56 protein-coding genes, 1 tRNA gene, 2 rRNA genes and 5 pseudogenes (2 of these 64 only partly in view) are annotated in these 57,671 nt (G+C 36.0%); 32 read left to right on the top strand and 32 right to left on the bottom strand.

Features of this window, described 5'->3' with window-relative positions:
* Positions 1-55 carry the 5' end (the start) of a phosphate ABC transporter permease subunit PstC gene (pstC, locus tag ABWU55_RS05930; RefSeq protein ID WP_038199744.1) on the bottom strand. It extends 1,034 nt beyond the left edge of the window, so the window shows 55 of its 1,089 coding nt (coding positions 1-55); it begins with the start codon at positions 53-55; the stop codon falls past the left edge of the window.
* A gap of 107 nt (positions 56-162) precedes the next feature.
* On the opposite strand from pstC, the gene rpmH reads away from it, so the two are divergent.
* From rpmH to ABWU55_RS05945, 3 genes and pseudogenes are all read left to right on the top strand, one after another.
* On the top strand, positions 163-297 hold the full coding sequence (gene rpmH / locus ABWU55_RS05935) for a 50S ribosomal protein L34 (RefSeq protein ID WP_006279898.1): 135 nt from the start codon (positions 163-165) through the stop codon (positions 295-297).
* Positions 298-364: 67 nt separating this feature from the next.
* Positions 365-640 (top strand): annotated as a pseudogene (gene rnpA / locus ABWU55_RS05940) (ribonuclease P protein component); the annotation flags it as partial.
* An 86-nt stretch (positions 641-726) separates the two neighbouring features.
* Entirely contained in the window at positions 727-990 is a 264-nt protein-coding gene (locus ABWU55_RS05945; RefSeq protein WP_077188558.1) for a hypothetical protein, read from the top strand.
* A gap of 85 nt (positions 991-1,075) precedes the next feature.
* Here ABWU55_RS05945 and rrf read toward each other — a convergent pair.
* Both rrf and ABWU55_RS05955 read right to left on the bottom strand, forming a co-directional pair.
* Positions 1,076-1,182: ribosomal RNA gene (gene rrf, locus ABWU55_RS05950) — 5S ribosomal RNA — on the bottom strand.
* 66 nt (positions 1,183-1,248) lie between these two features.
* Positions 1,249-4,014, bottom strand: a 23S ribosomal RNA gene (locus ABWU55_RS05955).
* Between the two features lie 335 nt (positions 4,015-4,349).
* On the opposite strand from ABWU55_RS05955, the gene ABWU55_RS05960 reads away from it, so the two are divergent.
* The 3 genes from ABWU55_RS05960 to guaA all read left to right on the top strand — a co-directional run bounded on the left by ABWU55_RS05960 (position 4,350) and on the right by guaA (position 9,819).
* Positions 4,350-5,426 (top strand): methyltransferase domain-containing protein, encoded by a 1,077-nt coding sequence (locus ABWU55_RS05960; RefSeq protein ID WP_010082287.1) that lies wholly within the window; start codon positions 4,350-4,352, stop codon positions 5,424-5,426.
* 58 nt (positions 5,427-5,484) lie between these two features.
* A complete protein-coding gene (locus ABWU55_RS05965) occupies positions 5,485-7,269 on the top strand; it encodes a ribonucleoside-diphosphate reductase subunit alpha (protein WP_006280151.1) in 1,785 nt (594 codons plus the stop codon).
* Positions 7,270-8,256: 987 nt separating this feature from the next.
* Positions 8,257-9,819 carry a glutamine-hydrolyzing GMP synthase gene (guaA, locus tag ABWU55_RS05970; protein WP_151807741.1) on the top strand — a complete coding sequence of 521 codons (1,563 nt, stop codon included), beginning with the start codon at positions 8,257-8,259 and terminating at the stop codon, positions 9,817-9,819.
* Between the two features lie 32 nt (positions 9,820-9,851).
* On the opposite strand, the gene ABWU55_RS05975 is transcribed toward guaA, so the two are convergent.
* Positions 9,852-10,559 carry a TerC family protein gene (locus ABWU55_RS05975; RefSeq protein WP_010082284.1) on the bottom strand — a complete coding sequence of 236 codons (708 nt, stop codon included), beginning with the start codon at positions 10,557-10,559 and terminating at the stop codon, positions 9,852-9,854.
* A gap of 397 nt (positions 10,560-10,956) precedes the next feature.
* Between ABWU55_RS05975 and ABWU55_RS05980 the strand changes: the two genes are divergently transcribed.
* The 5 genes from ABWU55_RS05980 to ABWU55_RS06000 all read left to right on the top strand — a co-directional run bounded on the left by ABWU55_RS05980 (position 10,957) and on the right by ABWU55_RS06000 (position 17,178).
* On the top strand, positions 10,957-11,139 hold the full coding sequence (locus ABWU55_RS05980; protein ID WP_006279522.1) for a hypothetical protein: 183 nt from the start codon (positions 10,957-10,959) through the stop codon (positions 11,137-11,139).
* Positions 11,140-11,324: 185 nt separating this feature from the next.
* Complete coding sequence (locus tag ABWU55_RS05985) at positions 11,325-12,143, top strand: ankyrin repeat domain-containing protein (protein WP_353286251.1); 819 nt, start codon at positions 11,325-11,327, stop codon at positions 12,141-12,143.
* 478 nt (positions 12,144-12,621) lie between these two features.
* Positions 12,622-15,117 carry a DNA mismatch repair protein MutS gene (mutS, locus tag ABWU55_RS05990; RefSeq protein ID WP_353286575.1) on the top strand — a complete coding sequence of 832 codons (2,496 nt, stop codon included), beginning with the start codon at positions 12,622-12,624 and terminating at the stop codon, positions 15,115-15,117.
* 710 nt (positions 15,118-15,827) lie between these two features.
* Positions 15,828-15,962: a hypothetical protein gene (locus ABWU55_RS05995; protein WP_265026831.1), complete on the top strand. Its 135-nt coding sequence runs from the start codon at positions 15,828-15,830 to the stop codon at positions 15,960-15,962.
* Positions 15,963-15,999: 37 nt separating this feature from the next.
* Entirely contained in the window at positions 16,000-17,178 is a 1,179-nt protein-coding gene (locus tag ABWU55_RS06000) for a ribonuclease D (RefSeq protein WP_353286252.1), read from the top strand.
* Between the two features lie 284 nt (positions 17,179-17,462).
* On the opposite strand, the gene ABWU55_RS06005 is transcribed toward ABWU55_RS06000, so the two are convergent.
* Genes ABWU55_RS06005 through ABWU55_RS06015 form a run of 3 tightly spaced genes read right to left on the bottom strand, consistent with a single transcriptional unit; the run spans position 17,463 to position 18,403 of the window.
* Positions 17,463-17,870, bottom strand: coding sequence for a transposase (locus ABWU55_RS06005; RefSeq protein ID WP_353286253.1), 408 nt, complete (start codon positions 17,868-17,870; stop codon positions 17,463-17,465).
* A gap of 19 nt (positions 17,871-17,889) precedes the next feature.
* The gene (locus tag ABWU55_RS06010) at positions 17,890-18,090 is read right to left on the bottom strand and encodes a hypothetical protein (RefSeq protein ID WP_010082383.1); all 201 of its coding nucleotides are present in this window, start codon (positions 18,088-18,090) and stop codon (positions 17,890-17,892) included.
* Positions 18,074-18,403: a transposase gene (locus tag ABWU55_RS06015; protein ID WP_007548762.1), complete on the bottom strand. Its 330-nt coding sequence runs from the start codon at positions 18,401-18,403 to the stop codon at positions 18,074-18,076. The genes ABWU55_RS06010 and ABWU55_RS06015 overlap by 17 nt, the downstream gene beginning before the upstream one ends.
* 168 nt (positions 18,404-18,571) lie before the next feature.
* On the opposite strand from ABWU55_RS06015, the gene coaE reads away from it, so the two are divergent.
* The gene (gene coaE / locus ABWU55_RS06020; protein WP_006280338.1) at positions 18,572-19,159 is read left to right on the top strand and encodes a dephospho-CoA kinase; all 588 of its coding nucleotides are present in this window, start codon (positions 18,572-18,574) and stop codon (positions 19,157-19,159) included.
* Between the two features lie 349 nt (positions 19,160-19,508).
* Positions 19,509-20,912, top strand: a complete 1,404-nt coding sequence (locus ABWU55_RS06025; RefSeq protein ID WP_353286254.1) for an NAD(P)H-dependent flavin oxidoreductase — start codon at positions 19,509-19,511, stop codon at positions 20,910-20,912.
* A gap of 91 nt (positions 20,913-21,003) precedes the next feature.
* Here the strand turns inward: ABWU55_RS06025 and ABWU55_RS06030 are convergent, their stop codons facing one another.
* The 3 genes from ABWU55_RS06030 to ABWU55_RS06040 are packed head-to-tail and all read right to left on the bottom strand — an operon-like array spanning position 21,004 to position 21,757.
* Entirely contained in the window at positions 21,004-21,168 is a 165-nt protein-coding gene (locus ABWU55_RS06030; RefSeq protein ID WP_010082072.1) for an IS3 family transposase, read from the bottom strand.
* Positions 21,161-21,322: a DDE-type integrase/transposase/recombinase gene (locus tag ABWU55_RS06035; protein ID WP_010082071.1), complete on the bottom strand. Its 162-nt coding sequence runs from the start codon at positions 21,320-21,322 to the stop codon at positions 21,161-21,163. The genes ABWU55_RS06030 and ABWU55_RS06035 overlap by 8 nt, the downstream gene beginning before the upstream one ends.
* 3 nt (positions 21,323-21,325) lie before the next feature.
* On the bottom strand, positions 21,326-21,757 hold the full coding sequence (locus tag ABWU55_RS06040) for an IS3 family transposase (RefSeq protein ID WP_353286255.1): 432 nt from the start codon (positions 21,755-21,757) through the stop codon (positions 21,326-21,328).
* A 49-nt stretch (positions 21,758-21,806) separates the two neighbouring features.
* On the opposite strand from ABWU55_RS06040, the gene ABWU55_RS06045 reads away from it, so the two are divergent.
* From ABWU55_RS06045 to ABWU55_RS06055, 3 genes and pseudogenes are all read left to right on the top strand, one after another.
* Positions 21,807-22,666 (top strand): IS630 family transposase gene (locus tag ABWU55_RS06045; protein ID WP_353286256.1). Its coding sequence is split into 2 segments (ribosomal slippage): positions 21,807-22,131 and positions 22,131-22,666, totalling 861 coding nucleotides; the frame shifts between segments, so codons are not numbered across the junction.
* 90 nt (positions 22,667-22,756) lie between these two features.
* Positions 22,757-23,589 (top strand): annotated as a pseudogene (locus ABWU55_RS06050) (IS5 family transposase).
* An 86-nt stretch (positions 23,590-23,675) separates the two neighbouring features.
* Positions 23,676-24,508: pseudogene (locus tag ABWU55_RS06055) on the top strand (IS5 family transposase).
* Between the two features lie 23 nt (positions 24,509-24,531).
* Here the strand turns inward: ABWU55_RS06055 and ABWU55_RS06060 are convergent.
* The 4 genes from ABWU55_RS06060 to ABWU55_RS06075 form a co-directional block, all read right to left on the bottom strand.
* Complete coding sequence (locus tag ABWU55_RS06060) at positions 24,532-24,696, bottom strand: IS3 family transposase (RefSeq protein WP_080717620.1); 165 nt, start codon at positions 24,694-24,696, stop codon at positions 24,532-24,534.
* Positions 24,686-24,850 (bottom strand): DDE-type integrase/transposase/recombinase, encoded by a 165-nt coding sequence (locus ABWU55_RS06065; RefSeq protein WP_156768648.1) that lies wholly within the window; start codon positions 24,848-24,850, stop codon positions 24,686-24,688. The genes ABWU55_RS06060 and ABWU55_RS06065 overlap by 11 nt, the downstream gene beginning before the upstream one ends.
* An 84-nt stretch (positions 24,851-24,934) precedes the next feature.
* Complete coding sequence (locus ABWU55_RS06070) at positions 24,935-25,288, bottom strand: IS3 family transposase (protein ID WP_080717636.1); 354 nt, start codon at positions 25,286-25,288, stop codon at positions 24,935-24,937.
* Entirely contained in the window at positions 25,273-25,575 is a 303-nt protein-coding gene (locus ABWU55_RS06075; RefSeq protein WP_084741699.1) for a transposase, read from the bottom strand. Before ABWU55_RS06075 ends, ABWU55_RS06070 begins: the two co-directional genes overlap by 16 nt.
* Positions 25,576-26,257: 682 nt before the next feature.
* Here ABWU55_RS06075 and ABWU55_RS06080 point away from each other — a divergent pair.
* Genes ABWU55_RS06080 through ABWU55_RS06090 form a run of 3 tightly spaced genes read left to right on the top strand, consistent with a single transcriptional unit; the run spans position 26,258 to position 27,198 of the window.
* Positions 26,258-26,587 (top strand): transposase, encoded by a 330-nt coding sequence (locus ABWU55_RS06080; protein ID WP_007548762.1) that lies wholly within the window; start codon positions 26,258-26,260, stop codon positions 26,585-26,587.
* On the top strand, positions 26,571-26,771 hold the full coding sequence (locus tag ABWU55_RS06085) for a hypothetical protein (protein ID WP_010082383.1): 201 nt from the start codon (positions 26,571-26,573) through the stop codon (positions 26,769-26,771). The genes ABWU55_RS06080 and ABWU55_RS06085 overlap by 17 nt, the downstream gene beginning before the upstream one ends.
* Before the next feature lie 19 nt (positions 26,772-26,790).
* On the top strand, positions 26,791-27,198 hold the full coding sequence (locus ABWU55_RS06090; protein ID WP_353286253.1) for a transposase: 408 nt from the start codon (positions 26,791-26,793) through the stop codon (positions 27,196-27,198).
* 156 nt (positions 27,199-27,354) lie between these two features.
* Here the strand turns inward: ABWU55_RS06090 and gyrB are convergent, their stop codons facing one another.
* The 4 genes from gyrB to ABWU55_RS06110 form a co-directional block, all read right to left on the bottom strand.
* Positions 27,355-29,742, bottom strand: a complete 2,388-nt coding sequence (gyrB, locus tag ABWU55_RS06095; protein WP_353286257.1) for a DNA topoisomerase (ATP-hydrolyzing) subunit B — start codon at positions 29,740-29,742, stop codon at positions 27,355-27,357.
* An 808-nt stretch (positions 29,743-30,550) separates the two neighbouring features.
* Entirely contained in the window at positions 30,551-31,159 is a 609-nt protein-coding gene (locus tag ABWU55_RS06100) for an SCO family protein (protein WP_010962368.1), read from the bottom strand.
* Positions 31,160-31,203: 44 nt separating this feature from the next.
* Positions 31,204-31,899 (bottom strand): DNA polymerase III subunit epsilon, encoded by a 696-nt coding sequence (dnaQ, locus tag ABWU55_RS06105; protein ID WP_353286258.1) that lies wholly within the window; start codon positions 31,897-31,899, stop codon positions 31,204-31,206.
* 17 nt (positions 31,900-31,916) lie between these two features.
* Positions 31,917-32,567, bottom strand: a complete 651-nt coding sequence (locus tag ABWU55_RS06110) for a Tim44/TimA family putative adaptor protein (protein WP_010962367.1) — start codon at positions 32,565-32,567, stop codon at positions 31,917-31,919.
* A gap of 164 nt (positions 32,568-32,731) precedes the next feature.
* On the opposite strand from ABWU55_RS06110, the gene secB reads away from it, so the two are divergent.
* The 3 genes from secB to putA all read left to right on the top strand — a co-directional run bounded on the left by secB (position 32,732) and on the right by putA (position 39,110).
* Entirely contained in the window at positions 32,732-33,235 is a 504-nt protein-coding gene (gene secB, locus ABWU55_RS06115; protein ID WP_006279761.1) for a protein-export chaperone SecB, read from the top strand.
* Between the two features lie 14 nt (positions 33,236-33,249).
* Complete coding sequence (gene acnA, locus ABWU55_RS06120; RefSeq protein ID WP_353286259.1) at positions 33,250-35,835, top strand: aconitate hydratase AcnA; 2,586 nt, start codon at positions 33,250-33,252, stop codon at positions 35,833-35,835.
* Positions 35,836-35,969: 134 nt separating this feature from the next.
* Positions 35,970-39,110: a bifunctional proline dehydrogenase/L-glutamate gamma-semialdehyde dehydrogenase PutA gene (gene putA / locus ABWU55_RS06125; protein WP_353286260.1), complete on the top strand. Its 3,141-nt coding sequence runs from the start codon at positions 35,970-35,972 to the stop codon at positions 39,108-39,110.
* Between the two features lie 141 nt (positions 39,111-39,251).
* Here putA and ABWU55_RS06130 read toward each other — a convergent pair.
* From ABWU55_RS06130 to ABWU55_RS06180, 11 genes and pseudogenes are all read right to left on the bottom strand, one after another.
* A pseudogene (locus ABWU55_RS06130) lies at positions 39,252-40,395 on the bottom strand (transposase).
* Between the two features lie 266 nt (positions 40,396-40,661).
* Positions 40,662-41,006, bottom strand: coding sequence for a DMT family transporter (locus tag ABWU55_RS06135; RefSeq protein WP_006279756.1), 345 nt, complete (start codon positions 41,004-41,006; stop codon positions 40,662-40,664).
* Between the two features lie 16 nt (positions 41,007-41,022).
* A complete protein-coding gene (locus ABWU55_RS06140; protein ID WP_010082606.1) occupies positions 41,023-41,337 on the bottom strand; it encodes a DMT family transporter in 315 nt (104 codons plus the stop codon).
* A 99-nt stretch (positions 41,338-41,436) separates the two neighbouring features.
* Entirely contained in the window at positions 41,437-42,543 is a 1,107-nt protein-coding gene (locus ABWU55_RS06145; protein WP_182366631.1) for a D-alanyl-D-alanine carboxypeptidase family protein, read from the bottom strand.
* Positions 42,544-43,755: 1,212 nt separating this feature from the next.
* Positions 43,756-44,514 (bottom strand): cell division protein FtsQ/DivIB, encoded by a 759-nt coding sequence (locus ABWU55_RS06150; protein WP_209472708.1) that lies wholly within the window; start codon positions 44,512-44,514, stop codon positions 43,756-43,758.
* Entirely contained in the window at positions 44,495-45,448 is a 954-nt protein-coding gene (locus ABWU55_RS06155) for a D-alanine--D-alanine ligase (RefSeq protein ID WP_264705764.1), read from the bottom strand. The genes ABWU55_RS06150 and ABWU55_RS06155 overlap by 20 nt, the downstream gene beginning before the upstream one ends.
* A gap of 88 nt (positions 45,449-45,536) precedes the next feature.
* Positions 45,537-46,124: a hypothetical protein gene (locus ABWU55_RS06160; protein WP_353286261.1), complete on the bottom strand. Its 588-nt coding sequence runs from the start codon at positions 46,122-46,124 to the stop codon at positions 45,537-45,539.
* Positions 46,125-46,217: 93 nt separating this feature from the next.
* Complete coding sequence (gene ltrA, locus ABWU55_RS06165; protein WP_006280268.1) at positions 46,218-47,531, bottom strand: group II intron reverse transcriptase/maturase; 1,314 nt, start codon at positions 47,529-47,531, stop codon at positions 46,218-46,220.
* A complete protein-coding gene (locus tag ABWU55_RS06170; RefSeq protein ID WP_255324786.1) occupies positions 47,494-47,622 on the bottom strand; it encodes a hypothetical protein in 129 nt (42 codons plus the stop codon). Before ABWU55_RS06170 ends, ltrA begins: the two co-directional genes overlap by 38 nt.
* A 368-nt stretch (positions 47,623-47,990) precedes the next feature.
* Positions 47,991-48,239 (bottom strand): hypothetical protein, encoded by a 249-nt coding sequence (locus ABWU55_RS06175; RefSeq protein WP_353286262.1) that lies wholly within the window; start codon positions 48,237-48,239, stop codon positions 47,991-47,993.
* Positions 48,240-48,432: 193 nt separating this feature from the next.
* Positions 48,433-48,807, bottom strand: a complete 375-nt coding sequence (locus tag ABWU55_RS06180; protein WP_063630600.1) for a ferredoxin family protein — start codon at positions 48,805-48,807, stop codon at positions 48,433-48,435.
* 61 nt (positions 48,808-48,868) lie between these two features.
* On the opposite strand from ABWU55_RS06180, the gene dprA reads away from it, so the two are divergent.
* Positions 48,869-49,957 (top strand): DNA-processing protein DprA, encoded by a 1,089-nt coding sequence (dprA, locus tag ABWU55_RS06185; RefSeq protein WP_353286263.1) that lies wholly within the window; start codon positions 48,869-48,871, stop codon positions 49,955-49,957.
* Positions 49,958-50,170: 213 nt separating this feature from the next.
* Here the strand turns inward: dprA and ABWU55_RS06190 are convergent, their stop codons facing one another.
* Together ABWU55_RS06190 and ABWU55_RS06195 are read right to left on the bottom strand one after the other, a co-directional pair.
* The gene (locus ABWU55_RS06190; protein WP_341811154.1) at positions 50,171-50,899 is read right to left on the bottom strand and encodes a triosephosphate isomerase; all 729 of its coding nucleotides are present in this window, start codon (positions 50,897-50,899) and stop codon (positions 50,171-50,173) included.
* 24 nt (positions 50,900-50,923) lie between these two features.
* Positions 50,924-50,996 (bottom strand) — tRNA-Thr (locus ABWU55_RS06195).
* 78 nt (positions 50,997-51,074) lie between these two features.
* Between ABWU55_RS06195 and rsmA the strand changes: the two genes are divergently transcribed.
* The 6 genes from rsmA to ABWU55_RS06225 all read left to right on the top strand — a co-directional run bounded on the left by rsmA (position 51,075) and on the right by ABWU55_RS06225 (position 54,458).
* Complete coding sequence (gene rsmA / locus ABWU55_RS06200) at positions 51,075-51,887, top strand: 16S rRNA (adenine(1518)-N(6)/adenine(1519)-N(6))-dimethyltransferase RsmA (RefSeq protein WP_209472716.1); 813 nt, start codon at positions 51,075-51,077, stop codon at positions 51,885-51,887.
* Positions 51,888-52,003: 116 nt separating this feature from the next.
* The gene (guaB, locus tag ABWU55_RS06205) at positions 52,004-53,497 is read left to right on the top strand and encodes an IMP dehydrogenase (RefSeq protein WP_264329759.1); all 1,494 of its coding nucleotides are present in this window, start codon (positions 52,004-52,006) and stop codon (positions 53,495-53,497) included.
* 63 nt (positions 53,498-53,560) lie between these two features.
* Positions 53,561-53,695 carry an IS3 family transposase gene (locus ABWU55_RS06210; RefSeq protein ID WP_007548354.1) on the top strand — a complete coding sequence of 45 codons (135 nt, stop codon included), beginning with the start codon at positions 53,561-53,563 and terminating at the stop codon, positions 53,693-53,695.
* Positions 53,695-53,826, top strand: coding sequence for a hypothetical protein (locus ABWU55_RS06215; RefSeq protein ID WP_255322265.1), 132 nt, complete (start codon positions 53,695-53,697; stop codon positions 53,824-53,826). Before ABWU55_RS06210 ends, ABWU55_RS06215 begins: the two co-directional genes overlap by 1 nt.
* A 59-nt stretch (positions 53,827-53,885) precedes the next feature.
* Positions 53,886-54,032, top strand: a complete 147-nt coding sequence (locus ABWU55_RS06220) for an IS3 family transposase (RefSeq protein ID WP_080717648.1) — start codon at positions 53,886-53,888, stop codon at positions 54,030-54,032.
* 255 nt (positions 54,033-54,287) lie between these two features.
* On the top strand, positions 54,288-54,458 hold the full coding sequence (locus ABWU55_RS06225) for a DDE-type integrase/transposase/recombinase (RefSeq protein WP_080717647.1): 171 nt from the start codon (positions 54,288-54,290) through the stop codon (positions 54,456-54,458).
* A gap of 126 nt (positions 54,459-54,584) precedes the next feature.
* Here ABWU55_RS06225 and ABWU55_RS06230 read toward each other — a convergent pair.
* A protein-coding gene (locus tag ABWU55_RS06230; RefSeq protein ID WP_209472412.1) for an IS5-like element ISWpi1 family transposase occupies positions 54,585-55,417 on the bottom strand; the annotation gives its coding sequence in 2 pieces (ribosomal slippage) (positions 54,585-55,048 and positions 55,048-55,417; 834 coding nt in all).
* Positions 55,418-55,541: 124 nt separating this feature from the next.
* Here ABWU55_RS06230 and ABWU55_RS06235 point away from each other — a divergent pair.
* The 3 genes and pseudogenes from ABWU55_RS06235 to ABWU55_RS06245 form a co-directional block, all read left to right on the top strand.
* Positions 55,542-56,401, top strand: a protein-coding gene (locus ABWU55_RS06235) for an IS630 family transposase (RefSeq protein WP_156518142.1) whose coding sequence is annotated in 2 segments (ribosomal slippage) — positions 55,542-55,866 and positions 55,866-56,401 — 861 coding nt in all. Because the reading frame shifts where the segments join, the coding sequence is not laid out codon by codon here.
* An 89-nt stretch (positions 56,402-56,490) separates the two neighbouring features.
* Positions 56,491-57,323, top strand: a protein-coding gene (locus ABWU55_RS06240; RefSeq protein WP_264718686.1) for an IS5 family transposase whose coding sequence is annotated in 2 segments (ribosomal slippage) — positions 56,491-56,857 and positions 56,857-57,323 — 834 coding nt in all. Because the reading frame shifts where the segments join, the coding sequence is not laid out codon by codon here.
* 85 nt (positions 57,324-57,408) lie between these two features.
* A pseudogene (locus ABWU55_RS06245) lies at positions 57,409-57,671 on the top strand (IS5 family transposase); it runs 570 nt beyond the window's last position.

A 57,671-nucleotide genomic window follows, 5' to 3' on the forward strand; every position in this document is an offset into this window, starting at 1 on the left:
TACTAAAACAAAATAAAAGGATTAGTAAGACAGGTATGACTATCACCGAATTCATTCTTCCATGCATCAAATTTTATTCTACGAAAATGTCATACAAGTTCACCATTATTTGACAATAAAGTAAAACAATTTAAAATAAATAATTATATTAATATAAAAACAATGAAGAGAACATTTCAACCAAAAAATTTGATAAGAAAGCGCAGACACGGATTTCGTTCACGTATGGCAACAAGAGCTGGAAGAAAAATCCTTAATAGGCGCCGTTCATTAGGGTGTAACAAATTATGCGCATAGTAAGTATAAAAAAAAAGATTTTTCTTCTGCTTTCAAAAATAAGTTAGCACTCAACAGTCTTTTTTATCGTGGGCTTTATATATCACTGTACGCTATAAAAGAAAGAGAACCTGAAAAGTACATTCATACTATTAGAGTAGGTCTGGCTATCAGTAAAAAAACCGGAAAAGCAGCAAAAAGAAATAAAATAAAAAGGCAACTACGAATGCTTGCTAAAATTAGCATTTTAAATATAAGTAATATAGGGCACTACTACATAATACTAACTCATAGAAACATTATGCAAGCAAGTTATAAAAATTTACAAAAAGATCTAACTATTTGCTTAAAAAAGATAAAATAAAAAAAAATCTCAATTAAGGTATTTACAACTATATTTTTTATGATAATATAGGTAAAATTTTTAAAAATAGTTAATGGGTGTGGTGAGTGGTAGAGCATATAAAAGAGGTAAATAACACAGGCTTTGGTCAGATGTATCAATTCTTATTTCTTCCTAAAGGAACAGGAACAGATTGGAGGTCAGCATTTCGCCAACAAGAAGAATTATTTAAAAAAGTGGGAGGTAATGTAATATTACCAGAAATCAGTAATTCTCCTTCAAAAGGGAATCAATTAGGGGAAGTAGGAACAATGCTAAATAATGTAGAAAATGACCAAGAACATATAAGAAAAAAAAGATATCGTAGTTAAAGTAAAAACTTAAAGAATAGTAACAAAACAAGAAAGTTAAAATATAAGTATACCTACTGTCTAATTAACAAAGAAATTTTTATAAACTTGGCGGCGACCTACTCTCCCTTTTCAAGTACCATCAGCGCTAAAAAGTTTCACTTCCGAGTTCGAGATGAGATCGGGTGGTTCATTTTTGCTATAGCCACCAAGTCAATAAAAATTTCTAACTTAACAATTTTAACTTAATATTTAACACTGCATACACACATATAGAAAGCAAATAAATCAATCAGGCTATTAGTACTAGTTAGCTTCACATGTTACCATGCTTCCACACCTAGCCTATCAACGTGGTAGTCTTCCACGGCCTTAATTGGGAAATCTTTTTGAAGAGGGTTTCTTGCTTATATGCTTTCAGCAATTATCCCATCTATACATAGCCACCCAGCGATGCTATTGGCATAACAGCTGGTACACCAGAGGTATATCCATCTCGGTCCTCTCGTACTAGAGTCAGACCTTCTCAAATTTCCTTCACCCACGGCAGATAGAAACCGAACTGTCTCACGACGTTCTAAACCCAACTCACGTATCACTTTAATCGGCGAACAGCCGAACCCTTGGGACCTTCTTCAGCACCAGGATGTGATGAGTCGACATCGAGGTGCCAAACGGTGTCGTCGCTATGAACGCTCGAACACCATCAGCCTGTTATCCCCGGCGTACCTTTTATCCGTTGAGCGATGACCCTTCCATACAGAATCACCGGATCACTATGACCGACTTTCGTCTCTGCTTGGCTTGTCAGCCTCGCAGTCAGGCAAGCTTATGCCATTATACTATCAAGCTGATTTCCGACCAGCTCTAGCTTACCTTCGCACGCCTCCGTTACTTTTTAGGAGGCGACCGCCCCAGTCAAACTACCCACCATACAATGTCCTAGTTCCAGATAATGAAACATAGTTAGATATCAAAAGTGTAAAGGGTGGTATCTCAAGGTTGACTCCATTATAGCTAGCGCCATAACTTCAAAGTCTCCCACCTATCCTGCACATCACACTTTTAATAGCAATGTAAAGCTATAGTAAAGGTGCACGGGGTCTCTTCGTCTAACCGCGGGTACCCCGCATCTGCACGGGGAATTCAATTTCGCTGAAGTGATGTTGGAGACAGTGGAGAAATCGTTACGCCATTCGTGCGGGTCGGAACTTACCCGACAAGGAATTTCGCTACCTTAGGACCGTCAGTGTTACGGCCGCCGTTTACTGGGGCTTCAATTCGGAGCTTGCACCCTTCCTATTAACCTTCCAGCACCGGGCAGGCGTCAGACCCTATACTTCCACTTACGTGTTTGCAGAGTCCTGTGTTTTTAGTAAACAGTCGCTACTCCCTATTTTGTGCCACCTACTCATAGTTGCCTAAAAGCAGGTTACCCTTCTTCCGAAGTTACAGGTATAATTTGCCGAGTTCCTTCAACATCATTCTTTCAACACCTTAGTATACTCTACTCATCCACCAGTGTCGGTTTGCGGTACGGCCTCATAAATATAAGTGCTATTTCCTGGAGCTTCTTTTAAGCATAGATCAATCCAATAAGATCTATACAAATACGAAACCCGTCACACTTAAGAGGTTTAGGAATATTAACCTAATTGCCATCGACTACTCGTTTACGGACTCGCCTTAGGAACCGACTAACCCTACGCAGATTAACTTAACGTAGGAACCCTTAGATTTTTGGTGAGAGTGTTTTTCACACTCTTTTACGCTACTTATGTCAGCATTCTCACTTCCGATATCTCCAGCAGTTTTCACAAACCACCTTCACAGACTTACGGAACGCTCCGCTACCGCGCCTATTGATCGAAATCAATAAGCACTCACATCTTCGGTATACAGCTTTAGCCCCGGTACATTTTCGGCGCAGAAAAACTTATTTAGACAAGTGAGCTGTTACGCTTTCTTTAAAGGATGGCTGCTTCCAAGCCAACCTCCTAGCTGTAATGGTTTTTCTACTTCCTTCCCCACTTAGCTGTAATTTTGGGACCTTAGATAGTGATCTGGGTTGTTTCCCTCTTCACCACGGACTTAGCACCCGTAGTGTGCCTGCTGTATAATTAATTGTTGGTATTCGGAGTTTAGTTAGATTTGGTAAGACGGTGAATCCCCCTAGTCTATCCAGTGCTCTACCCCCAACAACATACATACAACGCTCTACCTAAATAGATTTCGCGGAGAACCAGCTATTTCCAAGTTTGATTGGCCTTTCACCCCTAATCACAACTCATCCAATAATGTTGCAACATTAACTGGTTCGATCCTCCAGTGTGTTTTACCACACCTTCAATCTGGTCATGACTAGATCACTTGGTTTCGGGTCTAATCCATAAAACTAAAACGCCCTATTCAGACTTGCTTTCGCTACGCCTACACCTAACGGCTTAAGCTTGCTTCATAGATTAACTCGCTGACCCATTATGCAAAAGGTACGCTGTCACTCTAAATATCAATAAATTGATATAGAGCTCCAACTGTTTGTAAGCACTTGATTTCAGATTCTATTTCACTCCCCTCCCGGGGTTCTTTTCACCTTTCCCTCACGGTACTTGTTCACTATCGGTCGTTAAGGAGTATTTAGGCTTGGAGGATGGTCCCCCCATATTCAAACAGGATTTCACGTGCCCCGCTCTACTCAAGGATTTAAAAACTTTCTACTTATACAGGACTATCACCTTCTATGGTTACTATTTCCAGAGTATTCTAATTCTTATTCTTAAATCACTAGCCTTTTCCGCTTTCGCTCGTCACTACTAACAGAATCTCGGTTGATTTCTTTTCCTTTGGCTACTTAGATATTTCAGTTCACCAAGTTTGCTTTACATACTTAGTACGTAATAACTAGCTAAACTAGTTGGGTTTCCCCATTCGGAAATCTGCGGATCAAAATTTGTTGACAATTCCCCACAGCTTATCGCAGCCTGCCACGTCCTTCATCGCCTCTTAACGCCAAGGCATCCATCAAGTGCTCTTAATAATTTATTTATCCGACTATATGCAGAATATGCAGAGTTAAATATTATTAAAATTGAATTGAGATTAAATTAATCTCTACCATAAAACTTGTCAAACATCTAAAAACTAAATTAATCTTTTATATGTTATAACCTAATAAATAATATGTCAACGCCTTTTTGCACAAAACATTTACTTATATTATCAACAACAATATACTAGCAATCCTAAACAGTATAATCTGAGAAATATGTGGTAAACTTATATATACAGTAAAAATTAATAAAAAAGATATTTTGTAAGATAAAATGTGTTAAAATCAATTGCCTAAAAATGATAATAAACATTCGGAGTATTTCTAACGTATGAAAAGTAATCTCTCTTTTATAAAAAACGTTGCTTTAAATTGTATGTCTAAGCTCATTGGCGTATTAAATATTAAGAAAGTAAAACACTTCATTGTGAATAAATATAATACTCTTCATAAAGAAATGACAGTGCTTCTTAAAAAATCTAAGAACCTGTTAAACACCAACATTGAAATCGGTTTATATCACTTTTATAAAGGTAGCATATCAGATGCAAAGTTACGATTTTGGTTAATTAGCATATTTTACCCCCATTTACCTATAGTCTGGTATAACATCGGAAGGTGTCATTTTGCGGTAGGGAATACTAACAAAGCTTATAATTATTTAACAAGGGCACTAAAATTAGATAATGACCACGAGGAGGCGTCTTACTATATAAAAAAAATGACAAACTCAGCGCCTATTACAGAATTGCCAAAAAACCTCATAAGACAATATTTTGATTACACAGGTGAATATTTTGTTGAGCATTGGTTGATTGCCAAACAATATAGAGGGCATGAACTTGTACACATGATAATTACAAAAATCTTCAACAACTCCACTTCTGAGCTCAATATACTCGACCTTGGTTGTGGAACTGGAATATGTGGTCATTTCTTGAAAATAAATAGTATTGGAAACCATATAACAGGAATTGACATTTCAAGTAGAATGCTAAATATCGCAAGAGGATGCTTTATAAAAGGTAAGCCTGTTTACAATGAATTAATACATATGGAAATGAAAGAGTTTCTTAAACAAGAGAAAAACCAGCAGTATGATGTAATTATCTTTGCTGAAGTGCTACATTATCTACATGACTTTCAAGAAGAGTTGGAATTAGCAAAAAGATCTACGAGCAAAAAAGGAGTTATTGTATGTTTAATAAGAAGAAAGGAAGGTGAAGGTATTGACTTTGTAAACAAAGGAGACTATTTTCGTCACTCAGAAAGTTATGTTCAACATGTTGCAAAAGAAATAAATATGCAAATAAGTTATATGAGTTACTGTAAAATATATGGCAGTCAGGTTGACGGTATCTTGTTTGCATTACAGCATCAACAAAAAAATCCGAAAAACCTAACTTAAAAATCGCTCAAAATGACTTTTAAGTACCTATATATAATAAAAGAATAAAAGGAACTTTATGAATAACATTACCATTAATTACGCAAAGGACAGCAAATTAACCGACTTTGGAAAAGCAGTTCTATCAGACAGGTATTTAATAGAAAATGAAAGTTATCAAGACCTCTTTGCACGTATTGCTAATTACTATTCTGATAATAAAGAACATGCGCAGCGTCTTTATGACTACATGAGCAACTTGTGGTTCATGCCTTCAACACCAATACTCAGCAATGGTGGCACTAAGAGAGGGTTACCTATCTCTTGCTTTCTTAATGAAACCGAAGACAGCTTGCAGGGAATAGTTGATCTATGGAACGAAAATGTTTGGCTTGCTGCACGTGGAGGAGGCATAGGTAGTTATTGGGGAAATTTACGCTCAATAGGCGAAAGCGTAAAGGGTAGCGGCAAAACATCAGGAATTGTTCCATTTATTGTAGTGCAAAATGCTCTAACGCTTGCAATTAGTCAGGGATCCCTAAGGCGAGGAAGTTCAGCAGTCTACCTTCCTGTATCTCATCCGGAGATAGAAGAGTTTCTAGATTTACGCAAGCCAACAGGCGGTGACCCAAATCGCAAAGCGTTAAATATACATCATGCTGTAATAGTAACAGATAAATTTATGCAGGCTGTTGAGAATGATCAAGAATGGAATTTAATAAGCCCTCACAACAATAAGGTTATTTCAACTGTAAAAGCGCGGGATATATGGATCAAAATATTAACAGCAAGAGTTGAAACTGGAGAACCTTACATTATTTTCCTTGATGCAACAAATAACAATAAGCCAGAATCTTACAAAAAGCTCAACTTAGACATCAAGATGTCAAATCTATGCAGTGAAATAACTTTAACCACAGGTTATGATCACCTGAATAAGTCACGCACTGCTGTGTGTTGTCTATCATCCGTAAACCTTGAGTACTACGAAGAATGGAAAGACAATAAACTCTTCATAGAAGATATAATGCGCTTTCTTGATAATGTATTGGAAGATTTCATAAATAAAGCACCGAATGAAATGCAGCGAGCAAAATATTCTGCAGCCAGAGAACGCAGTATTGGTCTTGGTGTGATGGGCTTTCACTCATTTTTACAAAGCAAAATGGTTCCTTTTGAATCAGTAACAGCACAACAATGGAATAAAAAAATATTTAAGTATTTACGCGAGCAAGCAGATATAGTTTCTAAAAAATTAGCAGAAGAAAAGGGAGCATGTTCTGATGCCAAAGAAGTTGATCTAATGGAAAGGTTTACACACAAACTCGCTATTGCTCCTACTGCCTCGATCTCCATTATTGCAGGTAATACCTCCCCTGGAATAGAACCATACGCAGCAAACGTATTCATACAAAAGACACTTACAGGCTCATTTGTAGTGCGAAATAAATTCTTGCAAAAACTATTAGCAGAAAAAAATCAAGACAATGATAAAATATGGTCTTCAATTTCAACAAACGAGGGTTCCGTTCAGCATTTAGATTTTCTTAGTGAGCATGAAAAATTGACATTTAAAACAGCGTACGAGCTTGACCAAAGATGGATTATAGAACATGCAAGTGATAGAACTTCGTATATTTGTCAATCTCAATCAGTAAATCTGTTCTTACCTGCCAACGTACATAAACGTTACTTGCACAAAATACACATGCTTGCTTGGAAAAAAGGATTGAAGAGCTTATATTACTGCAGATCACAATCAATGCAGAGAGCCGATAAGGTCTCGCATGACATATTCAAAAAAAGTGAAATATTGCAACAAAAAACAGATATTGACTACGATGAATGTCTGTCATGCCAATAGCGGCCTTACTCAGAAAAAGTAGAGAGAAAGTTAAGCAAATGGGTAAATAGACTTCTTGCATAACCATATAACGCACTTTTATTGGGAATAGAAACGAAAAAACTTTCTTGACAAACTCTGCCAGCCCCCTTATCATGAAAGTGAAGCTATTTATTTATCTTCTCTGTACAGATTAAATGACAAAAAAACTCACGTATCTGGCGTCTCATGTTTAATTTTTTGCACTATGTGCACCTTATGTCTTTATCAAACTTCTACCTACATAAGCTGAAACGCGCTTATAAAGCGTTTAAAACATAAAAAAACGCCAACTTAAAAAATGGATAGTGAATAACTAGCTACCCTAGGGTTTCTTTTGCCTTTTTTTCTGTTTAGTAAATTTCTTAAACATTTATAGCTAAGGTTAGTTGCATTTAAAAGCAGCTGAGTCGCGGTTATTAAGCGTTTAGAATAAAAAAACGCCATACTTGAAAGTATAATGTAAGTAATTAGCCAACTACGGGGCTTCTTTTGCCTTTTTTTTCATTTGGTAAATTTCTTAAACATTTATGGCTAAACGACAATCGTCATCCCGCTACTTGTTAGCGGGATCTATTGCCGAGATACCGCGAATGAATCGCGGTATGACGGTTCGCGGTGGCATGACGATAAAGTTTATACCTCGTCATCCCGCTGCTTGTTAGCGGGATCTCTTGTTAGCGGCTGAGATACCGCGAATGAATCGCGGTATGACGGTTCGCGGTGGTATGACGGTTCGTGGCAGCATGAAGATAATCCCGCTACTTGTTAGCGGCTGAGATACTGCGGCGGTATGACGTAGATTGCTGTCATTCCGCTACTAGTTAGCGCCGCAGCGGTATGGTGTAGGAAAATTAGCTATATAGCTAACTTGTACCACGCGTTAAAGCTTTTAAACAGGTCTTGGTTTACTTACTCCATTATTTTCTTTATTATCAGATATCATTTTAAATAATATGGAGGAGCAAATTGTCAGCAATTGCCATTATTGATTTTGGTTCACAGTTTACACAGCTTATCGCAAGACAAGTAAGAGGAATGGGTGTTTATTGTGAGATATTTCCAAGCAACATCAGTTTTGAAACAATATCAAAATTCAATGGGTTTATTCTCTCTGGAGGACCACAATCTGTAAATGATGATTGTTCTGAAACAAGTAGAGTAGTACATGAAATTATAAAACTTAATGAGGCAACAAACGTTCCTATACTTGGAATATGCTATGGACAGCAACTCATTTGTCATTATTTTGGAGCAAAAGTAAAAGAGAGTTTCAAACAGGAGTTTGGTAGAACTAAAATCAAGATACTAAAAGAATCCCCCATTGTAAAGGATACCTGGGATGTTAATTCTGAAGTGGATGTATTAATGAACCATGCGGACAGTGTTGATACTATACCACAGGGATTTACTGTTATCGCATCAGGTGTGATAAATCAAACAATTGCAATGATTGTCAACGAACAGCGGAAGATTTACTGTACTCAGTTCCATCCTGAGGTTAAGCCCACAACAAATGGCAGTAAATTGCTCTCTAACTTCTTGGATATTGCAAATTGCAAAAGAGACTGGACAATGAAGTCGTTTATTGAGGAGCAAAAGGAAAAAATCAAAAATGTAGTAGGAGAGAAAAAAGTAATCGCTGCAGTAAGTGGTGGGGTTGATTCAAGCGTTGCAGCGGCTCTCACACATAAAGCTATAGGAAAACAATTGAACTGTATTTTTATCGATACTGGGTTGTTACGCAAGAACCAAACCATCGCTATGTTGAAAGAGATTCCGATAAATTACGTTGATAAATCAAATTTATTTTTGAGTAGGTTGAAGGGAATAACTGATCCAGAAGAAAAGCGAAAAATTATCGGTAACACTTTTATTGAAGTGTTTGAAGAAGAAGCAAAAAAAATAGGTGATGTGGATTTTTTGATGCAAGGTACCATCTACTCTGATGTAGTTGAGTCAGGGCATGCCTCAGACAACACTAGTACAATTAAGTCTCACCATAATGTTGGTGGGTTGCCAGAAAAGATGAATCTGAAGTTAGTGGAGCCTTTACGTTACCTCTTTAAAGATGAGGTAAGGCTACTTGGAAAAGAAATTGGGCTTTCAGACGAGATAATATTTCAACATCCATTTCCTGGACCCGGACTTGCAGTGAGGATTATAAGTGAAGTCGATAAAGAAAAGGTGCAAATATTGCAAGAAGTAGATGAAATATATATTAATACGATGAAAAATTACGATCTATATGATAAGATATGGCAAGCTTTTGCTGTATTATTACCAATAAAAACTGTAGGCGTTATGGGAGATGGTCGTACGTATGGATATGTTTGTGCTTTAAGGGCTGTAACATCATCTGATGGTATGACAGCCGATGCATTTCCATTTGAAGATAAGGATCAACACTTGCTAGTATTTTGGGATTTTTTACGCAATGTCGGCAGTATAATTGTTAATAATGTTCCCGGAGTAAATAGAGTTGTTTATGATATCACTTCTAAACCACCCGCAACTATTGAGTGGGAGTAAATCAAAAAGATCCCGCTGCTTGTTAGCTGGATCTAGAGATACCGCGAATGAATCGCGGTATGACGGTTAATTTTCTTTATTTTGCTTATAATTTCCACAAGCAGTGCAAACATAAATGAAGAATACAAATATCCTTTTGGTAATTCTATATGAAATCCATGAAGTATGAGGTACACACCGACAAGTAAAACAAATAAAATGGCGATTATTTTTAACCCTGGGTTAGATTTGATTAACTGGGCGGTATAACTTGATAAAAACAGCATTGCTAGCATGGAAAATGTAAATGCTGTAGCAATTATTACCATGTTATAAGTTAGTGCTATAGCAGTTAATATCGAATCAACCGAAAAAACTAAATCTATTAATATAATTTGTAGCACAACTAAAAAAAATTTTGATTTAACGTTTGCTTTCTTTTTATTTTTCTTACATACAAAGATGTCATCCCGTAACTCCATAGAGCTCTTAACAATAAGGAATAATCCCCCTGCGATCATAAGTAAATCCCTTGCTGATGCAGTGTGAAATATAGGTTTTTGCATTGATAATATAGATGATGTAAAAAATAGTATTACAAAACGCATTAATAGTGCTAATCCAAGGCCCATAAGGCGCACTCTTTCTCTCAGCGCATTTGGTACCTTATCTATTGCTAGAGAAATAAAGATTAAATTGTCTACACTAAGTATAGTTTCAAGTAGTGTAAGTGTCAGTAAAGTCCAAGCATCAGTTAGCATTTTTGTTTCAAATTCGGTTCTTCTTACTCTACAATAGATGTGTAAAAATTAAGTGACTTCACTCAGAAGTTTTATAGCAGTTCTCCAGAAAAACAGGATATATAAAGTTCAGCAGCTTCTTCTATTTTCGTTTTTGAGCAAAATCAATAATAAGAGAGTTTCTTATTTTCATGCACGCAAATAAGATAAAGCCTTATTTTCATTTTTGACTTTATTTGAAAATAATATATACTATAAAAATAGTGTGCTCGGTTGAATGAATGTATATTAAAGGATCACCATCAGGCAAAGTATTCGCTGGTTATCAGGCATTTATACCAAGCCCCTTGCCACCAAAATTTGAATGGGACAATGATTTAGTTAATAGTCTTTAAACCCTTACTTTACTATAAGGAAAGTGGTTGAAAACTTAGGTGTCGTATTTACAACAGCCCAAAGAGCAATCGTAAAGCTTGAAGATTTAGGCATCGTTTCACAAACTTCTCAAGGAAAGAGAGATCGGGTTTATTGTGCAACTGATATTTTGAATATTCTAGAAGAACCAACTAAGATTACAGAGAACTTCGATAGCACATTGTAGCTATTGTGATGAATAAATTCAGCAAACAGCAAGCTTAAAGAGTCTGATCCAATGGACATGCTGAACAAAAAGTAAGGAGCTCCTTTTGGAGGATTATATTAACTTATTAATTAATTGCTTGACTTTTAGCAGGATTTATTATATTATTTATTAATGAGCAATGCAATCAAACCAAGGAGGATAGCATGATAAATAATTTGGATTCAATAATTCTTGGAATAAAAGATGGTGAAAAGGCGATTGAAGATTTAAGGGTTGTTCTTAAAAAAAGAAAAGAAGAAGTTATTACTACACAGACATTTAATTACGCTTTACAATGCCCACAAACTACAAAGGAAGCGATAGTACACGAAATTCTGCTTCATTTTATACAAAATCCTGGCGAGCAATCAATAGAACAAGTAATACAATACTTAGATGGAGCAATACAATCTAGGATATATGCAAAAAACAACCCAATAAGAAATCTAGATGAAGAATTTCGTACTCATATAAACTTTAAAGATGAAGAGGGAAATACATTACTACATCATGCAGTTATAGGTAATAAAACTGAAGAAATAACCACCCTTCTTGTTACATATAGTGCAAATCCTTTGATACAAAACGCGGATAATAAAATTCCTTCAGATTTAGCTCAAGGAAAAACAAAAGAAGTGCTTATTAAAAGTATGAAAAAACAAGCTAATACGAAAAAAGAAAGCGCTATGGTAGGCAGTTTGGTGCCTGGCATAATGATTGGTGGTTTTCTTGGTGTTGTACTTGGAGCTGGTGTGTATGTTGCAGTAAGTCTTTCTGGTGGTATGATACTAGGTGTAATGATAGCATCTGTTCTTGTTGCTAGTATAGCTGTTGGGCTGGCCATGTATTTTTTGAGTCAAGACTATGAACAGGCTAAAGCGATAGAAAAAACTATTAGCATTGTTAGCTCTGAAATATCTGTTGATGATACAACTGCCGCTAATAAAAATAATAAAGAAGGGCCACAACTTACATATAGCTGACCCAAGCAACACGTCATACCGCGATTCATTCGCGGTATAGATTCCGCTAACTAGTAGCGGAATGACGAATGTGTCGTTTTTCAAATTGTCGTAAGTCACTTTAGCTATAATACACACAAGGAGGGTGTCATCCCAGCGCCCCTATGATGTCATCCCAGTGCTTGACACTGGGATCCAGAAAAGTTTGCTTGTAAACTAGCATGGAAAGTAGCTGATCTTACACTAAATGAATGTTTTTGATGAGGTTGCATAGAAGCTGGATTCCAGCGTCACGCGCTGGAATGACAACTGCGTTTTTTGTTTTTTTGTCATCAAATACTCCTACTCTTTATGTCATCCAAGTGTCCTGACTACTTGGATCCAAGAAATTTAATTGTTTTAAATTTTTCCCTCTATACACCTATTTAAAATTTATGTTATCCACATGTGCAATATAATCTATAATAACGTTTATCAATACAATATATTAAAAAATATTATGAGCTTCGTAAAAGAAAAAAACACCCCTGTGATGGAGCAGTATTTGAACCTGAAAGCTCAATACAAAGATCATCTGCTATTTTATAGGCTAGGAGATTTTTATGAATTGTTTTTCGATGACGCTATTAAAGCTGCGAAATTGCTGAATATAGTGCTAACCAAGAGAGGTAATTCGTGTGGGCAGGACATACCAATGTGTGGAGTGCCAGCACACAGTAGTGAATCTTACCTGCACAAGCTAATAGATTTAGGATTCAAAGTAGCAATCTGTGATCAATTAGAAACTGCTGATGAAGCAAAAAAGAGGGGCTATAAATCCATAGTAAAACGTGATGTAGTGCGAGTTGTAACTCCAGGTACAATTATAGAAGATTCACTACTGGAGGATAAAAGCAATAATTATCTCGCATCCATAGTTGAACAAAATGACGAATATGCTATTAGTTGGCTTGAATTATCGACGGGAAAATTTTTTCACACTTTAACGAGTTTGAAAGCTCTAGATAGTGATTTATTGCGTATATCACCAAGAGAATTATTAATTTCTGAAAAATTCACTGAGGATGAAAAAATTAGATCGATTTTAAAAAATTATAAAATATCAATTACGCAACACGCACAGAGCTTTTTTGAGTATAGTAAATCTCACAGAACATTATGCGAGTTTTATAAAATCAGGGAACTTGGGAGTATAGGAAATTTCAGCAAAGTAGAAATCATGGCGTGTGGTGCACTGCTTGAATATGTCAGAGTAACGCAAAGGGGCTCCATTCCAAGGCTTGAATTCCCAAAAACCTATAAGCAACAAAATTTCATGCTTATTGATGCTTCAGCAAGGAGAAATCTTGAGTTGTTTTCAACTCAATTTGGTGAAAAGAAAGGTTCACTAATTTCAGTTATTGATCATACAGTTACAGCTTCTGGTGGACGCCTGCTCAAACAAATGCTCGCTTCACCCCTTGCTTGCTCCAAGGCAATCAATTTGAGGCTCAGCACCGCTCAATTTTTTGTAAATAATCATGATTCACGCAGAAAAATACGAGAGATATTATCTAACATTCCGGATATTGAAAGGTCTTTATCGCGCTTAATACTAGGGCGTGGTTCACCAAAGGATATGAACCTATTGAAAATAGGCCTAGGAAAGACTTTAGAATTGTCTGAGTTCTTATGTAAAATTGAATCAGGTGAAAATGGATCTCTCCCACAACAATATGTCATCCAAACTGAGATCCAGCCAGCGTCACGCGCTGGAATAACAGTAAAATCAGACGAGAGTGAACTAAGCACAATACATAAAAGCCTTGGCAATCATAAAGACCTATTTGAACTGTTAAATAGTGCTATACTCGATAATAACCTCAGTTCCGTGAAAGAAGGAGGATTTATTCACTCAAAATACAACTCAGAATTATCTGAGTTATCCTACATATTAAATAATAGTAATAAACTAATAACCAAACTCCGTGAATCTTATCGCGACCTAACTGGCATTGCCGCACTCAAAATATTACACAACAACATACTTGGTTATTACGTTGAAGTGTCGGCAAATCACAAAATAACTTCGGATATATTTATTCATAGACAAAGCTTAGCAAATAGCATGCGCTACACTACTAATGAATTGAAAGAACTAGAAAATAAAATTCTTACGGCACGTGATGCTGCAATCGGCTTAGAAATGAAAATTTTTAGTGAACTGTGTAGTGAAGTTGCTAAAGAGTCTGAAAAAATTGCTCTTGCTGCAAATGCTTTGGCAAAACTTGACATTAGAACCGCGTTTGCAGAGCTTGCAGTGCAAAATAATTACGTAAAACCCATTATTGATGACAGCAAAGAGTTCAATATCTGTAGCGGAAGACATCCAGTGGTTGAAGTTAACGATAAATTCATTGCAAATAGCATCAATTTAGCTGGTATACATCTAATTACTGGTCCTAATATGGCTGGAAAAAGCACTTTCTTGAGGCAAAACGCTCTCATTGCAATTTTAGCTCACATGGGGTCATTTGTGCCAGCAGAGAGTGCGCATATTGGAGTGATTGACAAAATATTTAGCAGGGTTGGTGCAACAGATAATATAACAGCTGGTTATTCCACCTTCATGGTAGAAATGATCGAAACAGCAACGATAGTAAATCAGGCAACGGACCGTTCCTTGGTGATACTTGATGAAATTGGTAGGGGCACAGGGGTGTATGATGGATTATCTATTGCACAGGCGGTGATTGAACATATTCACAATGTAAATAAGTGCCGCGCCATTTTTGCAACTCATTATCATGAATTAACTAAAGTAAGCAAATACTTGAAGAACGTGAAATGTTTTTGTGTAAAAATAAGAGAGTGGAACGGAGAGGTTATTTTTCTACATGAAGTAATTGAAGGCATTGCAGATGAGTCATATGGAATACATGTAGCAAAACTTGCTGGTTTTCCTGATTCTGTTTTAAATAGAGCAAGTGAAGTGTTTGAGGAGCTGAAGGCTTGAATCATTATTATAAGTGAAGAATTACCTATACAATCGTGGTAGTAGCTATAGAAACGAAAAACTTACTTGACACCCTTCGCCAGCGCCCTTATCATGATAGTGAAGCTATTGTATTTGCTTTCGCCAATCTGCAGATTAAAAGGTAAGGATTACTTAATGTATCGGCGTCTTATGTTCAATTTTTTGCAGTATATAGATACTGTATGTCTTTACAAAACTTCATCTACATCTAGATTTTTATCTAAATAAGCTGAACACGCTTATAAAGCGTTACAAGACATCAAAAAATGCCAATACTCGACAGAGATAGTAAAAGACTAGCTAACTCGGGGATTCTTTGTCTTTTTTTCTGCTTAGTAAACTTCTTAAACATTTGCAGCGTAAGTTAGTTGCAATTAAAAGCAGCTTAATCTTGCTTGTCAAGCGTTTAAAACATAAAAAACGCCAATATTTTAAAGCGGATAATAACCCCAGGGCTTCTTTTGCCTTTTTTTTATTTGGTAAATTTCTTAATATTTATAGCTAAACGACAATCGTCATCCCGCTACTTGTTAGCGGGATCTAGAGATACCGCGGCGGTATGACGTAGGACTGCTGTCATCCCAGTGCTCCTTTTTTTGTCATCCCAGTCTGGGATCTATTTTGCATGTAACTCCAATTGTGTTTTGGCATAAAACGCGACGCGTATTAGACTTATTTGCAAGCAAAGCTTGCTAGATCCAAGTAGTCAGGGCACTGGGATGACAGGAGAAGGAAGCACTGGGATTGGGATGGAAAAGGCTATTTGTGTGATGCCAATGAGTGATAGAAAGTCCTACAATAAGTCATTAATTGCAAAAATTTAATATAAATTATAAAATAAATCCACTGAATAAAAAATATATGCTAATTAGTACAACATCAGAACTGGAGAATACATGTGAAGAGTTAATAGCAAAAAAGCCGAAATTTATAGCAGTTGACACGGAGTTCATCAGAAATAATTTAACCTACTACCCAAAATTATCGTTAATTCAAATTTCTTACGGAGAGAAGAGTTTTATTGTAGACGCATTAGTGCCAGAAATTGATTTATCATTCATTAAGAAAATAATGCTAAATCAGGGGATAACCAAAGTGTTTCATAGCTGCCGGCAGGATATAGAATCCTTACTCACTGTGTTTAAATGTATTCCCACTCCCATTTTTGATACCCAAGTTGCTGCTATGTTTTGTCATTATTATCATGACTTTATTGGTTACTCAAAAGTAGTGGAGCAATATCAAGGAATAGCACTGGATAAAATTAAAGCTAAAAATTCAGATTGGTTAAGGCGTCCGTTGTCCGAGGATCAGTTAGACTATGCAATAAACGACGTGATACACCTATATGACCTACACCAAATATTGTGCAATAAACTTGAAGAAAATAATAGGATGGGTTGGTTTCAAGAAGAGATGGAATCAATAGTTAATATAAATAAGTATTTACATAATCCAAAAGATGCATGGAAGAGGATTAAATTTAATTATGAAGTAAATCCAAGATTGATACTAACTGTTAAAGCAGTTAGTGAGTGGCAAGAAACCTTAGCACAGCGCTATAATATGAACCGTAATAAAATAATCAATAATGCTGTAATAGCTGATTTTATTGAAAAAAATATAGAGCATGTTGATGAAATTTTAGATGATCTCAAGAGGAATGCAAAAAATATAAAAGATGCAGATTTACTAGAGTTTGTGAATATTTTTAATGAAAATGAGAGAAATTGGATGCAGCAAAACAACACCTTATCGAGTAATTATGACAAATCTGTACTTGATATACTCTCAATTATTTTAGATAGTAAATGTAAAGAAAGTAACATATCAAGGAAATTAGTTTCTTCAAAAGATGAGTTAACCGGGTCAATATCTGGACAGACAGATAAATTATTCAAGGGATGGAGATATGATTTTTTTGGCAGGTCAGTTGAATCATTTTTGAACACAAGCTCAAAATTTGAGATTTCAGCAGTGAAATCCGCAAATAATATAACCAAAATTCAGAGTAATTTAGTGGAGAATAACTGTTGCTAAAGTAACTTAGATTTATCGACAATCGTCATCCCGCTACGTGTTAGTGGCTAAGAGATACCGCGGCGGTATGACGGTTAAGTAGGGTGTTATCCAAGTAGCCCTGACTACTTCGATCCAGGAAAATTGATTGTAAACGAGCAAACATTTTCGATAAAATTACCAAAAAGCTAGATCCCAGACTGGGATGACACACCTACAAATTGCAATGTTCGTATAGTTATGTGCTTGACACTGGGATGGCTTTGTTGCATCGCTCTTCGGATAGTAGGTAACGTACAATAAATTCATGAAGCTATCTCAAACTTAGCCATGCCTATTTCAGTAAATTTGTTAAGCAAATAACACTTGAGTAGCAGTTCCTTCTCACGATTAATCTCAGATTTGCTCCTAAAACTAAACCCAAATATTCGCTTCAACCTTGAGAAAAATCCTTCAATATACGATCTTTTTCCGTAATTTACTTCTTCTTTCCATCTTTTTATACCATTCTCACCATGTAATTTCATTAACTGAATAGCGGCATTTCTATCAAGCATATAATCCAATTTTGGATGCTCTGCTGCGTTGTTTTGCGGAGGAATTTTCGTTTTTATACCATATTGATTACACAGCTTATAGAGCTTTTCTCTGTCATATGCCCTATCTGCATATAGTACTTTTATGACATACTGAAAATCGACTTCTTTTAGCAAATCACAAGCTCCATAGTGATCAGCCGTTACTGTATTTTACAGCTATGGCTTTTTTGCTGTTTGTATTCAACATTACATGCAATTTTCTTGTCTGTTCATAGCTGCGATACTTTCTATCTTCGCTATTTTCTTTGCTATGACCAGGAGTGTTGTTGTATATACTAATTCCTGTACTGTCTATAGCAATTTCGATATCTTCCATATTATTTTCTGCAATCATTGATCTTAATATTGAGTTTCTTAAACCTTCTTGATGATTGTGAATAGCTGATAACTTGCAAATTTTTCCCAATTTGCTCAAGGTATCCTGCTATAAACCCAACTGTTTGCCTCAGGCCTATTCTAAATAAACAAGTTATTATGTGCACCAAAATTACAACTTTATCGCTATAAATATTGTTGCCACCTGGTATTTTTGGACCATTCTCGTACCACTTTTCTATGGCTTCGTTGATATAATGAAAAATATTTCCTCTTTTTTCTAGAAATTTGTTATATTCGCTATGGTTACTGACCCTCATTTTTTGTGGCATATTTTTTCTTTCAAGGTTAAATGGCTATTTTATAATGAATTTTGTCAGTAGCCACCAGATTTTTTCAGTTGCTATGCAACAAAGCCCACTGGGATCTAGAAAATCTAGTTAATATATATAGAGAAACCTTAGCTATAGTTTCAAAAGAAGTCGAATGTATTTTGTTATATGATTATAAGTCTAACAGGCGGAATTGGGGTAGGAAAGAGCTTTGTAGCTAATTGCTTTCAAGAGTTTGGTGCTGTTGTATTTGATGCTGATTCTGTTGTACACCAACTTTATAAAGTGGATAAAAGCATAATAAGTTATGCAGAGAAAAATTTTCCTGGAGTGGTAGTAAATGGTGAAATAGATAGAACAGTACTGTCTAAATATTTCTTAGCCTACGATGAAAATTGGAAACAATTTCAATCTTTGGTTCACTCTGCTGTGCTGCGTGAATTAGAATTTTTTATTGCCAAGGAAAAAAAGATCGATAGAAAACTTTTAGTTTTAGATGTGCCACTTCTATTAGAAACAAAATTTTATTTATATTGCGACCTTATTGTTTTTGTTCATGCAGATAGCGTTGTGCAAGCTCAAAGACTTAACGAACGCAACATAGATAAAGAAAAGCTTAATCTAATCTCCGATGTTCAGTTATCTATTGAGGAGAAAAGGAAGATGAGTGACTTTATTATCGATACCAGTGTAAGCAAAGAGTATGTTTTTTCTCAAGTAAAAGATATAGTGGATTCATTAAACCTAAACACGTAGCTCTACGTCATACCGCCGCGGTATCTCTAGATCCCGCTAACAAGCAGCGGGATGACGGTTGTCAGGATCCCAGCAGCCTCCCTCCCCTGTCATCCAAGTAGCCCCCTATGGTGTCATCCCAGTGCCCAGACACTGGGATCCAGGAAAATTGATTGTGCACTATAGCAACATTTTTGATCAAAAACTGGATTCCAGTGTCAAGCACTGGAATGACACCCTTCCGATGGGAACTGCTCTCAAACTACAACAGCATGAGTAGCTACAGAAGCTTTAATGATACAAGAAAAAATAAACAGCTATCATTTTTTTAGTAATTAAGTAAAATAGAGTGAAAGATTGCGAGGAAGTTTTGAAAAATAAGATAAAAAAGATAGTAATTTCAGGAAAGGAAGTGTGGCCAATCATCGAAGGTGGTAAAGGCATTGCAGTTAGTGATGGGAGATCAAGCGGAGCATTTGCTGCAGCAGATGCTGTGGGTACGTTTTCTGGTGCAAATGCTAAGCTTATTGATGATAACGGCGAGTTGGTGCCGCTGATTTACAAAGGCAGAACAAGAAATGAAAAACACAGCGAATTGATTGAATATAGTATTAAAGCTGGAATTAGTCAGGCAAGAATAGCAAATGAAATATCAAAAGGTCATGGAAGAGTACATATGAATGTACTTTGGGAGATGGGAGCAGCAGAACGCGTGCTTCATGGCATATTAGAAGGAGCGAAAGGTTTGATTCATGGTATTACCTGCGGTGCTGGTATGCCTTATAGGCTTGGAGAAATTGCAGCTAAATATCAGGTTTATTATTACCCTATTATCTCATCGGTGCGTGCTTTTAAAGCATTATGGAAGCGTACTTACCAAAGAATATCTTCCTATTTGCTTGGTGGAGTAGTGTATGAAGATCCATGGCTTGCTGGAGGGCACAATGGACTCAGTAACAGTGAAGACCCAGAGCTACCACAGGCTCCATTTGAAAGAGTTGCAGAGCTTAGATCTTTCATGAACGAGGTCGGTCTCTCAGAAACACCAATTGTTATGGCAGGAGGAGTGTGGCATTTGAAAGATTGGGAACATTGGTTTGACAATCTGCAAATTGGACCAATAGCTTTTCAGTTTGGCACTCGTCCACTTTTGACGAAAGAAAGCCCAATTTCTGCAGAGTGGAAAAAGAAGCTACTCACTTTAGAAGAAGGTGATGTATTTTTAAATAAATTCAGTCCAACAGGGTTTTATTCATCTGCGGTGAGGAATAATTTTATACGTGAGTTACAGGAACGAAAATTACATCAAGTAAATTTTTCAGAAAATGCCAGCGAAGAATCCAATAGTGAATTTGCAATGGGTAGCAGAGGTAGGAAGATCTACCTTACTGCAAAAGACAAAGAACTGGCAAATACATGGACTAAAGCAGGGTACACAGAAGCAATGAAAACCCCAGATTCAACTGTTATTTTTGTGACGCCAGATAAATTTAAACAAATAAGAGAAGATCAAATCAATTGTATGGGATGTTTGAGCCATTGTTTGTTTAGCAATTGGAAAGATCATGGTGACCATTCAACAGGACGAAAGCCAGATCCGCGTAGTTTTTGCATACAAAAAACACTGCAAAACGTTATACACGATGGTGATATTGAGAACGAACTCATGTTTTCCGGGCACAATGTGTACAAATTTAAGCAAGATCCATTTTATGAGAATGGCTACGTACCGGCAGTAAAAGAACTGGTGGAAAGGATATTGACTGGGTATTGAGTCAGTGACCTTACCCAGAAAAAGTGGAGAGAAAGTGTGGAATGTTTTTTACAAAAAGAATGATGCATCAAATTGTTCTGGAATGCAATAGTTAATAGTGACGTTGTTTGTTATAAAAAATTTCTATGTATTCAAATATTGCAGTTCTAGTTTGTTGAGCAGAGTGTTGTGAAGTATCAATAAGTATTTCTCTTTTCAATGAGCTAAAGAAGCTTTCTGCAACAGAATTGTCGTAACAACAGCCTTTATTACTCATCTATATTCTTTACAGCTAAGAGATATTGATACCCTTGCGCAGTATATTGTGAACCTTGGTCACTGTGCAGCAGTAGATTTTTAACAGGCTTACGCCTATTAATGGCCATTAATAAAGAGTTCATAACCAATTGTTTATTTATTGCACTACTCATTAACTACCATACGTGAGAATTATTGCTGCCAAATATAGCCATCCCTCCTTGGTTTTGATGTAAGTAATCCCATACTTTATTTGGTTGATCAACAATAAAGTTTTGATCTAGTATATTGGGAGCTACAGCTCTATTATCTGTTTGTTGTTTTTTAATTTTAAACTTTCTTTTCAGTATAGCCCTGATGTCATTTTTCTGCATAATACTTTGCACCGTTTTCAAATTGCAACTTTTACCCAAAGCCTTCAATTCAGCATGAATTTTAGGAGCTCCATATCTACATTTAGAAACTTGATATATTTTTTGAATAGCTGCGAGTAGCTCTTTATTTGCTGATTCTCTACTGCTTATTTTTCTTGTGGTCCACTTATAGTAGCCACTAGCAGAAAATCCTACATAATTCCTGTACTTTATAGCAGTTATAGCTCTTTCCACAGAAGTCCGGATATGATAAGATAAGGATAGATGGCGATAAGGAGGTTGGATGCCGGCAGCATATAGTTATGATTTAAGAAAAAAAGCAATGGAAGCACTAGACGAAGGGGAAAGCAGAGAAGCAGTGGCAGCAAGATTTAAAATTGGACGAACTACTTTGTGGAAGTGGCAGCAAAGAAAAAAAGAAACAGGCGACTTTCAGTCAAAAAAACTCGGTAATGGAGGTTACAATCAGAAAATTATCGACTGGAATAAGTTTATCGAATTTGCTAAAAAACACGGTAGAAAAACTCTGTCGGAAATGGCTAAACTTTGGGGCAACGTTAGTATCCAAACGATCCACCGAGCTCTCAGAAAAATTGGATTTACGCGCAAAAAAAGACATATGGATACAAGGAAAGGAACGAAGAAAAACGTGCTGAATTCTTAAAAATTATAGCAACAAAAGAACCAGAAAACTTAGTGTATATAGATGAGTCTGGGATTGATAACACGGAGGACTATCCATATGGGTATTGCCAGAAAGGACAGCGATTTTATGCCCTAAAATCTGGAAAAAAAACTCAACGAATCAGCATGGTTGCAGCCTTAAGTAGAAGAAAGATAGTTGCTCCATTAACATTTGAAGGCCACTGTAATATGGATATTTTTAATGGATGGTTTGAGCAATTTTTGGCACCGATCTTAGAACCTGGACAAACTGTCATTCTTGATAATGCTACTTTTCATAAGTCTGATAAGCTTATCAAGCTCGCTAAAGGAGTCGGTGCAGAAATTTTGTATCTGCCGCCTTATTCTCCAGATTTTAACAAAATTGAGCATCATTGGTTTGCTATAAAAAACAGAGCCAGGAAAAACATTCCTCTATTCGAATCCTTTCGTCGTGCTGTTGATTCTGCCTTCCTATGACCTATTCGGACTATTATGAGAAATGCTATAAGAGGTTGTCCGGAAACAAGTAAAAGGCTATAATATCTGAAATTTTAGTACGGGGTAAAGATGAGAAAAAAGTATCCAACAGATCTAAGCGAAAGGGAATGGGCAAGAATAGAAAAACACTTCAGAGTATCATACAAGAAAGGAGGAAGGCCGCCAAAGTATAGCAAAAGAGAAATATTAGAAGCAATTTTCTATGTATTGCGTACAGGGTGTCAATGGCGGTATTTACCAAATGATTTTCCGCTATGGAAGACTGTGTATGAGCAGTTCAGGCAATGGAAGAAGCAGGGAATTTTTGAGAAAATGAATTATGAAATTACAAAATATAGTAGAAGAAAAATAGGAAGGAATGAGCAGCCGAGTGCCTGTATAGTAGATAGTCAATCTGTAAAGACTACAGAAAAGGGGGGATCAAAGGCTATGATGGAAGTAAAAAAGTAAAGGGTAGAAAAAGGCATATAATTACAGACACTCAGGGTTTTATACTAGGTTGTTACGTAGGCGCTGCTAACGAAAATGATAGAGATGGTATTAAAATAGCATTAAACAATATGAGAACAAAATATACTAAAGTTAAAAAAATGTGGGCTGACATGGGATACCAAGGAAGAAATTTAAAGAATCACATAAAGGAAGAATATGACATAGATATTGAAATTGTTAAAAGGCCTCCATGTAGATTTTGGGTGCACAAAGATACGCCACCTGAGCTACTACCAACAAGAGAACAAGGGTTTAAAGTACAGCCAAGAAGATGGGTTGTAGAAAGGACTTTTGCTTGGGTTAATAGGAATAGAAGGCTATCGAAGGAGTATGATTTACTCACAACATCCACTGAGAATTTCATATACCTAGCTATGAGTAGGGTTATGTTAAAGAGGGAATATGCTTGAATTTACTAGTTTCCGGACAACCTCTAAGAGGTTGTCCGGAAACAAGTAAAAGGCTATAATATCTGAAATTTTAGTACGGGGTAAAGATGAGAAAAAAGTATCCAACAGATCTAAGCGAAAGGGAATGGGCAAGAATAGAAAAACACTTCAGAGTATCATACAAGAAAGGAGGAAGGCCGCCAAAGTATAGCAAAAGAGAAATATTAGAAGCAATTTTCTATGTATTGCGTACAGGGTGTCAATGGCGGTATTTACCAAATGATTTTCCGCTATGGAAGACTGTGTATGAGCAGTTCAGGCAATGGAAGAAGCAGGGAATTTTTGAGAAAATGAATTATGAAATTACAAAATATAGTAGAAGAAAAATAGGAAGGAATGAGCAGCCGAGTGCCTGTATAGTAGATAGTCAATCTGTAAAGACTACAGAAAAGGGGGGATCAAAGGCTATGATGGAAGTAAAAAAGTAAAGGGTAGAAAAAGGCATATAATTACAGACACTCAGGGTTTTATACTAGGTTGTTACGTAGGCGCTGCTAACGAAAATGATAGAGATGGTATTAAAATAGCATTAAACAATATGAGAACAAAATATACTAAAGTTAAAAAAATGTGGGCTGACATGGGATACCAAGGAAGAAATTTAAAGAATCACATAAAGGAAGAATATGACATAGATATTGAAATTGTTAAAAGGCCTCCATGTAGATTTTGGGTGCACAAAGATACGCCACCTGAGCTACTACCAACAAGAGAACAAGGGTTTAAAGTACAGCCAAGAAGATGGGTTGTAGAAAGGACTTTTGCTTGGGTTAATAGGAATAGAAGGCTATCGAAGGAGTATGATTTACTCACAACATCCACTGAGAATTTCATATACCTAGCTATGAGTAGGGTTATGTTAAAGAGGGAATATGCTTGAATTTACTAGTTTCCGGACAACCTCTAATAGTGACGTTGTTTGTTATAAAAAATTTCTATATATTCAAATATAGCAGTTTTGATATGCTGTTTAGAGTGCCGAGAGGTGTCTATTGGTAACTCCCTTTTTAGAGAACTGAAGAAGCTTTCCACAACAGAATTGTCGTAACAACAACCTTTATAACTCATCTATGTTTTTTATGGATAAGAGATATTGATAACCTTGCGAAGTATATTGTGAACCTTGATCACTATGTAATAGTAGATTTTTGGCAGGTTTACGCTTGTTAACGGCCATTAATAAAGAGTCCATAACCAATTGTTTATTTATTGAACTGCTCATTAACTACCATGCGTGAATATAGATCGATTATTGTTGCCAAATATAGCCATCCTTCTTTGGTTTTTATATAAGTAATCCCATACTTTATTTGGTTGATCGACAATAAAGTTTTGGTCTAATATATTGGGAGCTACTGTCCGTTTGTTGTTTCTTAATTTTAAATTTTCTTCTCAATATAGCCTGAATACCATTTTTCTGCATAATACTTTGCACTGTTTTTAAGTTGCAACTTTTACCCAAAGCCTTCAATTCAGCATGAATTTTAGGAGCTCCATATCTACATTTAGAAACTTGATATATTTTTTGAATAGCTGCGAGTAGCTCTTTATTTGCTGATTCTCTACTGCTTATTTTTCTTGTGGTCCACTTATAGTAGCCACTAGCAGAAAATCCTACATAATTCCTGTACTTTATAGCAGTTACTATATAAAAAAATATTTTACTCTTTTTGACTGGCCAGGGCTTTTTTTTAAATGTCTCTTTCCCTTGTTACTCTTGCTTTGTAAATCAAACCTCTCTTTGTCGTAAGGAGCCATGTTACCTCTACCTGGAAATGCATCTGCTGCCGACTTTTTTTCGTTGTGTTTCTTTATCCATTTTCCTAATAAACCACCCTTTATTCCTAAATCCTTTGCTATTTTTGTAATTGTTTGACCTGCCTTTCTTTGTTCATTTGCCAGTTTAACAGCTTCCAATTTGAATTCTGCCGTATATTCTCTTGCCATTTCTAATCCTCCAAAATTTTATTTTACCCGAAAAAACTCCTTTCTTTCTCTCCACTTTTTCTGGGTAAGGTCACTTGGCAACAGTTGCTCTACTTTCTCCTTCATCCAATGCTTCCATTGCTTCCATTGCTTTTTTCCTTAAGTCGTAACTATACGCTGCTGGCATATAAACCCCTCTACCATAAATCCATTCTTACCTTATTGGGATTATTATGAGAAGAGCTATAACTCTATGGGAGGGAAGCAAAATCTGGGATTCGGCCTTAATGGCATTAGCGTTGCATCAGCTTCACCCTCCCTGTGAGGTATTTTAGCTCTAATGCCTCACATCATAAAGATACAAGTGTCAAGCTACTTGGATGACAGGGGAGGGAGGCACTGGGATGACAGGAGAAGGTAGTGGGATGACACCCTGACAACCGTCATCCCGCTGCTTGTTAGCGGGATCTAGAGATACCGCGAATGAATCGCGGCATGACGTAGGACTGCTTTCATTCCAGTGCTTGACACTGGAATCCAGCCTTTCTGCAATCTCATCGAAAACGTTGTAACCACTTTCTATGCTAGTTTGCTTGTGAGCAACCTGGATTCCAGTGGGCTTTGTTGCATAGCAACTGAAAAAATCTGGTGGCTACTGACAAAATTCATTATAAAATAGCCATTTAACCTTGAAAGAAAAAATATGCCACAAAAAATGAGGGTCAGTAACCATAGCGAATATAACAAATTTCTAGAAAAAAGAGGAAATATTTTTCATTATATCAACGAAGCCATAGAAAAGTGGTACGAGAATGGTCCAAAAATACCAGGTGGCAACAATATTTATAGCGATAAAGTTGTAATTTTGGTGCACATAATAACTTGTTTATTTAGAATAGGCCTGAGGCAAACAGTTGGGTTTATAGCAGGATACCTTGAGCAAATTGGGAAAAATTTGCAAGTTATCAGCTATTCACAATCATCAAGAAGGTTTAAGAAACTCAATATTAAGATCAATGATTGCAGAAAATAATATGGAAGATATCGAAATTGCTATAGACAGTACAGGAATTAGTATATACAACAACACTCCTGGTCATAGCAAAGAAAATAGCGAAGATAGAAAGTATCGCAGCTATGAACAGACAAGAAAATTGCATGTAATGTTGAATACAAACAGCAAAAAAGCCATAGCTGTAAAATACAGTAACGGCTGATCACTATGGAGCTTGTGATTTGCTAAAAGAAGTCGATTTTCAGTATGTCATAAAAGTACTATATGCAGATAGGGCATATGACAGAGAAAAGCTCTATAAGCTGTGTAATCAATATGGTATAAAAACGAAAATTCCTCCGCAAAACAACGCAGCAGAGCATCCAAAATTGGATTATATGCTTGATAGAAATGCCGCTATTCAGTTAATGAAATTACATGGTGAGAATGGTATAAAAAGATGGAAAGAAGAAGTAAATTACGGAAAAAGATCGTATATTGAAGGATTTTTCTCAAGGTTGAAGCGAATATTTGGGTTTAGTTTTAGGAGCAAATCTGAGATTAATCGTGAGAAGGAACTGCTACTCAAGTGTTATTTGCTTAACAAATTTACTGAAATAGGCATGGCTAAGTTTGAGATAGCTTCATGAATTTATTGTACGTTACCTACTATCCGAAGAGCGATGCAACAAAGCCATTCCAGTGTCAAGCACTGGAATGACACCGTTATAAAGGAACCAGTGTCAGCTACTTGAATGACACAGTCTTTGCTTAAACCCGTAACGTTCGTACATTTTGCTAAAAGTTCAAATATCAACATCATGCACATTAAGTGCATTGCTATTAATAAAATCACGGCGTGGTTCAACTATATCACCCATTAATATTGAAAATATGGAATCAGCTTCTTCACAATCTTTTATTTCAACCTTTAATAAAGTTCTAGCCTCAGGATTTAACGTAGTATCCCATAGCTGACCAGCATTCATTTCACCAAGACCTTTAAATCTCTGCAGAGTTAAACCTTTTTTACCATAGTCCATTATTATTTTTGCAAGCGTACTTGGAGAAGTGATTCTTATTTCAGTTTCTTGTGACTTTAAAAATGAATCACCATTAAATAAATTACTTATACCATCAAGCAAACTTAATATGTTTTGCATATCTTTGCCTTCAAGCATACTAAGTGCAAATATATATTTGTCTGCCAATCCTTGAAACAATTTAGAGATATGAATTTCTTTTTCTTCATCTTTTATTTCCACTTCCCAAGTGTATTCGCTGTACATTAACTTCAAATACTTTAATATCTCATCAGCCGATGATAGAGCATTCTTTTTACTTAAAATTAGCAATGACTCTAAGAGATTTTGTGGTATTTCTCTATCATAATTTTTGCTAATATTAGAAGTGCTAACGCATTTATTCAAAATAAGGCGCAAGTTGTTAAATTCTGTAGCTGTACCACTTAGTGTTAATCTTTTAACTGCTGAGTTTATTATATACTCTTCAAAAGTTTCGTCATCTTTAATATAAGTGTCTTTGGCATTCTTTGTAACTTTATAGAGGGGTGGCTGTGCTATGTATAAGTAACCTTTTTCAATAACTTCACGCATATGTCTAAAAAAGAAAGTTAGAATCAAAGTTCTTATATGTGAACCATCAACATCTGCATCTGTCATAATGATAATTTTATGATATCTAGCTTTTTCAATATCGAAGTGTTCACTCCCTATTCCAGCACCAATTGCAGTAATTAAAGAGCCTATTTCTGCAGATGAAAAAATACGATCTAAACTTACACGTTCTACGTTTAGAATTTTTCCTCTTAAGGCAAGCACTGCTTGTGTTTTACGATTACGCCCCTGCTTTGCAGTACCACCTGCTGAATTACCCTCTACTATAAATAATTCCGATAACTCAGGAGCTTTTTCCTGACAATCAGCAAGCTTTCCTGGCAGAGTTGCAATATCAATATTGTTTTTGCTTTTAACTAGCTCGCGCGCTTTTCTTGCAGCTTCTCTTCCTTTTGCTGACCTGATTGCTCTTTCTACTATGCTTGCTGCCAATTTGGGATCAGTTTCAAGGATTGTGCTCAATTTATCAGAAACTATACTTTCTACAACTGCACGTGCTTCAGAACTAACTAGTTTATCTTTTGTTTGTGAAGAAAACTTAGGATCAGGCATCTTAAGAGATAAAACACAAGTTAAACCTTCTCTAACGTCCTCTCCAGTTAAATTTACTTTTGCTTTCTTTAAAAACCCTTCATTAGTTGCATAGGTATTGATACATCTAGTTAGTGCAGATCTAAATCCTGCCAAATGCGTACCACCATCTCGTTGCCGTATATTATTAGTGAAACACAACATATTCTCATAGTAGGAATCATTCCATTCCATCGATATTTCCAAGCTGATGCCAAGATCTTCTGCATCTCCTTTCATACTGGCAATTTTAGTTACATGTGTCTTATTCTTATCTAAATACTGCACAAAATTTGCTGTACCAAAATTGTCTTTAGATTGATTGCTCTGATTGAAATGAGATTCTGTATATGGTTCATTGCGCAGATCACGTAAAGTAATGTCGATATTTGAATTTAAAAATGCTAATTCTCTTATACGACTTTCAAGCGTTGAGTAACTGAAATTAATGCCATTAAAAGTCTCTGTTGATGGCATGAACATGACTTTAGTTCCTCTTTTGTTTGTATTTTCGTTGACTACCTTTAAAGGTTCAATAGACTCACCATCTTCAAAACGCATAAAGTGTTCTTTCTTATTGCGCCAAATAATTAATTCCAACCAGCTTGATAATGCATTCACAACTGAGATTCCAACACCATGTAATCCCCCAGAAACTTTATAGGTATTGCTGTCAAATTTACCACCAGCATGGAGTTGAGTCATTATTACCTCTGCTGCTGATATTCCTTCTTCTTCATGAATGTCAGTTGGAATGCCACGACCATTGTCGGTTACTGATACTGAACCATCTTTATTTATGCTAACTTCAATTTTATCACAATACCCAGCTAAAGATTCATCTATTGCGTTATCAACAACCTCATATACCATGTGGTGCAAGCCAGATCCATCGTCAGTGTCACCAATGTACATACCTGGACGTTTCCTTACAGCATCAAGACCCCTTAAGATTTTTATTGCATCGGCATTATAACTATTTTCCATGGTATTGCTTCGTTTATGAATGTTAATTAATATTACATTCATATATGCTGATTAGCAACATTTTTAAACTGATAACCCATATTAAAAGCACAACTTTACGAATGTTTATTTTTGAAGACAGCAAATAGTGTCATTCCAATGTGTCTTCCATAACTGTACGAACATTCATTTTTGAAGGTAAATTGCACAACAGATGATGTCATTCCAGTGCTTGACACTGGAATGGCTTTGTTGCATCGCTAGCTATGATGGATTAAAGATAAAAAAGATGGAGAATATCAGTAGCTTATTATTCTGGTATTTATAACAAGAACGGTCAGTGAATACCCAAATTTGAGTAAAAGAAATTTCACTACCACTCACTAATCCGGCTAAAATTCAAGAATTTCAATGCTTTAGCTATTTTCAATAGAATTAAATTTATTAATGTAAATAATAAATTACTATTCTTAAATTTGATCAGATTGATTGCAAAAAAACAAGATTTTCAATAGGTTACTTATAATCCTAACTATAGTTAGCCTTTCATAAGTAGCGATGCAACAAAGCCCACTGGAATCCAGAAATTTTGCTTATAACTGAGCTGATGAGCTAAAGGTAGTTGTCTTACGCTAAAACAAACGTTTTTAATTAAGTTGCATAGAAGCTGGATCCCAGTGTCTGGGCACTGGGATGACACCCCACTGGTGGGAATTGCTCCCAAACTACAACGTTCGTACAGTTGTGTGTGTCTTCCCATGGAGATTGCTCTCAAATCATAATGCTCATGCAGTTGCATGCTCGACTAATTAACAGAAAAATCTATAATTCAGTTTACGTATTTTCTTATCTCAGCCAAAATCTTATCAGATTGACTTTCGTCTGAATTTAAATCAGCTGCAAAGTGTGTAACATATTTTCCTCCAGGGCCAATAAGGTACATTATTGAAGAATGGTTGATTTCTTCTTCTCCACCAACTTTGCTAGCATATACTTTATACTTTGCAATTACTTCGTCTATTTTTTCTCTTTCACCAGTTAACATTTGTATTCTGTGGTCAAATTGCTGCTGAAATTCTTTAAGTCTTTCCGTGCTATCGCGCTCAGGATCGACTGTGATGAAGAATGTTTGTAGCTTGTTGTTAGTTTTCTCATCTAACTTTGCAAGTGTTTCTGAAATTATTCCAAGGTTCATAGGGCAAATTCTTTTGCATGAGGAAAACCCAAAGAAAATCATCATGTATTTATCTTTAAAATCACTACTGCGCAAGATCTGTCCGTCCTGATTAATTAAAGAAAAATCTCCGCCTATCTTAACTTCTGCGTTGTGAATCGCTGCTGGGGCAAATATGCCTTTTTTAGTGAAATAACAATAACCTAAAAAAACAACTGCTAATGCTGCTAGCACATTAGATAATAATCTTATAAACCTTACCATTAGAATGCTCTCAGTAAAATTGAATTGTATCTTTATTGGTTAACCTATTCAATATATCTATTCCAAAGTGTATTGTTAATTTTGTCTAACAGTTTCTTATGTTCATCAATTTCTTCACTATTTGGTAAATGTTCTCTGGGAGTTAGATTACGTACTTTATGCTGAACGAATGTGGAGTTACTGTCCTGATTGCATTCATTATCAAACAGAAAGGTTTGTAACCCTCCTGTAAGTTCAACATATACCTTTGCAAGCAATTGAGCATCAACTAGTGCTCCGTGCAATTCTCTATTCTCTAGCAATATATCAAAACGCTTACATAATGCATTCAAAGAAGCAGGTGATCCTGCGAATTTTTTCCTCGCAAGAGGTAATGTATCTAGCACTCTGTCTGAGGAAATTAACCCAGCATTCAGCTTGCTTAACTCCATGTTAAGGAACTTAACATCGAATTCAGCGTTGTGAATTACCAAAATATCATTAGATATAAAGTCAAGAAATTCAAGTGCAACATCTGAAAATAATGGTTTATCTTCTAAAAATTCTTCACTAACACCGTGAATCTTAAACGAGTGATAAGGTATATCTCTTTCTGGATTAAGGTACCGATGGAATACTTTACCTGTTGGAATGCGGTTAATTAATTCCACACACCCTATTTCAATAATTCGATGACCAGATTCAGTGTCAAGACCTGTCGTTTCAGTGTCAAGTACTATTTCGCGTAGCTTGCTTTCCATTTCAAATAAAACTCATCTTACTTATCATTTGTCTTATCGTTACTTGTCTTTTTATAGTGAATAGAAACAAGCAACCAGCTTGGGTCTGATGAATTAACATTTTTTTTGAATTGCCATACATCCTCAACTTTATTAATAGTGGATGTACTACCTGATATTATATCTCCTTCATTGTTCTTAACGAAGTTAATTTGCTCTGAAAGGAAATATACTGCAATAAACACTGCGTTTTTTACTAGCTTTATTTCTAAAATCTTTTGTGAAACGATAGAAACAATTATAGACTCGTGCACCTCTTTACGATGTTTAATCTTCTCTGCAAAATTATCATATAAGTCTTTATCGAGAAGTGGTTTTAACTGAGACAAATTTCCTTGATTGAAACATTTTATTATTAATTCAAAAGCTATGCTTGAACCTTCTATAAAGTGGGAAATAGAAAAATCTTTGTTTTTTTTTAATATTTGTTTATAAGTAACTTTTATTGAATTTTCATCATTGCTATCAATGTAACCCTCAATGTTTTCTACTACATCTTCTCTACTTCGGCTTACATCCAATACATTAGTTAGCTTTTTTAGGTTGAGGTTGGCTGACCTTCCTAAAGAATTATACAAACGTGAAAAAATGAACGCCGCTAATAAAGCATATATTACAAGCTCTATCATAGTAACTCAACTCCTTGGCATATAAAGTATCCGAACATTATTAATTATTAATGAAAATATGTTTTTCATATCAACTTATAATCAGGTTTGCTATTCGTTTGTAAATGAATATATTATATAAGAAAGTATTAAATATCTCAACTTAATTAAAGGAGACGTAAGAAATGCCACAACAAAAAATGAGAATTCACGGTCAATATGTTAAAGATCTATCATTTGAGAATCCGAATTCGCCATTCCTTTCTTCTAGTAAAGCTCCAGATATTAACGTAATGGTTAATATCAATTCAGCAAAATTAGAAGGGACGAAAAACAAAGAAGAAGTGAATGAAGAAAAATCTTTCCATGAAATTACTTTGCATATAGAAGTCAAAGCAACGGTAAAAGATGAAGGCATAAAAGATGGCGTAGCTTTCATTTGTGAAACGAAATATTGTGGCATTTTTTCAATAGAAAATTTAAAAGAGTTGAGTGAGGAAGAAGTAAGACAAGCTTTGTTTATTGGTGGACCTACTTTTCTTTTTCCTTTTGCAAGAGAAATAATTGCAAGAGTTACAAGTAGTGGTGGATTTCCCCCACTAATGCTAGATCCGATAGATTTCGAAACTATGTATGAGCAGCAAGGTCAACAACAAAAAAGTAACGGCAGTAATTCCAATTTTAACTAATATAGTGTGATAGGATGAACAATTCTTTAAATGCAAAAACGACTTTAAACATTGACGGGAAGTCATACAACTATTTTAGCCTAAGTAGTGCTAGTGAATTTTTAGGAATAGATGTGACTAAATTGCCTTGCTCACTTAAGGTTCTGCTTGAAAGTTTATTGCGCAATAAAGATGGAGTGAACGTAAAGCTAGATGACATAAGAGTACTAGCAGACTGTGTTAATAAACACACTAATCACGAAATTAGCTATAAACCAGCAAGGGTGTTGATGCAAGATTTTACAGGGGTTCCTGCTGTTGTTGATCTAGCTTCAATGCGGGACTATGTTAAGAAAAATGGAGGAAACCCAAGCAATATAAATCCGTCTGTACCGGTTGATCTTGTGATTGACCATTCTGTTCAAGTAGATAGTTATGGAAGTGTTTCCGCATTCAGTAAGAATGTTGAGTTAGAAGTAAAAAGAAATTTGGAGAGATATCAATTTTTAAAGTGGGGAGAATCGTCCTTCACAAATTTTAGAGTAGTGCCGCCTGGCACAGGGATTTGCCACCAAGTGAATCTTGAATATTTAGCGCAAGTTGTGTGTAATAATGATGGAGTCATATATCCTGATACTTTAGTTGGTACTGACAGCCATACTACAATGGTTAACGGATTATCAGTTCTTGGTTGGGGTGTTGGAGGCATAGAAGCTGAGTCTGTGATGCTTGGTCAACCAATTAGTATGGTGATTCCAGAAGTAGTTGGATTTAAATTAATTGGCAGATTGTCGGAAGGAGTAACTGCGACCGATTTAGTGCTGACGGTTACCAATATCCTAAGAACAAAAGGCGTTGTTGGTAAGTTTGTAGAATTTTATGGTGATGGTTTAGATTATTTATCTTTGGCAGATAGAGCCACTATAGCAAACATGGCCCCGGAGTATGGCGCAACTTGTGGATTTTTTCCAATTGATCAAAAAACGCTAGATTATTTAAGCTTAACCGGAAGGCCAGAAAAGCTGATTAAGCTAGTTGAGGCTTATGCGAAAGAGCAAGGACTGTGGCGTAGTAGTGACGAGTTAGCATTTTTTGACACACTAGAGCTTGATTTATCAAGCGTGGAGCCAGTAATGGCTGGTCCCAAAAGACCACAAGATAAGGTTTTTCTTTCACAAGTGGCAGAGTCTTTTTCTAAATCATTTTTAGTTAATGAGTCAAAGGAAAGCGATAAACTCCAAGATGGAAGTGTAGTTATTGCAGCAATAACAAGCTGCACTAATACTTCTAATCCAAGTGTGATGATTGCTGCAGGTCTTGTAGCTCGTAATGCAATTAAACTTGGATTAAAATCAAAGCCTTGGGTTAAAACTTCTCTTGCTCCAGGGTCACAAGTTGTAACAGAATATTTAGAAAAGTCTGGATTGCAGGTAGATCTAAATGCTTTGGGTTTTAATCTAGTTGGATATGGTTGCACAACTTGCATTGGGAATTCTGGTCCACTTAATAAAGATATAGAAGATGGCATTAAAAACAAAAACTTAACCGTTGCTGCAGTTTTATCTGGCAATCGTAACTTTGAAGGAAGAATTCATCCGTTAGTCAAAGCTAATTACTTGGCATCTCCGCCACTTGTTGTTGCATATGCACTTGCTGGTACTGTGCAAATTGATCTGACAAAAGATTCAATATGCAAAGATAAGAATGGAAATGACGTCCATCTCAAGGATATATGGCCAACAAACAATGAAATCGAAGATTGTGTTAAAAATGTGGTAACACGTGAGATGTTTATACAAAAGTATAAGGATGTTTTTTCTGGTGATGAACATTGGCGAAAGATAAAGTGTGAAAAAAGTGAAATCTATAATTGGGATGCAAATAGCACTTACATACAAAATCCGCCCTATTTTGATAATTTATCACCTAAAAATAATAAAATCGATATAAAAGGTGCACAAATATTGGCAATGTTTGGCGATAGCGTAACCACTGACCACATTTCCCCTGCTGGAAATATTGCCTCAAGTAGTCCTGCAGGTATATATTTAAAAAATCTTGGAATTGAGCCACAGGACTTTAATTCGTATGGGTCTCGTCGTGGTAACCACAATGTAATGATGCGTGGGACTTTTGCTAACATTAGAATAAAAAATGAAATGGTAAGCATCGAAGGCGGCTATACAAAATATATTCCTTCTCAAGAAACTATGTCGATTTTTGATGCAGCAATGCGCTACAAGGAAGCTCTCATCATTGTGGCAGGAAAGGAGTATGGCACAGGTTCAAGTAGGGATTGGGCAGCAAAGGGTACTTTATTGTTGGGGGTTAAAGTTGTCATTGCAGAAAGCTTTGAGCGTATACATAGGTCCAACTTGATCGGCATGGGTGTTCTTCCACTTATATTCCAAAATGGAATAACCAGAAAGATATTTGATGGTAGCGAGGTAATAAGCATAAAAGGTGAAATAGTGCCAGGTGGAAATCTAGAATGCATCATCAAAAGAAAGGATAATTCAAAGCAATCAATTCAACTCAAATGCTGTGTACAAACCGCAACTGAGACTAAATACTTGATGTGTGGTGGAGTGTTGAGCTACATACTTGCACAATCTTTTTGATTTAGTGAAGTTATTGCATGGACTTCTTTTAGCCAGCCCTGATCCCTTTGTAAATAGCAATTTGCTCTGCGCAAAGTTATGATATAATTTCACCATACATATGGTGTCGGAGTATTTTTTGGAGATAATTATATATGATAAGCTCTATACAAGAACCTAATGAACTCAGAAAACGTTTACAAGGATTTTATCGTACTGATGAAAAGAGTTATATACGTTATCTTGTAGAAAAAGCAGAGCTTTCAGCTGATTCAAAAAATAGAATTTATAATATTGCAAAACAAGTTATTGAAAAAATCAAACACAATAAACTAAGTATTGTAGATTCCTTTATGCAGCAATACTCGCTTTCCAATGATGAAGGAATAGCATTGATGTGCCTTGCTGAATCGCTACTTAGAATACCAGATGATTATACAATAGACGAGCTAATCAAAGATAAAATTGCCAATCAAGAATGGAGTAAATATTTAGGATATTCTTCTTCATTGTTCGTCAATGCTTCCACGTGGAGTTTAATGATAGGTAGCAGTATATTGAGAGATAATGAAGGCGATTCGAAGTTCTATTACGCAATTTCTAAGTTACTTAAGAATTTAGGAGAACCGATCATTCGCAAAGCAGTAAAACAAGCAATGTCTATGCTTGGTAATCATTTTGTTGTTGGAGAAACCATAGAAGAAGCTTTAAGGTACGCAAAATTAGATGACAATAGTAAGTTTTTATACTCTTTTGATATGCTCAGTGAAGCTGCTCACACAGCTGAGGATGCAGAAGAGTATTTTAATTCATATATGCACTCAATAAAAGCTATAGGTGAATCCACTGAAATAAATGATTGTTTTAAATCCCATGGAATTTCAATCAAACTTTCTGCTTTACACCCATGTTATGAATTCAGCCAATTCGATAATATAGCTGAAGAGCTGAGAGCTAAGCTATTAGAGCTTTGTCATGAAGCAAAAAAATACAATATTTCATTATGTATAGATGCAGAAGAATCAGAAAGACTTGAGATGTCATTAGTTTTATTCGAGCAATTGCGTCTTGATGAGTCACTTTCTGAGTGGGAAGGGCTTGGCTTGGCTGTGCAAGCATATCAAAAGCGCGCTTTATCTGTTCTTGACTTTGTTGAAGATGTTGCTATCCGATCAAAGCACAAAATTATGGTGAGGCTTGTAAAAGGTGCATATTGGGATTCAGAAATCAAGCGTACGCAAGAATTGGGATTAAATGATTACTCAGTATTTACAAGAAAAAGCTATACTGACGTATCTTACCTCGTGTGCGCACAGAAACTTTTGAGTAAACCAAACAGCTTTTACCCATGCTTTGGAACTCATAACGTCTATACTTTTGCTTCTATCATGGAACTTGCTGATAAAAACCACCCTGGATTTGAATTTCAACGCTTACATGGAATGGCAAAAGACTTATATGATTATGCAATGTCAGAGCTTGCAACAAATGTTAGCTGTCGTGTCTACGCACCCGTTGGGGAACATAGTGACTTGTTGCCTTATCTTATAAGACGCCTTCTTGAAAATGGAGCTAATAGTTCGTTTGTTAATCAAATAAGTGATCCTAACGTTAAAATCGATGAGTTAATTTCAGATCCACTGGAAAAAGCTATAAATTTTAATTATGAACCTCATCCAGGCATTCCATTACCACAAGATATTTTGGGACCAGAAAGAAAAAATTCCTTGGGGATGGATATTAGTGATTCTGTGATAGTCTCACAATTTGCAGATGATATAAAGGGTTTTAGTGAAAAAAAGTGGCAAATTGGACCAATAATTGATGGAAAAGCACTATTTGATAATGCTGAATTTATCGAAGTAGTGAATCCTGCACATTTGGAAAATGTAATTGGAGAAGTGTCAAGTGCAACAAGCGATCAAGCTTTAAACGCTCTTGAAATAGCACATAGTGCTTTTGCTAAGTGGCAGAATGTTTCAGCAGAAGAGCGCGCTAAATGCCTTGAAAAAGCTGCAGATTTGCTTGAGGAAAGGATGAAAGAGTTAATTTACATTCTGATTGTGGAAGCAGGAAAAATTTTATCCGATGCAATAGCAGAAGTAAGAGAGGCAATCGACTTTCTGCGTTATTATGCAATGATAGCAAAAAATGAACTGAGCGACTGGAAAAAATTGCCGGGCCCAACAGGTGAAGATAACTTCATCTTTTTTGAAGGCAGAGGAGTTTTCTTATGCATATCACCGTGGAATTTTCCGCTCGCTATCTTCATTGGGCAGGTCTCAGCTGCACTTGCAGCAGGTAATGCAGTGCTGGCAAAACCGGCAGAGCAAACGCCGATTATTGCCTACGAAGCTGTTAAGATACTACATGAAGCTGGGATACCAAAGAATATGTTACACCTCATTCCTGGGGATGGTGGATATTTAGGCAAAATATTAGTTCCAGACAATAGAATTGCCGGAGTAGCTTTTACTGGCTCAACACAAACTGCTCAAATAATCAATAAAATGCTTGCAAATAGGGATGGTCCTATCGTACCACTTATTGCTGAAACTGGCGGATTAAATGCTATGATTGTTGATAGCTCTGCTCTCTTAGAGCAAGTGACTACGGATGTTTTGCTTTCTGCGTTTCGCAGCGCTGGCCAACGCTGTTCTGCGCTTAGAGTGCTGTTTATTCAAGAGGACATAGCAGAGAAGCAGATAAAAATGATATGCGGTGCAGCGCAAGAACTCAAGATTGGTGACCCAATACAACTTAGTACTGATATTGGTCCAATAATTGATAAAGCATCTATCGATATGCTCACTCAACATACGCAAAAAATGTCAGAGGATAAAGATTCAAATCTGTTATTTAAAGTACCCATGGATACAAATTCTCATAATGGTTATTTCTTTCCTCCATATATTTATGAGATACAAAAAATTTCGCAATTAAAGCAAGAAGTATTTGGTCCTATTTTACATATCATACGTTTTAACAAGTCACAATTAAATGAAGTTATAAGTGATATAAATAGTACTGGATATGGGCTTACGTTTTCTTTGCAGAGTCGTATACAAAGTCAAATTGACACTATAAGTAAAAAAATATCAGTTGGAAATGTCTACATCAACCGTAACCAGATAGGTGCAGCAGTTGGGATACAACCATTTGGTGGTAGAGGACTATCTGGCACTGGGCCAAAAGCTGGTGGTCCTCATTATTTACAGCGTTTTTCTACAGAAAAAGTTGTAAGTGTTAACACTACAGCATTTGGTGGTAACACTACACTTATGTGTTTGGATTAATTTGCGGGCCCTAATTTTTCTTACCCCTAAACTAGACGTTCGTGCAGTTATGTACACAGCGCTAAAACCCGAAAAGGACCAGCTCATGCACTGAAATAAATCGTATCCGTTCAGCCAATGGCGTCAACTTAAGAACTTTCATTAGCAAACTCTCCTAAAGACATGATGGCGTTTAGGCTTATCTACTTTATTGCGGCTGTCCCGGTCGGATTTTAACTTTAGCGCGTATACTTAAAAAGGGCTTGAAAGTTTTTTGGCGCAATAAGTACCTGATAGAGTTTCTGTCTCATTACACTAAATAAAACTGAAAAATTTAAACGATACTCAGTAATTTGATCTGGGTTCCAAGGCCCTTGTGCATCACATATATGAAGCGATAATATATTGCACATGACCAAGTTTGCCCAAAATTCTTGTAATACAGCCTCTCCAGAAAAATTCTCTAACTCTGCTCCTACTTTGAGTCGTTTATAGCACTCCTCTATGTGCCACCTTAACACATAAGCTTTGCTCCAAAGTCTCGGTCAAAAACTCTGTTTCTCAGTTGGCTAATGTCAGCACTATAACTCTTACTTTCTGTCCTTTCATTTTATTTTTTAGCTTTTCATTTTCTAATATAAAATCAAAATCTAATTCGCCAGCGTTCCCATAGCTTACTATAATTTCTTTTTTGCAAGCGAAAAATAAAATCTACTTCCAAATTATAATGCTGCTGAATGAATTTTACTGAAGACGATCATAGATAAATAATAATTTCTCTTGATTTAATAAACGCATTTGAGTGATAACTTCGGGTAATTGCTCTGCCGCCAACGTTTGTTCACCTATATTCCAAGCTGCAAGACGAGCACTGCAAATCAATGAAGTACACAAATCAACAAACAAATTGCCAATGGTGCCTGTTGTTCCATTTGGTTCAAACTCGGATACAATTTCCCCAGAGCTGGGTAATCTCATACCAGAACCATCTGCTGCAATAAGTCTATAGCCTCTCCAACTCAGGTTCATCCTGATAGGCTGTTTGGATGCTTAAATTCTTGAAAGCCTGTATGGCAAATCTTATATCTTGCTTTAGAAAAAGCTTGCTTTGAGGGTACATGTCAATGGCTCCATAAGTTCACATTCTATTCCCAAACTTTTTTTAACTAACTTTAAAATCATAGAAAATACTGTCGAAAAAGGAAGTTTTCTTGTTCGTGTAAAACTCAACACAATGGATTTTCTGAAAAGTTTTCGAGTATATTATATTTTTAATTTGTAGAATAAGGTTTTTTCCTTTTTGCATATTTCACCTAAAAAGGACACATTTTAGACTTCTTTGTTGAAATAAAACAGAAACAAAAGTGCTGTCCCTTGCACTCTTTGGATAATTTAATGATAAAAAATTTGGAGAGAAATTTTATACACAATCTCTGACATTTTTCCTTAAGTTGACGCCATTGTGTGAACGGTTACGGTTTCCCGTCTTCACCATGCTATATAGAAAAAAGTCTGGATTCCAATTTGCATGACAATATGGAGTATCTGCTTCTTTCATCCCAGTGGGATCTTTTATTCCATTTTATCAACAGTTTGTTTTGCAGTATCAAACAATTTTAATCCTATAATCCCGAATGTAACTAAAATAAAGCATATTACTTCGAATAAATTAACTGGTTCATCAAATAGGTAAACTCCAAGTATCGAAGCTCCTATAGCGCCCACTCCAGTCCAAATTGCATAGCATACTCCGATAGGTATAGAACGTGTAGCGAGCGAAAGTAAATATGTACTAAGAGCCATGGAGAGTATGCTAATTATTGATGGTACGAGATGAGTAAATCCATAACTATGCTTAAGTGTTATGACCCAGAACACTTCAATTAGTGACGATAAGAGTAAATATATCCAATTCATGCATAAATTTTTAGGTTTAAATAGAGAGCTTTAGCCCTATGCTTCCTATTACAATTAAAACGATACATAAAACTTGAGATAAATTAATATTCTCTGTGAAAGTGGTTGCACCAATTATAGTTATTCCAATTGTGCATATTCCAGAGGAAACTGCATAGCATACCCTAATAGGTAGAAAGCATGCTGCAAGAGATAAAAAGTAAATGCTAATGATCATAATTACCAATGTTGCAATCGAAGGCACAACTTTAGTAAAACTGTTACTAAACTTTAGCGTTACAGCCCACAGTATCTCTAGGATACTAGACAGCAACAAATACAACCAGCACATTTTCGTAACATTTCAATCTTGTATTGTAACAGAAATTGTTAGTTAAAACTACACTAAAGTGTAATAGATCTCTCTTTCGGAATTGCTTTAATATCAAACTTAAAACAACATCCTAAAAAACTTTTCTACGAAATTCAATTCCTGCACGTCATTTGCTGCATAAAGTGGTGTAGTTTGTTGCTCAATACCTGGTATTTCTACAAAAACTTCGCCCACTTCTTGACCTTTTTTAATGGGTGCAGGTATCATATCTTTATATTCAATACGCACCTTAATTTGGTCATGCAATTTGCGGTTGTAAGTTATGGTAACATCGTTTGCAACTGTAATAGGCACTTTTCTATCTTTTCCATAGAGAACATTTACTTCCTCAACTACGCTGTCTTTAACGAATATTTTCTTAGTGTTAAAATGATTTAAGGAGTATTGTATCAATCTTTTTGCTTCTTCTATTCGCTCTTTCTCAGTGTTTAAACCATTTACGACAGCAAAAATTCTCCTATCATTTCGTTTTGCAGATGCTACAATGCCGTAACCACCAGCATTTGTATAACCGGTTTTTAAGCCATCAACCCCAATATCGTGAAAAAGTAGAAGATTTTTATTCTTTTGTACAATTTCATTATATGTCAAATATTGTTCGGAAAATAAATCATAATATTCAGGAAAATCGGTGAAAATCCTTTTTGCCAGCATTACCAAGTCTTTTGCGTTCATAAAATGATCTTCATCTGGCCACCCGCTTGAGTTGACAAAATGACTGTCATTCAGATTCAAATTTTGTGCAACTTCATTCATTTCAGCCACAAAATTCTCTTCTGATCCTGCAATGCCCTCGGCTAGTGTTATGCAGGCATCATTGCCTGAGACTATTGTAATTCCTTCAAGTAATTCCCTCACCGTAACGGATTGACCTTCTTTCAAAAACATAGAAGAGCCTCTCCTTTCCCACGCTTTTCTACTTACTCGAAATTTATCCTCCATGTGTATTATTCCAGCTTTTAGATAATCGAAGGCTATATATAAAGTCATTAGCTTGCTCATTGAAGATGGGGCCATTTTTTCATCAGAATTATGGTCAAAAATGAATGAGTCTGAAGCTAAATCTAAGACTACTGCTTGCTTTGCTTTGGTTCTAAACTGGTATGAGTATGAAGAAAAAGGAAGTATAAAAACTAATAGCAAAATTACCAATCTGCTTAACATATCTATAATTTTAAATTTATAGTGTACTAATTAATAGTATAATTTTACAGGGGCATTTCAATAGATCTCTTGCATAAAAATTCCTTGACAAACCTCGCCAGCCCCCTTATCATGAAACTGAAGCTATTTATTTATCTTCTCTGTACAGATTAAATGACAAAAAAACTCACGTATCTGGCGTCTCATGTTTAATTTTTTGCACTATGTGCACCTTATGTCTTTATAAAATTTCTAGGTTTTTACCTAATATAAGCTAAAATGCGCTTATAAAGCATTTAAAACATAAAAAAACGCCAACTTAAAAAATGGATAGTGAATAACTAGCTACCCTAGGGTTTCTTTTGCCTTTTTTTCTGTTTAGTAAATTTCTTAAACATTTATGACTAAAGGTTAGTTGCATTAAAAAGCAGCTAAATCGCGGTTATTAAGCGTTTAGAATAAAAAAACGCCATACTTGAAAGTATAATGTAAGTAATTAGCCAACCACGGGGCTTCTTTTGCCTTTTTTTTCGTTTGGTAAATTTCTTAAATATTTATAGCTAAACGACAACCGTCATCCCGCTACGTGTTAGCGGGATCTCTTGTTAGCGGCTGAGATACCGCGAATGAATCGCGGTATGACGGTTCGCGGTGACATGACGATAACCTCGTCATCCCGCTACGTGTTAGCGGGATCTATGTTAAGGTATGGCGGTTAAATAAGGGATCTATGTTAAGAGATACCGCGAATGAATCGCGGTATGACGGTTCGTGACGGTATGACGGTTCGCGGTGACATGACGATAACCTCGTCATCCCGCTACGTGTTAGCGGGATCTATGTTAAGGTATGGCGGTTAAATAAGGGATCTATGTTAAGAGATACCGCGAATGAATCGCGGTATGACGGTTCGTGGCGATATGACGGTTCGCGGTGACATGACGATAACCTCGTCATCCCGCTACGTGTTAGCGGGATCTATGTTAAGGTATGGCGGTTAAATAAGGGATCTATGTTAAGAGATACCGCGAATGAATCGCGGTATGACGGTTCGTGGCAATATGACGGTTCGCGGTGACATGACGATAACCTCGTCATCCCGCTACGTGTTAGCGGGATCTCTTGTTAGCGGCTGAGATACCGCGAATGAATCGCGGTATGACGGTTCGCGGCGGGATTCCAGTGTCTGGGCACTGGGATGACAGGAAAAGGGGCTACTTGGATTACAGCAGATCACCTCTTCACAAAAATTTTATCAGTAATACGCATATCAATAATACTCCAATCGCTGAAAGTAAAATCAGTTGTATTGTGTAAGTGGTTTAAATAGTCCCATGCACTATAAGGGTTATCTTCAGGCAGTTTTACTGTGGAATCGTTATCAAGTATGATATTCCATCTTCTATTCCCTATATAAGCAAAAGAAGAAATGTGGTCACTTAATTGAGTTTTACTCTCTAACACATCTCTAACAAATTCTAGGTTTGATAATGAGTTTTGTCCTGTAATTACAACAAGATCATCTATTAAATAGTCATCTACGATCACTTTACCTTCAAAATCAATTACCGAGGTTTTGTTATTATCTTTCCAGAGAGCAAACGGTTTATGCTCATCTATATTAATGTGTAGAGTATTGGGCAAAATTCTGTGAACTCTTACGTGTTTTATCCATCTGCTTACGGATTGTATGTTACCGGCAAGTTTTGAAAGTGATATATACAGGATAGGTTGCGTTCTATCTGTCAAACTTAGAATATCCTTTTTGTTTGTAAATTTATTGCCGCTCACGACTACTTCGTCGATTGAAAATCCACTACTGAGTAATAAACTAGATAGGCAGTCATTATACCAAGTAAAGTAGTAATTAAATCGATTTATTATTTTATCAAGTGAGCTGTAAAGTATTAGCGTAAGAAAAAGTGCTGTGATAATAACCAAGGCACACTTACGCAAAAAACTCCTTTGGCTTCTAGTAATACTGCTCAACATGACTTAAATCCCTAATATTTTTGTGCTGCAAACTATCTTCAATAATAATTTTAACTAATTCATTAAAATTGATTCCTTTTGCCAATTTTGCAATTTCTGGCACTAACGATAACTCAGTAAAGCCAGGATGTGTATTAATCTCAAGCATTTTTAAAGTGTTATTTTTGGGATTATAACGGAAATCTGAGCGGGAAATAGTTTTGCATCCTAAAAATTGATGAACTTTCAGTGCGTGTTCCAAGGTCATTTTATATATATTGTTAGGAATTTCAGCAGGAAATATATGTTCTGTAAATCCATCTGTATACTTTGCTTCATAATCATAGAATTTATTTTTTGGTCGTACTTCTATAGTGCCAATTGCTTCATCCAGCAATACAGCAGTATGTAACTCTATGCCCGGTATGTATTCTTCTACGATCATCTTTTCCATTATAGTAGAACTATTATCTTTCAGTTCTAAGTAATCCTCGTGCGAGAAAATTATGTACACTCCAATACTTGAACCTTCATTAATTGGTTTTAAGACGTACGGATAATCAATTTTAATATTATTTTTTAGTAGATCTTCTCGGCTAATTACATAACCTTTTGGAGTGTCGATACTAAGGGACCGAAATATATGCTTTGACATCACTTTATTCATAGCAACAGCAGAAGCCATAACTCCTGAGTGTGTATATTTTATACCTAAAATCTCCAATAAACCTTGAATGCAGCCATCTTCACCATAAGGTCCATGCAGAGCGATAAAAGCAAGGCCCGAATTAATTTTTCTAAGCTTTTCAGCAATGTTGCTGTCAACATCTATTTCTATTGCATTATATGAAAGGCTATCGAGCGCCTTCTTTACTGCTTTTCCGCTCATAAGCGATATTTCTCTCTCACAAGAAAACCCACCACTTAAAATTGCTATAGTTGGAACCATAAGCATTCTATGTTTTACTATATAGCATATATAATGGTTACATTAAGCTTATTAAATACCTACTTTGGCTAACTATAAGACCTTCTTACTTTCTTCAAGCACTTTTTTTATCCACTTCAAATAGCGTGCTCGGCAACGGTAGTGGCGTGTTTGCTGCACCTTTATACTGTTCACAGATAAGCTTTTCTAAATCCTCAGCAGATTGTTCTTTTGCTTCTTCTTTTTTCACTACTCCACTAGTTACTAAATCAATTAAGGCTGTATTGTGTATTATCATTCGATTATTTAGCTCAAATATCTTTTTTGTATCAAGTGAAGAGTTTTTAATTAAGGCAGATAGTGCATGCATATATTTGTCTATATCAGAAAGACTTTTGCTTGTATCATAGTTGCTAACTAACATATATTCCTTCAAACGCTCAATTTCTTCTGGAGTAAACTTGTAAACTTCATCAAGTTTCCTTATTAAAGATATAGTAAGTATTCTACTTAGAACTCTCAATTCTCTAATAAATTGTATTCCTTCTCCTTCAAGATAAGACATTTCTTCTTTTTTATATTTCTTAAATAATTCTTGATCATAAGACTTTCTGAAATCTGACATCATTGCTAATGCTAACTCTTGTGAACCTAGCTTAAAAACTTCGTTGAAGCTGTTTGCGTTGGTCTGGTAGAGACTCATGACCTTGAAACCAGCGATTTGGTCTCATAACCATAGTCTCCCCAAAAGAACCGTGCTTGCGGATTTCCCGCACACGGCTCCACAATACAGCGTTCACACTAGTGCTCCTGTGTATAAAGAAACATATACCTTTGGTTTTGGTAATGGATTTACTTTTAAATAGTGTATAAATTGTTCCCAATCCATACTTTTCTTTTGACTACGTCGGTTTATCCACTTAAATGCTAACTTTGTTACCGGTCGATAGAATTGAATCAAACACCGATAATTTCCGCTAACTCCGAAGTAGCTATAGTGTCCTGTTAGTTTGGCTTTAAGTTTCTGCCACCAATCTTTGAGACAGATACGACTTCGTACCATCTTCAACCATTCTTTGATTTCTTTAATCTTTCTGGCTAGGCTTATTTTTGAAGTTTTCTGCTTCATCATAAGTTTACCATTACGACTTTTTCCACAATAATGTGTAAATCCTAGAAAGTTGAAGCTAGCCGTCCTACGTTTCTCTCTTTCTGCTTGATACCATTCTTTCTTACCAAACTTTACTATTTTTGTTTTATTTTCAGCTATTTCCAACCCAAATTTACTTAGTCTTTGTTTCAGTAATTCTAGAAATTCTTTTGCGTCTTCTTCCCTCTCGCAGCCAACTACAAAATCGTCGCAAAACCTTATTAGCTGTAAATATCCTCTGGCTTTTGGCTTAAATTTCTTTTCAAACCATAAGTCCAGCACATAGTGTAAGTATATATTAGCTAATACAGGGCTTACTATACCACCTTGTGGTGTGCCTTGATCGGTTGCTTTATAACATCCAACTTCGACTATTCCTGCCTTTAGAAATCGTTTTATTAACCACAATAAATTTGGGTCAGCTATTCGTTCCCTTAGACAATTCATTAGCCATTTATGTTGAACATTATCAAAGAACTTCTTGATATCCACTTCTACAATATAGTTAATTGGTTTGTGCATAACTGCTTTATCTAGAGCGTTTATCGCCTGATGACAATTTCTTCCTGGTCGAAATCCATACGAGCTGTCCATAAAGTTTGCTTCATAAATATTTTCTAATATCTTCTTTAGCATTACCTGTACCAACTTATCTTCCGTTGATGGTATTCCGAGACCGCGCTTCTCTTTGCTCCCGGCTTTGGGTATGTATACCCTTTTCACTGGTAGCGGTTGATATTGTTTTCTCTTCATACTATCCACTAGTGTTTTAAGTTTCTCTTCTAGATTTTCTCCATAAGCTTCCACTGTCACACGATCTATACCACAAGCCTTGTTGCGTTTTAGTTCCTTATAACACTCTGCAAGATTCTCTTCATTAATCAAATGAACTAATGATGTAAATTTTACTCGCTTATCTTGCTTAGCCCTTACTGCTATCTGGTTTAGTTTTCCTTGCATACTCCTCCAATCTCTGTTGTATTGGTATAGCAATCCCTATACCAGTCACTATATTGCTAACCGCTTCCCCTTGTATGTGGCTTTCCCACACTCCGAGTACTATCAGTTAGTCCGACTTCCTTTGCATCTTCCTCCAGTCCTCGCCTTTATTGACTTGTTCCAGAGTACCCTTACAGGAATACAAAGGATCTCCCAAGTTCACGTAAGGTCCATCTCAACACATGACGCGGCCTTCGATCCCGATGAGGTGAGTAATATCTTGCCTTAGCGTTATTACCCATGTTGCCTTCCACCAAATGTAAAGTGTCAGCCCCCATGACGCGTGAATTACGGGACTCAATACCTTCACTTTCGTTGCACCCTATGTTGTCCATTCCATTAGCTTTACTACGCTCGTTACCTTACGCAGCATAATGGTTTGTTCCAGGTTGCCGGCTAAGCTTTACCCGTGTTGGATTTTCACCAACTGTTCCTTACGCACTTCTTGGCGCACGCATCTTGTGCACCGCCTGCAGTAATTCCACAACTATAAGAAATCTTTTCAGATAAGCTATGATACTCTTTTATCATCTCTTTCAGCAATATTTTAATATCATCTTCGGTTAACTCTACTGTTGATAATAGATCACATGTTTTTTCAAGATCACCATTCACTTGAAAAAGTAACCCTTCAATCTTTTTAATGGTTTCTCTTTTATTTATACTCACAACTTACCCCCAAGATTTGATGCTAATAGCTAATTTTATAATCAAATATTTCAAAAGTCAATAAGCCTTTTTCCTTAATCCTTAAGTTAATCGATACTAATTTATCAGCATAACAACTTAGATAACGCAACTATTTTCAGCAACCAAAAACAACAACCCTGAAATACAAAAAGTTTCTTTTCCTTCAGTAGCATTATTCTAAATTTTCATCAAAATAAGTTGTTTTATCCTTTTTTTCCTTATACTCTTCTGCAGTATAGAGAGGTTGTTTTTTAGCTGTGATATTTGGCCATTTTTGTGAGTATTCTACGTTTATGTTGTAAAATGACTTGAAAGTTTTTTGTTCGCTGCTCAGCAACTCTTCATCTAGTTCTAAAATATCTTTTATGGAATCATCAGTTACAATTGCATCCACCGGACACTCAGGTATGCACACTCCGCAATCAATACATTCATCTGGGTTAATCACGAGCATGTTTTTACCTTCATAGAAGCAGTCAACGGGACATACTTCCACACAGTCCGTATATTTACATTTTATGCATTTATCTGTAACAAAATGCGTCATAAAACACTGTATATTTGTATTATCTTGGGTACACTAAATTGATAAGAAATTCAAGTCTTTTATGAAGATAAATAAATTGAACAACAAAGAATTAGAAGTATGGTTAAGCTTGGCTAGAACTATAGGACCAATAAAGTTTTTTAGTATACTAAGAACACATGGATCGCTAGATGAGGTGTTGAAATATCTCAATAGGGTGGCTAATAATAAGGTGTATGGCATTCAAGATGCACGAGAAGAAATCAATAATGCAGAAAGAATTGGAGCTAAAATTATACCCGCATGTGACCCAGATTACCCTGATCTTTTAAGAAATATCTCTAGTTGTCCTCCTGTAATAACTGCGCTTGGTGATATATCATTATTAAGCCGTGAGATAATTGCAATAATCGGTGGGCGTAACTCTTCAATAAATGGAAGAAATTTTGCCAATAAGTTGGCACTTGATTTAAGCGAAGCTGGTTTTGTTATTGTTTCTGGACTTGCAAAAGGAATCGATACTGCAGCAAACAGTGTAATATACAAAGATCATCCCACTATTGCTGTTACAGCAAGTGGGATTGATGTGGTGTACCCAAAAGAGAATTTTGATCTATACAAAAAAATCACCGAGAATGGCGGATTAATAGTTACTGAGCTTCCATTTGCTACTAAACCAAAGCCTCAGTATTTTCCTCAAAGGAATCGAATTATATCTGGTCTATCGCTGGGTGTTGCAGTGATTGAAGCATCGAAACGTTTTGGCTCTCTAATAACAGCAGATTTTGCTTTAAATCAAGGGAGAGAGGTGTTTGCAGTTTCTGGTTTCCCTTTAGATTCACGCTGTAGTGGTAGTAATTATTTAATTAAAAACGGTGCTAAGCTTATCGAATCCGCTGATGACATAATAGAGAGTATTAGGTTTAGTTTACCTCCGCAGCAAAAAAACCTATTTGATGTTGAGCACCATTTTGTTAACCAAAAACAAGAAAAATTACAACAGGCAAAATCTGTTATAGTTGATCATATTAACTCTGTACCTGTTGATATAGATGAACTTATATTAGCAAGCGGACTTTCTACCAACATAGCTCTAATGGCTCTTTTAGAACTAGAGTTGGAAAACAAAATAGAGCGTTCACCGGGGAATAAAATATCGTTAATTTTCTAGATTACTTTAGCTATACTAGATGTTCGTACAGATATAGCTAAAGTGGCTTAGGTTTACCTACAATTTGAAAAACAACAAATTCGTCATTCCGCTACTCGTTAGCGGAATCTATGCTGAGATACCGCGAATGAATCGCGGTATGACGTAGGGAAATCTTTCTTGGGTTAGCTATATATGCTTGACACTGAAATGATGTCATTTGTCATAGGATTCTTAGTTGCTGATTTTAGAATTGATAAGAGAAAACTTTTTTTCAACTTGTTGTATAATTTTATAAAAGTGATCGAAATCTAAGCTTGCACTGCCAATTAAAACTCCTGATAAATTTGAAATATTTAACAAATTTTCTATATTTTCTGAACTAACTGAACCACCATATATAATGTGTTTTTTACCAGTACACAATTTTATTACCTCTATCACCTCAGTAATTGCATCATTATTTGGCACATGACCTGTGCCTATTGCCCATATTGGCTCATATGCTACGGTATATTCACCGTGTGTTGGCAAGCGGTTTTTACATTGATATTCTATTACTTCTTTTGTTTTTTCATTCTTATAATCTTCTGAATTTTCACCTACACAGATAATTGGGTGTAAGCCTGATTCTATTGCTATTTCCGACTTAAGTTTTATTTCACTATCTTTTTCATTAGCCCTTTCAGAATGCCCAAGTATTACGTAAGTACACCCTAGTTCTTTTAACATTTCTGCGCTAATTTCACCTGTGTAAGAACCGGACTTTTTCTGATGGCAATTCTGTGCTCCTATACTAATATTATTGCTTAGCTCTATACTATCTGGCAATGATGTAAAAGGAGGGCAAATCACTAGCTTAGAGGTAATTTCGTTGCTCTTGTTGTTAAGTTTGCCTATAAAGTCAACAAATGAAGAACGCATTCCATTCATTTTCCAATTTGCTACTATTAAAAAGGACATCAACTTTACTTATATGGGCGAGAGTGCCGGCTGTCGGACTTGAACTGACAACCTACTGATTACAAGTCAGTTGCTCTACCAATTGAGCTAAGCCGGCGTTAAACACATTAATAATATACAATTATCAATGAATTTTCGTCAACTAATTTTTAAAATACTGTATAATGAAAATAATATGAAAAAATTTTTACTGAAGCCAAAAAAGAGTCTAGGGCAAAATTTTATTTTATCGAGTGAGATAACAAAAAAAATCGTCGCTTTAGCTGGTAGTCTGGAAAATTTTAATGTCATTGAAATTGGTCCTGGATATGGTGCATTAACAAGAGAAATATTGGTGCATAATCCAAAGTCTCTACTTTCTATAGAAAAAGATAGAGATTTAGTAAAACACCATGACCAACTGCTAAATGAGCATCAAGGAAAGTATAGAATTATAGAAGCGGATGCACTGCATGTTACAGAAGAAGAGCTGATAGAGCGCCCAGTTAAAGTTATTGCTAACTTGCCTTACAATATCTCGGTAGTGTTATTTTTAAAGTGGTTAAATAATATAAAATTTTTTACGAACTTGACATTAATGTTTCAAAAAGAGGTAGCAGATCGCATTACGGCAAGACCCAATTCTAAAGATTATGGTTCCTTATCAGTGCTAAGCCAGTTGCTATGTGATATAAAAAAGGAATTTGATATTGAACCTAAAGAGTTTTTTCCAAGACCAAAAATACATTCTTCAGTAATTACAGTAAATCCTTTGCCTACCCCAAAGTTTGCAGTAAATTTGGAAACCTTAACAAGATTAACACGTGTCGTTTTTTCTCAAAGAAGAAAGATGCTGAGAAATAGCTTGCAAAATATAACGAACCACGCTGAAACTGTCCTTGAAAACGCTAAATTGAGCGGAAACCAGCGTCCAGAAAACTTAACTATTGAGCAGTTTTGTTTGCTGGCAAATAATGTAGAATGCTTATTTTGCAATAAAATGTATTAGCAACCATATAGCTTTTCTATCTCCTAAAAACAGTTAGAGCTATACAATTAAAGGCTCCTAGCTAATTTTGCCTATTGCAATTTAATTAATTGGCGTATAAGCTTTAAATAAAGCCTATGAAAAAAATGGAAGCTTGTTATTCGTTTGACGATATACTTCTTTTGCCAGCCTATTCTAATATATTGCCTTGCGATGCAGATACAAAAACTTATTTAACAAATAGTATAGAACTAAATATCCCTCTCATATCCTCTGCAATGGATACTGTTACTGAATCGGGCTTTGCAATAGCTATTGCCCAACATGGAGGGATAGGTTGCATACATAAGAATTTATCAATAGATGAACAAGTTTTAGAAGTGAGAAGGGTGAAAAAATATGAAAGTTGGATCGTGTATAACCCAATTACGATTTCACCGGATAAAACAGTTGCGGAAGCAATTTCATTAATGAGAGAGCACAATTATTCTGGCATTCCTGTAGTCGATCAACGCAAGTTAGTTGGAATTTTAACTAACCGAGATGTGAGATTTATTGAAGACCAGAACATGAATGTAAAAGTTTCCGAAGTGATGACAAAAGATAAGTTAGTGACAGTGCGGGAGCAGGGAGTGAATAGTGCCTCAGCAATGAAATTGTTGCATGAAAATAGAATAGAAAAGCTTTTGGTCGTAGATGAAAATTCTTGTTGTATAGGTTTAATTACGGTTAAAGACATTGAAAAATACAATAGATACCCAAATTCATGTAAAGACAGTAAAGGGCGTCTCAGAGTTGCCGCTGCAATTGGCACTGGTAAAAAAGATGGTATAGACAGATGTGAAGCTTTGATCGGAGAAGAAGTTGATGTAGTTGTTGTGGATACTGCTCACGGTCATTCCGAAAACGTTATCAATACCATTAGGGAAATAAAAAAGATGTATCCTAATACGCAATTAATTGGCGGAAACATTGCAACAAAGGAGGCTGCTGAAGCGTTGATTGATGCGGGTGTTGATGCAGTGAAGGTTGGAATAGGACCAGGATCAATCTGTACAACCAGAATAGTTACAGGTGTTGGTGTGCCACAATTCTCTGCAATCAAGAGTGTTGCAGAGGCGTGTAGAGCAAGAAACGTCAGACTAATTGCTGATGGTGGGGTGAAATACTCAGGAGATGTTGCAAAAGCTATTGCAGCTGGTGCTGACTCTGTGATGATTGGTTCGATTTTTGCTGGCACTGACGAAAGCCCAGGTGAGATTATTATGTATAAGGGCAGAGCATATAAAGGCTATCGAGGAATGGGATCTATTAGTGCAATGAAACGAGGTTCAGCTAGCCGTTATTTTCAAGATAAAGATTCAAAACTCAAATTAGTTCCACAAGGAGTGGAAGGAAGAGTTCCATTCAAAGGTCCAGCTTCAGGAGTAATCCATCAATTGATTGGCGGATTGCAAGCTGCAATGGGGTATACTGGTAATAGGAATATAGAAGAGATGAAAAAAAATTGTAAATTTGTTACTATTACTGCATCAGGATTAAGAGAGAGTCACGCTCATGATATAGTCATTACACAAGAAGCTCCAAATTATGCTTATCAAACGTCCAATTTGTCAACCGATTCGGAGTAGTCCAGAAAAAGTAGAGAGAAAGTTAAGACGTTTTTGGAGTAAAATAAAACGTTTTTTCAAAATATGACAAATAGAAGAGAATATACAGCAGAATTCAAATTAGAAGCTGTTAAGCTGGTTAAAGAAACAGGTCAAGCAAGTACAAAAATAGCAAAAGATCTAGGTATAGATGGCAGTATGTTAAGTAAGAAAATATAATGGAAAAATGTCTGGAGCATACGCATTTCCAGGCAAAGGCTCCTTATGACAAAGAAAGATTTGATCTAAAAAAAGAGCTAATAAGAGAAAGAGACATCTTAAAAAAAGCCCTGGGCAAAGAAAAAGAGTAAAGTATTCTTTTATATAGAAATTGCTATAAAACACAGGAACTATGTAGGGTTTTGTACTGGTGGTATGGGTTGCTAAGGAAAAAAGCAGTAAAGAATTAGCAAAAGAAGGGCTTCTAGCAGATATTCAAAAAATACATCAAGCTTCTAAATGCAGATATGGAGCCCCTAAAATTCACGCTGAATTAAAAGCTTTAGGCAAAAATTAAAACAGTACAAAGTGTTATGCAAGAAAATGGCATTAAAGCCAAGTTTAGACGAAGGTTCAAAAATAAAAAACAGCAAATAAGCAACCGAGTTGTGGCTCCGAACACATTGGATCAAAATTTTACTACTGATCAGCCAAATAAAGTTTGGGATTACCTACATAAAAACTAAAGAAGGTTGTTGGCGGCAATAATTGACCTATATTCACGCATGGTGGTTAATGAGTAACATGATAATTAGTTATAGATTCTTTATTGATGGCCGTTGATAAACGCAAACCCGATAAAAATCTGCTGTTACATAGCGATCAAGGGTCACAGTATACCTCTCAAAATTACCAATTTCTATTGAATACAAAAAACATCATTTCCAGCATGAGCCATAAGGGCTGTTGTTACGATAACTCTGTTGCAGAAAAGTTCACTTAAAAGGGAGCTGCTTATTGATACTTCTCGCTCAACAAACCAGAACTGCCATATTTGAATACATAGAAATCTTTTGTAACAAATAACGTAGACATTCTACTATTAGAGGTTGTCCGGAAACTAGTAAATTCAAGCATATTCCCTCTTTAACATAACCCTACTCATAGCTAGGTATATGAAATTCTCAGTGGATGTTGTGAGTAAATCATACTCCTTCGATAGCCTTCTATTCCTATTAACCCAAGCAAAAGTCCTTTCTACAACCCATCTTCTTGGCTGTACTTTAAACCCTTGTTCTCTTGTTGGTAGTAGCTCAGGTGGCGTATCTTTGTGCACCCAAAATCTACATGGAGGCCTTTTAACAATTTCAATATCTATGTCATATTCTTCCTTTATGTGATTCTTTAAATTTCTTCCTTGGTATCCCATGTCAGCCCACATTTTTTTAACTTTAGTATATTTTGTTCTCATATTGTTTAATGCTATTTTAATACCATCTCTATCATTTTCGTTAGCAGCGCCTACGTAACAACCTAGTATAAAACCCTGAGTGTCTGTAATTATATGCCTTTTTCTACCCTTTACTTTTTTACTTCCATCATAGCCTTTGATCCCCCCTTTTCTGTAGTCTTTACAGATTGACTATCTACTATACAGGCACTCGGCTGCTCATTCCTTCCTATTTTTCTTCTACTATATTTTGTAATTTCATAATTCATTTTCTCAAAAATTCCCTGCTTCTTCCATTGCCTGAACTGCTCATACACAGTCTTCCATAGCGGAAAATCATTTGGTAAATACCGCCATTGACACCCTGTACGCAATACATAGAAAATTGCTTCTAATATTTCTTTTTTGCTATACTTTGGCGGCCTTCCTCCTTTCTTGTATGATACTCTGAAGTGTTTTTCTATTCTTGCCCATTCCCTTTCGCTTAGATCTGTTGGATACTTTTTTCTCATCTTTACCCCGTACTAAAATTTCAGATATTATAGCCTTTTACTAGTTTCCGGACAACCTCTTATAGCTCTTTCCACAGAAGTCCGGATATGATAAGATAAGGATAGATGGCAATAAGGAGGTTGGATGCCGGCAGCATATAGTTATGATTTAAGAAAAAAAGCAATGGAAGCACTAGACGAAGGGGAAAGCAGAGAAGCAGTGGCAGCAAGATTTAAAATTGGACGAACTACTTTGTGGGAGTGGCAGCAAAGAAAAAAAGAAACAGGCGACTTTCAGTCAAAAAAACTCGGTAATGGAGGTTACAATCAGAAAATTATCGACTGGAATAAGTTTATCGAATTTGCTAAAAAACACGGTAGAAAAACTCTGTCGGAAATGGCTAAACTTTGGGGCAACGTTAGTATCCAAACGATCCACCGAGCTCTCAGAAAAATTGGATTTACGCGCAAAAAAAGACATATGGATACAAGGAAAGGAACGAAGAAAAACGTGCTGAATTCTTAAAAATTATAGCAACAAAAGAACCAGAAAACTTAGTGTATATAGATGAGTCTGGGATTGATAACACGGAGGACTATCCATATGGGTATTGCCAGAAAGGACAGCGATTTTATGCCCTAAAATCTGGAAAAAAAACTCAACGAATCAGCATGGTTGCAGCCTTAAGTAGAAGAAAGATAGTTGCTCCATTAACATTTGAAGGCCACTGTAATATGGATATTTTTAATGGATGGTTTGAGCAATTTTTGGCACCGATCTTAGAACCTGGACAAACTGTCATTCTTGATAATGCTACTTTTCATAAGTCTGATAAGCTTATCAAGCTCGCTAAAGGAGTCGGTGCAGAAATTTTGTATCTGCCGCCTTATTCTCCAGATTTTAACAAAATTGAGCATCATTGGTTTGCTATAAAAAACAGAGCCAGGAAAAACATTCCTCTATTCGAATCCTTTCGTCGTGCTGTTGATTCTGCCTTCCTATGACCTATTCGGACTATTATGAGAAATGCTATAGAGGTTGTCCACAAACCAAGGAATACGTAGTATATAAAGAAAGAATATTGAGGTAAGAGATGAGGAAAAAATATCCAACAGATTTAAGTAAAAGGGAATGGGCAAGAATAGAAAAACACTTCAGAGTATCGTACAAGAAAGGAGGAAGGCCACCAAAATACAGTAAGTGTGAGATAGTAAATGCAATTCTTTATATACTGCGCACAGGATGTCAATGGCGCTATTTACCACACGATTTTCCGCCGTGGAAGGCTGTGCATGAACAGTTTAGAAGATGGAAAAAGCAGGGAATTTTTGAGAAAATGAACTATGATATCACTAAATATAGTAGGTCAAAAATGGGAAGAAATGAGGAGCCGAGCGCATGCATAGTGGACAGTCAATCGGTAAAAACCACGGAAAAAGGGGGGTCAAAGGTTATGATGGTGCGAAAAAGGTAAAGGGGAGAAAAAGACATATAATCACAGATACTCAAGGATTTGTGCTTGGTTGCTATGTAGGAGCTGCAAGCGAAAATGACAGAGATGGGGTGAAGATGGCATTGGACAATATGAAGGAAAAATACAGCAATATTAAGAAAATGTGGGCTGATATGGGATACCAAGGAAAAGATTTAAAGGATTACGTAAAGAGAGAATATGGGATAGATATTGAAATTGTCAAAAGGCCTCCATGTAGGTTTTGGGTGCATAAAGATACACCACTAGAACTATTGCCACAACGGGATCCTGGATTTTCAGTACAGCCGAGAAGGTGGGTGGTAGAGAGGACTTTTGCTTGGATCAATAGAAATAGAAGGCTATCAAAGGAGTACGATTTACTTACAACATCTACTGAAAGTTTCATATATCTGGCTATGAGTAAAGTTATGTTAAGTAGGGAATATGCTTGATTTACTGGTTTGTGGACAACCTCTAAGAGGTTGTCCGGAAACTAGTAAAAGGCTATAATATCTGAAATTTTAGTACGGGGTAAAGATGAGAAAAAAGTATCCAACAGATCTAAGCGAAAGGGAATGGGCAAGAATAGAAAAACACTTCAGAGTATCATACAAGAAAGGAGGAAGGCCGCCAAAGTATAGCAAAAAAGAAATATTAGAAGCAATTTTCTATGTATTGCGTACAGGGTGTCAATGGCGGTATTTACCAAATGATTTTCCGCTATGGAAGACTGTGTATGAGCAGTTCAGGCAATGGAAGAAGCAGGGAATTTTTGAGAAAATGAATTATGAAATTACAAA

Origin of the sequence: Wolbachia endosymbiont (group A) of Crataerina pallida (genome assembly GCF_964028475.1) — a bacterium.
In the GTDB taxonomy this organism is placed as follows: domain Bacteria; phylum Pseudomonadota; class Alphaproteobacteria; order Rickettsiales; family Anaplasmataceae; genus Wolbachia; species Wolbachia pipientis.

What these genes read in the sequence shown, in the direction of transcription:
- rsmA (WP_209472716.1), top strand. Translation starts at nt 51,075, where the DNA reads ATGAAAAAATTTTTACTGAAGCCAAAAAAGAGTCTAGGGCAAAATTTT.
- ABWU55_RS06150 (WP_209472708.1), bottom strand. Translation starts at nt 44,514, where the DNA reads ATGTTGAGCAGTATTACTAGAAGCCAAAGGAGTTTTTTGCGTAAGTGT.
- ABWU55_RS06035 (WP_010082071.1), bottom strand. Translation starts at nt 21,322, where the DNA reads ATGAGTAGTGCAATAAATAAACAATTGGTTATGAACTCTTTATTAATG.
- mutS (WP_353286575.1), top strand. Translation starts at nt 12,622, where the DNA reads ATGAGCTTCGTAAAAGAAAAAAACACCCCTGTGATGGAGCAGTATTTG.
- ABWU55_RS06015 (WP_007548762.1), bottom strand. Translation starts at nt 18,403, where the DNA reads ATGCCACAAAAAATGAGGGTCAGTAACCATAGCGAATATAACAAATTT.
- ABWU55_RS06030 (WP_010082072.1), bottom strand. Translation starts at nt 21,168, where the DNA reads ATGAGTAATAAAGGCTGTTGTTACGACAATTCTGTTGCAGAAAGCTTC.
- ABWU55_RS05985 (WP_353286251.1), top strand. Translation starts at nt 11,325, where the DNA reads ATGATAAATAATTTGGATTCAATAATTCTTGGAATAAAAGATGGTGAA.
- dprA (WP_353286263.1), top strand. Translation starts at nt 48,869, where the DNA reads ATGAAGATAAATAAATTGAACAACAAAGAATTAGAAGTATGGTTAAGC.
- ABWU55_RS06080 (WP_007548762.1), top strand. Translation starts at nt 26,258, where the DNA reads ATGCCACAAAAAATGAGGGTCAGTAACCATAGCGAATATAACAAATTT.
- ltrA (WP_006280268.1), bottom strand. Translation starts at nt 47,531, where the DNA reads ATGCAAGGAAAACTAAACCAGATAGCAGTAAGGGCTAAGCAAGATAAG.
- ABWU55_RS06135 (WP_006279756.1), bottom strand. Translation starts at nt 41,006, where the DNA reads ATGAATTGGATATATTTACTCTTATCGTCACTAATTGAAGTGTTCTGG.
- ABWU55_RS06140 (WP_010082606.1), bottom strand. Translation starts at nt 41,337, where the DNA reads ATGTGCTGGTTGTATTTGTTGCTGTCTAGTATCCTAGAGATACTGTGG.
- ABWU55_RS05975 (WP_010082284.1), bottom strand. Translation starts at nt 10,559, where the DNA reads ATGCTAACTGATGCTTGGACTTTACTGACACTTACACTACTTGAAACT.
- putA (WP_353286260.1), top strand. Translation starts at nt 35,970, where the DNA reads ATGATAAGCTCTATACAAGAACCTAATGAACTCAGAAAACGTTTACAA.
- ABWU55_RS06060 (WP_080717620.1), bottom strand. Translation starts at nt 24,696, where the DNA reads ATGAGTTATAAAGGTTGTTGTTACGACAATTCTGTTGTGGAAAGCTTC.
- guaB (WP_264329759.1), top strand. Translation starts at nt 52,004, where the DNA reads ATGAAAAAAATGGAAGCTTGTTATTCGTTTGACGATATACTTCTTTTG.
- ABWU55_RS06110 (WP_010962367.1), bottom strand. Translation starts at nt 32,567, where the DNA reads ATGATAGAGCTTGTAATATATGCTTTATTAGCGGCGTTCATTTTTTCA.
- ABWU55_RS05965 (WP_006280151.1), top strand. Translation starts at nt 5,485, where the DNA reads ATGAATAACATTACCATTAATTACGCAAAGGACAGCAAATTAACCGAC.
- ABWU55_RS06215 (WP_255322265.1), top strand. Translation starts at nt 53,695, where the DNA reads ATGGAAAAATGTCTGGAGCATACGCATTTCCAGGCAAAGGCTCCTTAT.
- ABWU55_RS06075 (WP_084741699.1), bottom strand. Translation starts at nt 25,575, where the DNA reads ATGGCAAGAGAATATACGGCAGAATTCAAATTGGAAGCTGTTAAACTG.
- ABWU55_RS06155 (WP_264705764.1), bottom strand. Translation starts at nt 45,448, where the DNA reads ATGCTTATGGTTCCAACTATAGCAATTTTAAGTGGTGGGTTTTCTTGT.
- ABWU55_RS06065 (WP_156768648.1), bottom strand. Translation starts at nt 24,850, where the DNA reads ATGAGCAGTTCAATAAATAAACAATTGGTTATGGACTCTTTATTAATG.
- ABWU55_RS06145 (WP_182366631.1), bottom strand. Translation starts at nt 42,543, where the DNA reads ATGTTAAGCAGATTGGTAATTTTGCTATTAGTTTTTATACTTCCTTTT.
- ABWU55_RS05960 (WP_010082287.1), top strand. Translation starts at nt 4,350, where the DNA reads ATGAAAAGTAATCTCTCTTTTATAAAAAACGTTGCTTTAAATTGTATG.
- ABWU55_RS06210 (WP_007548354.1), top strand. Translation starts at nt 53,561, where the DNA reads ATGACAAATAGAAGAGAATATACAGCAGAATTCAAATTAGAAGCTGTT.
- dnaQ (WP_353286258.1), bottom strand. Translation starts at nt 31,899, where the DNA reads ATGGAAAGCAAGCTACGCGAAATAGTACTTGACACTGAAACGACAGGT.
- ABWU55_RS06225 (WP_080717647.1), top strand. Translation starts at nt 54,288, where the DNA reads ATGGCCGTTGATAAACGCAAACCCGATAAAAATCTGCTGTTACATAGC.
- secB (WP_006279761.1), top strand. Translation starts at nt 32,732, where the DNA reads ATGCCACAACAAAAAATGAGAATTCACGGTCAATATGTTAAAGATCTA.
- ABWU55_RS06180 (WP_063630600.1), bottom strand. Translation starts at nt 48,807, where the DNA reads ATGACGCATTTTGTTACAGATAAATGCATAAAATGTAAATATACGGAC.
- ABWU55_RS06000 (WP_353286252.1), top strand. Translation starts at nt 16,000, where the DNA reads ATGCTAATTAGTACAACATCAGAACTGGAGAATACATGTGAAGAGTTA.
- ABWU55_RS06100 (WP_010962368.1), bottom strand. Translation starts at nt 31,159, where the DNA reads ATGGTAAGGTTTATAAGATTATTATCTAATGTGCTAGCAGCATTAGCA.
- ABWU55_RS06190 (WP_341811154.1), bottom strand. Translation starts at nt 50,899, where the DNA reads ATGTCCTTTTTAATAGTAGCAAATTGGAAAATGAATGGAATGCGTTCT.
- gyrB (WP_353286257.1), bottom strand. Translation starts at nt 29,742, where the DNA reads ATGGAAAATAGTTATAATGCCGATGCAATAAAAATCTTAAGGGGTCTT.
- coaE (WP_006280338.1), top strand. Translation starts at nt 18,572, where the DNA reads ATGATTATAAGTCTAACAGGCGGAATTGGGGTAGGAAAGAGCTTTGTA.
- ABWU55_RS06010 (WP_010082383.1), bottom strand. Translation starts at nt 18,090, where the DNA reads ATGATTGCAGAAAATAATATGGAAGATATCGAAATTGCTATAGACAGT.
- ABWU55_RS06085 (WP_010082383.1), top strand. Translation starts at nt 26,571, where the DNA reads ATGATTGCAGAAAATAATATGGAAGATATCGAAATTGCTATAGACAGT.
- acnA (WP_353286259.1), top strand. Translation starts at nt 33,250, where the DNA reads ATGAACAATTCTTTAAATGCAAAAACGACTTTAAACATTGACGGGAAG.
- rpmH (WP_006279898.1), top strand. Translation starts at nt 163, where the DNA reads ATGAAGAGAACATTTCAACCAAAAAATTTGATAAGAAAGCGCAGACAC.
- ABWU55_RS06160 (WP_353286261.1), bottom strand. Translation starts at nt 46,124, where the DNA reads ATGAGTCTCTACCAGACCAACGCAAACAGCTTCAACGAAGTTTTTAAG.